The 57,671-nt window shown below is 61.1% G+C and carries 46 protein-coding genes and 1 riboswitch (2 of these 47 only partly in view); of the genes, 12 read left to right on the forward strand and 34 right to left on the reverse strand.

Going from position 1 to position 57,671, the window contains the following annotated elements; all coding sequences use genetic code 11:
- Nucleotides 1-758 carry the 3' portion of an archaetidylserine decarboxylase gene (gene asd, locus BK665_RS01020; protein ID WP_054053334.1) on the forward strand. The gene continues 103 nt to the left of window position 1, outside the view, so only the last 758 of its 861 coding nucleotides appear in the window; its start codon lies beyond the left edge, outside the window; the stop codon is at nucleotides 756-758.
- 207 nt (nucleotides 759-965) lie between these two features.
- Nucleotides 966-2,750 carry a cyclic-di-GMP receptor FimW-related protein gene (locus tag BK665_RS01025; protein ID WP_123402448.1) on the forward strand — a complete coding sequence of 595 codons (1,785 nt, stop codon included), beginning with the start codon at nucleotides 966-968 and terminating at the stop codon, nucleotides 2,748-2,750.
- A 123-nt stretch (nucleotides 2,751-2,873) separates the two neighbouring features.
- Here the strand turns inward: BK665_RS01025 and serB are convergent, their stop codons facing one another.
- Nucleotides 2,874-4,088, reverse strand: coding sequence for a phosphoserine phosphatase SerB (gene serB, locus BK665_RS01030; RefSeq protein WP_054053330.1), 1,215 nt, complete (start codon nucleotides 4,086-4,088; stop codon nucleotides 2,874-2,876).
- A 135-nt stretch (nucleotides 4,089-4,223) separates the two neighbouring features.
- On the opposite strand from serB, the gene BK665_RS01035 reads away from it, so the two are divergent.
- Nucleotides 4,224-5,750, forward strand: a complete 1,527-nt coding sequence (locus tag BK665_RS01035) for an AhpA/YtjB family protein (protein ID WP_123402449.1) — start codon at nucleotides 4,224-4,226, stop codon at nucleotides 5,748-5,750.
- Nucleotides 5,751-6,025: 275 nt separating this feature from the next.
- Here BK665_RS01035 and BK665_RS01045 read toward each other — a convergent pair whose 3' ends face one another.
- The 9 genes from BK665_RS01045 to BK665_RS01090 all read right to left on the reverse strand — a co-directional run bounded on the left by BK665_RS01045 (nucleotide 6,026) and on the right by BK665_RS01090 (nucleotide 16,115).
- Nucleotides 6,026-6,739 carry a PqiC family protein gene (locus tag BK665_RS01045; protein ID WP_123402450.1) on the reverse strand — a complete coding sequence of 238 codons (714 nt, stop codon included), beginning with the start codon at nucleotides 6,737-6,739 and terminating at the stop codon, nucleotides 6,026-6,028.
- A 176-nt stretch (nucleotides 6,740-6,915) separates the two neighbouring features.
- Nucleotides 6,916-9,183 carry a DNA topoisomerase IV subunit A gene (gene parC / locus BK665_RS01050; RefSeq protein WP_123402451.1) on the reverse strand — a complete coding sequence of 756 codons (2,268 nt, stop codon included), beginning with the start codon at nucleotides 9,181-9,183 and terminating at the stop codon, nucleotides 6,916-6,918.
- A 7-nt stretch (nucleotides 9,184-9,190) separates the two neighbouring features.
- Nucleotides 9,191-9,715, reverse strand: coding sequence for a retropepsin-like aspartic protease family protein (locus BK665_RS01055; protein WP_123402452.1), 525 nt, complete (start codon nucleotides 9,713-9,715; stop codon nucleotides 9,191-9,193).
- On the reverse strand, nucleotides 9,712-10,701 hold the full coding sequence (locus tag BK665_RS01060) for an esterase-like activity of phytase family protein (protein WP_123402453.1): 990 nt from the start codon (nucleotides 10,699-10,701) through the stop codon (nucleotides 9,712-9,714). Before BK665_RS01060 ends, BK665_RS01055 begins: the two co-directional genes overlap by 4 nt.
- Nucleotides 10,701-12,605 (reverse strand): DNA topoisomerase IV subunit B, encoded by a 1,905-nt coding sequence (gene parE, locus BK665_RS01065; protein WP_123402454.1) that lies wholly within the window; start codon nucleotides 12,603-12,605, stop codon nucleotides 10,701-10,703. Before parE ends, BK665_RS01060 begins: the two co-directional genes overlap by 1 nt.
- Before the next feature lie 42 nt (nucleotides 12,606-12,647).
- The gene (locus BK665_RS01070) at nucleotides 12,648-13,256 is read right to left on the reverse strand and encodes a YqiA/YcfP family alpha/beta fold hydrolase (RefSeq protein WP_123402455.1); all 609 of its coding nucleotides are present in this window, start codon (nucleotides 13,254-13,256) and stop codon (nucleotides 12,648-12,650) included.
- Nucleotides 13,257-14,139: 883 nt separating this feature from the next.
- Nucleotides 14,140-14,955 carry a 3',5'-cyclic-AMP phosphodiesterase gene (cpdA, locus tag BK665_RS01080; RefSeq protein WP_123402759.1) on the reverse strand — a complete coding sequence of 272 codons (816 nt, stop codon included), beginning with the start codon at nucleotides 14,953-14,955 and terminating at the stop codon, nucleotides 14,140-14,142.
- 99 nt (nucleotides 14,956-15,054) lie between these two features.
- Complete coding sequence (locus tag BK665_RS01085) at nucleotides 15,055-15,507, reverse strand: DUF1249 domain-containing protein (protein ID WP_054053309.1); 453 nt, start codon at nucleotides 15,505-15,507, stop codon at nucleotides 15,055-15,057.
- The gene (locus tag BK665_RS01090) at nucleotides 15,498-16,115 is read right to left on the reverse strand and encodes an NUDIX domain-containing protein (RefSeq protein WP_123402457.1); all 618 of its coding nucleotides are present in this window, start codon (nucleotides 16,113-16,115) and stop codon (nucleotides 15,498-15,500) included. The genes BK665_RS01085 and BK665_RS01090 overlap by 10 nt, the downstream gene beginning before the upstream one ends.
- A gap of 227 nt (nucleotides 16,116-16,342) precedes the next feature.
- Here BK665_RS01090 and BK665_RS01095 point away from each other — a divergent pair, with 227 nt between their 5' ends.
- Nucleotides 16,343-17,086, forward strand: a complete 744-nt coding sequence (locus BK665_RS01095; RefSeq protein WP_123402458.1) for an RsiV family protein — start codon at nucleotides 16,343-16,345, stop codon at nucleotides 17,084-17,086.
- Here BK665_RS01095 and cytX read toward each other — a convergent pair.
- Nucleotides 17,055-18,347 (reverse strand): putative hydroxymethylpyrimidine transporter CytX, encoded by a 1,293-nt coding sequence (cytX, locus tag BK665_RS01100; RefSeq protein WP_123402459.1) that lies wholly within the window; start codon nucleotides 18,345-18,347, stop codon nucleotides 17,055-17,057. The genes BK665_RS01095 and cytX overlap by 32 nt on opposite strands.
- Nucleotides 18,348-18,521: 174 nt before the next feature.
- Nucleotides 18,522-20,411, reverse strand: a complete 1,890-nt coding sequence (gene thiC, locus BK665_RS01105; RefSeq protein ID WP_123402460.1) for a phosphomethylpyrimidine synthase ThiC — start codon at nucleotides 20,409-20,411, stop codon at nucleotides 18,522-18,524.
- Between the two features lie 174 nt (nucleotides 20,412-20,585).
- Nucleotides 20,586-20,691, reverse strand: a riboswitch (TPP riboswitch).
- Nucleotides 20,692-20,883: 192 nt separating this feature from the next.
- On the opposite strand from thiC, the gene BK665_RS01110 reads away from it, so the two are divergent.
- On the forward strand, nucleotides 20,884-22,317 hold the full coding sequence (locus tag BK665_RS01110; RefSeq protein WP_123402461.1) for a TolC family outer membrane protein: 1,434 nt from the start codon (nucleotides 20,884-20,886) through the stop codon (nucleotides 22,315-22,317).
- A gap of 124 nt (nucleotides 22,318-22,441) precedes the next feature.
- Here the strand turns inward: BK665_RS01110 and waaA are convergent, their stop codons facing one another.
- Entirely contained in the window at nucleotides 22,442-23,719 is a 1,278-nt protein-coding gene (gene waaA / locus BK665_RS01115; RefSeq protein ID WP_123402462.1) for a lipid IV(A) 3-deoxy-D-manno-octulosonic acid transferase, read from the reverse strand.
- The gene (locus BK665_RS01120; protein ID WP_123402463.1) at nucleotides 23,712-24,632 is read right to left on the reverse strand and encodes a LysR family transcriptional regulator; all 921 of its coding nucleotides are present in this window, start codon (nucleotides 24,630-24,632) and stop codon (nucleotides 23,712-23,714) included. The genes waaA and BK665_RS01120 overlap by 8 nt, the downstream gene beginning before the upstream one ends.
- A gap of 103 nt (nucleotides 24,633-24,735) precedes the next feature.
- Between BK665_RS01120 and BK665_RS01125 the strand changes: the two genes are divergently transcribed.
- The 4 genes from BK665_RS01125 to BK665_RS01145 all read left to right on the forward strand — a co-directional run bounded on the left by BK665_RS01125 (nucleotide 24,736) and on the right by BK665_RS01145 (nucleotide 28,250).
- Entirely contained in the window at nucleotides 24,736-25,068 is a 333-nt protein-coding gene (locus BK665_RS01125) for a DMT family transporter (RefSeq protein WP_123402464.1), read from the forward strand.
- 196 nt (nucleotides 25,069-25,264) lie between these two features.
- The gene (locus BK665_RS01135; protein ID WP_123402465.1) at nucleotides 25,265-26,440 is read left to right on the forward strand and encodes an NAD(P)/FAD-dependent oxidoreductase; all 1,176 of its coding nucleotides are present in this window, start codon (nucleotides 25,265-25,267) and stop codon (nucleotides 26,438-26,440) included.
- Nucleotides 26,437-27,249: an aldo/keto reductase gene (locus BK665_RS01140; protein ID WP_123402466.1), complete on the forward strand. Its 813-nt coding sequence runs from the start codon at nucleotides 26,437-26,439 to the stop codon at nucleotides 27,247-27,249. Before BK665_RS01135 ends, BK665_RS01140 begins: the two co-directional genes overlap by 4 nt.
- 32 nt (nucleotides 27,250-27,281) lie before the next feature.
- Entirely contained in the window at nucleotides 27,282-28,250 is a 969-nt protein-coding gene (locus tag BK665_RS01145) for a metal ABC transporter ATPase (protein WP_123402467.1), read from the forward strand.
- 130 nt (nucleotides 28,251-28,380) lie between these two features.
- Here BK665_RS01145 and hldE read toward each other — a convergent pair whose 3' ends face one another.
- From hldE to msbA, 4 genes are all read right to left on the reverse strand, one after another.
- Nucleotides 28,381-29,802, reverse strand: coding sequence for a bifunctional D-glycero-beta-D-manno-heptose-7-phosphate kinase/D-glycero-beta-D-manno-heptose 1-phosphate adenylyltransferase HldE (gene hldE / locus BK665_RS01150; protein WP_123402468.1), 1,422 nt, complete (start codon nucleotides 29,800-29,802; stop codon nucleotides 28,381-28,383).
- A gap of 102 nt (nucleotides 29,803-29,904) precedes the next feature.
- Nucleotides 29,905-30,516 (reverse strand): adenylyl-sulfate kinase, encoded by a 612-nt coding sequence (gene cysC / locus BK665_RS01155; protein WP_123402469.1) that lies wholly within the window; start codon nucleotides 30,514-30,516, stop codon nucleotides 29,905-29,907.
- The gene (locus BK665_RS01160; protein ID WP_123402470.1) at nucleotides 30,509-31,213 is read right to left on the reverse strand and encodes a sulfotransferase family 2 domain-containing protein; all 705 of its coding nucleotides are present in this window, start codon (nucleotides 31,211-31,213) and stop codon (nucleotides 30,509-30,511) included. Before BK665_RS01160 ends, cysC begins: the two co-directional genes overlap by 8 nt.
- Nucleotides 31,214-31,402: 189 nt before the next feature.
- Complete coding sequence (msbA, locus tag BK665_RS01165) at nucleotides 31,403-33,205, reverse strand: lipid A export permease/ATP-binding protein MsbA (protein WP_123402471.1); 1,803 nt, start codon at nucleotides 33,203-33,205, stop codon at nucleotides 31,403-31,405.
- 156 nt (nucleotides 33,206-33,361) lie between these two features.
- On the opposite strand from msbA, the gene BK665_RS01170 reads away from it, so the two are divergent.
- Both BK665_RS01170 and BK665_RS01175 read left to right on the forward strand, forming a co-directional pair.
- Nucleotides 33,362-35,227 carry a bifunctional O-antigen ligase/aminoglycoside phosphotransferase family protein gene (locus tag BK665_RS01170; RefSeq protein ID WP_123402472.1) on the forward strand — a complete coding sequence of 622 codons (1,866 nt, stop codon included), beginning with the start codon at nucleotides 33,362-33,364 and terminating at the stop codon, nucleotides 35,225-35,227.
- Nucleotides 35,227-36,441 (forward strand): acyltransferase family protein, encoded by a 1,215-nt coding sequence (locus tag BK665_RS01175; protein WP_123402473.1) that lies wholly within the window; start codon nucleotides 35,227-35,229, stop codon nucleotides 36,439-36,441. The genes BK665_RS01170 and BK665_RS01175 overlap by 1 nt, the downstream gene beginning before the upstream one ends.
- A 25-nt stretch (nucleotides 36,442-36,466) precedes the next feature.
- On the opposite strand, the gene BK665_RS01180 is transcribed toward BK665_RS01175, so the two are convergent.
- The 16 genes from BK665_RS01180 to glnE form a co-directional block, all read right to left on the reverse strand.
- Nucleotides 36,467-37,351, reverse strand: a complete 885-nt coding sequence (locus BK665_RS01180) for a glycosyltransferase (RefSeq protein ID WP_123402474.1) — start codon at nucleotides 37,349-37,351, stop codon at nucleotides 36,467-36,469.
- Nucleotides 37,348-38,502, reverse strand: a complete 1,155-nt coding sequence (locus tag BK665_RS01185; RefSeq protein WP_123402475.1) for a glycosyltransferase family 4 protein — start codon at nucleotides 38,500-38,502, stop codon at nucleotides 37,348-37,350. Before BK665_RS01185 ends, BK665_RS01180 begins: the two co-directional genes overlap by 4 nt.
- On the reverse strand, nucleotides 38,465-39,382 hold the full coding sequence (locus BK665_RS01190; protein WP_123402476.1) for a DUF6625 family protein: 918 nt from the start codon (nucleotides 39,380-39,382) through the stop codon (nucleotides 38,465-38,467). Before BK665_RS01190 ends, BK665_RS01185 begins: the two co-directional genes overlap by 38 nt.
- A 59-nt stretch (nucleotides 39,383-39,441) precedes the next feature.
- The gene (locus tag BK665_RS01195) at nucleotides 39,442-40,866 is read right to left on the reverse strand and encodes a PIG-L deacetylase family protein (protein WP_123402477.1); all 1,425 of its coding nucleotides are present in this window, start codon (nucleotides 40,864-40,866) and stop codon (nucleotides 39,442-39,444) included.
- A gap of 8 nt (nucleotides 40,867-40,874) precedes the next feature.
- Complete coding sequence (locus BK665_RS01200; protein WP_123402478.1) at nucleotides 40,875-41,771, reverse strand: antimicrobial resistance protein Mig-14; 897 nt, start codon at nucleotides 41,769-41,771, stop codon at nucleotides 40,875-40,877.
- Nucleotides 41,771-42,901, reverse strand: a complete 1,131-nt coding sequence (locus BK665_RS01205; protein ID WP_123402479.1) for a glycosyltransferase — start codon at nucleotides 42,899-42,901, stop codon at nucleotides 41,771-41,773. Before BK665_RS01205 ends, BK665_RS01200 begins: the two co-directional genes overlap by 1 nt.
- On the reverse strand, nucleotides 42,885-44,642 hold the full coding sequence (locus BK665_RS01210) for a carbamoyltransferase family protein (protein WP_123402480.1): 1,758 nt from the start codon (nucleotides 44,640-44,642) through the stop codon (nucleotides 42,885-42,887). The genes BK665_RS01205 and BK665_RS01210 overlap by 17 nt, the downstream gene beginning before the upstream one ends.
- 289 nt (nucleotides 44,643-44,931) lie before the next feature.
- Entirely contained in the window at nucleotides 44,932-45,264 is a 333-nt protein-coding gene (locus BK665_RS01215) for a YceK/YidQ family lipoprotein (RefSeq protein ID WP_123402481.1), read from the reverse strand.
- Nucleotides 45,265-45,484: 220 nt separating this feature from the next.
- Entirely contained in the window at nucleotides 45,485-46,936 is a 1,452-nt protein-coding gene (locus tag BK665_RS01220; RefSeq protein ID WP_123402482.1) for a lipopolysaccharide kinase InaA family protein, read from the reverse strand.
- On the reverse strand, nucleotides 46,936-47,688 hold the full coding sequence (locus BK665_RS01225; protein WP_123402483.1) for a lipopolysaccharide kinase InaA family protein: 753 nt from the start codon (nucleotides 47,686-47,688) through the stop codon (nucleotides 46,936-46,938). Before BK665_RS01225 ends, BK665_RS01220 begins: the two co-directional genes overlap by 1 nt.
- Entirely contained in the window at nucleotides 47,685-48,419 is a 735-nt protein-coding gene (locus tag BK665_RS01230) for a lipopolysaccharide kinase InaA family protein (protein WP_123402484.1), read from the reverse strand. Before BK665_RS01230 ends, BK665_RS01225 begins: the two co-directional genes overlap by 4 nt.
- Nucleotides 48,419-49,225, reverse strand: a complete 807-nt coding sequence (rfaP, locus tag BK665_RS01235; protein WP_123402485.1) for a lipopolysaccharide core heptose(I) kinase RfaP — start codon at nucleotides 49,223-49,225, stop codon at nucleotides 48,419-48,421. Before rfaP ends, BK665_RS01230 begins: the two co-directional genes overlap by 1 nt.
- Nucleotides 49,225-50,346 carry a glycosyltransferase family 4 protein gene (locus BK665_RS01240; protein ID WP_123402486.1) on the reverse strand — a complete coding sequence of 374 codons (1,122 nt, stop codon included), beginning with the start codon at nucleotides 50,344-50,346 and terminating at the stop codon, nucleotides 49,225-49,227. The genes rfaP and BK665_RS01240 overlap by 1 nt, the downstream gene beginning before the upstream one ends.
- On the reverse strand, nucleotides 50,346-51,407 hold the full coding sequence (waaC, locus tag BK665_RS01245; protein ID WP_123402487.1) for a lipopolysaccharide heptosyltransferase I: 1,062 nt from the start codon (nucleotides 51,405-51,407) through the stop codon (nucleotides 50,346-50,348). Before waaC ends, BK665_RS01240 begins: the two co-directional genes overlap by 1 nt.
- Nucleotide 51,408: 1 nt before the next feature.
- The gene (gene waaF, locus BK665_RS01250; protein ID WP_123402488.1) at nucleotides 51,409-52,443 is read right to left on the reverse strand and encodes a lipopolysaccharide heptosyltransferase II; all 1,035 of its coding nucleotides are present in this window, start codon (nucleotides 52,441-52,443) and stop codon (nucleotides 51,409-51,411) included.
- A gap of 331 nt (nucleotides 52,444-52,774) precedes the next feature.
- The gene (glnE, locus tag BK665_RS01260) at nucleotides 52,775-55,714 is read right to left on the reverse strand and encodes a bifunctional [glutamate--ammonia ligase]-adenylyl-L-tyrosine phosphorylase/[glutamate--ammonia-ligase] adenylyltransferase (protein WP_123402489.1); all 2,940 of its coding nucleotides are present in this window, start codon (nucleotides 55,712-55,714) and stop codon (nucleotides 52,775-52,777) included.
- A 383-nt stretch (nucleotides 55,715-56,097) separates the two neighbouring features.
- Between glnE and aceE the strand changes: the two genes are divergently transcribed.
- On the forward strand, nucleotides 56,098-57,671 hold the 5' portion of the coding sequence (gene aceE / locus BK665_RS01265) for a pyruvate dehydrogenase (acetyl-transferring), homodimeric type (protein ID WP_123402490.1). Its footprint extends 1,072 nt past the window's final position; 1,574 of the gene's 2,646 nt are visible here — the first part of the coding sequence; its start codon is at nucleotides 56,098-56,100; its stop codon lies off the right edge, out of view.

Here is a 57,671-nt window from a genome sequence, read left to right on the forward strand (position 1 = left end):
ATGCGTTCACCGCGTGGTTCGCCAAGCGTTATCAGGTGGACATGTCCCAGGCGCTGGTCGAAGACCTGACCGCCTACGAGCACTTCAACGCGTTCTTCACCCGCGCCTTGAAAGACGGCGCGCGTCCGCTGGACGAAACCCCGGGCGCGATCCTCAGCCCGGCCGACGGTGCGGTCAGCCAACTCGGCCCGATCGAACACGGTCGAGTGTTCCAGGCCAAGGGCCACAGCTTCAGCGTGCTCGAACTGCTGGGTGGCGATGCCGCGAATGCCGCGCCGTTCATGGGCGGTGATTTCGCGACGATCTACCTGTCGCCGAAGGACTACCACCGCGTGCACATGCCGCTGGCCGGCACCCTGCGCGAAATGGTCTACATCCCGGGCCGGATTTTCTCGGTCAACCAGACTACCGCCGAAAACGTCCCGGAACTGTTCGCCCGCAATGAGCGCGTGGCGTGCATTTTCGACACCGAGCGCGGCCCGATGGCCGTGGTGCTGGTGGGCGCGATGATCGTGGCGTCGATTGAAACCGTGTGGGCCGGGCTGGTCACGCCGCCGAAACGCGAGCTGAAAACCTTCCGCTACGACGAAGCCGCCCGTGCGCCGATTCATCTGGAGAAAGGCGCGGAACTGGGTCGCTTCAAACTGGGTTCGACGGCTGTCGTGCTGTTTGGGCCGGACCAGGTGAAATGGGTTGAAGGGCTGGGCGCGACGTCGCCGGTGCAAATGGGTCAGGCGTTGGGTTTGCCGAACGCTTAATCCGTTGATTCAACCCCGCGAATGATTTTCGTGGGATTGACCCCGTCCCTGTAGGAGCGAGGCTTGCCCGCGAAGGCGTCCTTAAGATCGCCTTCGCGAGCAAGCTTCGCTCCTACAGGGGCGCGCATGCCGAAACACCGTTATCTGCCATAACTGCTACAGTCAGGTCATTCACTGCCCATTTCCCGGTTGGAGTTTTTCCACGGCATGAATGAAACCAATCCCCCCCTGTTGCTGCGCGCACCGACTCCGGCTGCCCTGCGCCTGTCCTTCTGCGAACCCACACCACGCGACCTCAAGCGCTGGATCGCCAACCTTCCCAAAGCCAATATCGGCGAAACCGCTCGCCAGTTGTATCAAGGCTTGAGCGAACTCAATCAGTTGCTGACCCCCAGCGACAATCGCCTGCAATTGCTCGAACTGCTGCGACCCGAGGTGTATTACGTCTGCAAGCACCTGGAGCGGCATTTCCTGCATCAGGCGATTGTCCTCGACGAGCGTTCGCGCAAGATCGCCAACCTGTGCCAGGCGCTGCAAAGCCATTTGGCGATCGGCTACAAACAGATCGTGCTGCGCATCTCGCCACGTTTCAGCAAGGATCGTGCGCCGCTGCTGACCCAGGCGTTGCAACGGGCGATCCATTGCCTGAACGGTCCGCTGATCCGCGCCACGCAGCTGTATTGCCCGGTGCCGGAAGGGGTGTGGCTGGAGCTGCATCAGCTGTATCGAATTGGCTGCGAGCATCGGCTGCAAAACATCAGCGTGCGCGATGAACTGGCCAGCGAGACGCCGGACCTGAGCATCGAGCAGACCTACGTGGCCGCCCTGCTGTTGGGCGCCTCGCGCTGCAATCAACTGCGTCAGAACCAGATTGCCCGGCTCGCCGAGGTGCTCGAACCCTGGAGCAAATGGATCAAGCTGCAACCCGGAAAACCCGGCAACGAGCTGTTTGCGGTGGCACCGGAGCTCGATACCGGGCCGCGCTATCGCGCCAAGTTCCGCGCCGAGCAGCAGGCGAGTCTGCTGGGGATTGATCCGCAGCCGCTGGTGGCCGCCATCGAGTCCCGGCTGCTGAATCCGACCGACACCACGTTACCCGTCCCGACCGGGCTGAACCTCGATACCTTGCAACACTTGCACGCCGCCTGGGGCCAGGCCGCCGAGCGCAGTTTTCAGCGCACCGTCGGCAATGGCACCTTGACCCTGTGCGTGGGCATGAGCGCACTGCATTTTTACCTGGGCGGGCAGCGTTCGTTCAGCGACATCCTGAAAAACCCCGCCGGGCGACTGGCGCAATTTGCCGTAACAACTCCGACCGCCGGAGGCAAGGACGGCTGGAGCCAAGCCTTCGACGCCGCCCCCAATGGCAGCGCCGACGCCCTGCTGCCCTACGAAGAAATCGAATACCCCACGCTGCAGAACGACGACAGCCACGAGGCCGCCGACCGCAATCAGCATTTCCCGACCTACGCCTTGCCGGTGATCAATCACAGCCCCGGCGGTTATTGCCTGGCATGGCCCGGCGCCGTGCCGCCCGAGCTACAGGCCGGGGAAATGGTCGGGGTCGAAGATTCTGCCGGCCAGGGCTGGAGCATCGCCGTGGTGCGCTGGATTCGTCAGGTGCGTGGCGGCGGGACGCAAATGGGCATCGAGCAGGTCGCGCCGTATGCCGAGCCTTGCGGCCTGCAACTGGTGCGCACCCGGGACGATCACAGTCAGTATCTGCGGGGCTTATTGCTGCCGGCCATCAGTGCGATTGACCTGCCGGCCACCCTGCTGGCCCCGCGTCTGCCGTTCCAGGAAGGCAACAAGGTGCTGATCAACACCAACGGCCAGGAACGCCGCGCCGGGCTGGATCGACGGGTGTCGAGCACCAACAGCTTCAACCAGTTTGCCTACCGTTCGCTTGAGGCCAGCAAAAGCGAAAACAACCCGGGGAGCGGCGTGGTCGGGGCGGAAGAGGATTTTGATTCGTTGTGGAAGTCGTTGTGAGTCAGTGAGACCGAGGCGCGGCCTTCGCGAGCAAGCCCGCTCCCACATTGATTTTGTGATCGACGCAGATCAAATGTGGGAGCGGGCTTGCTCGCGAAGAGGCCCGCTCAGGCAACCAAGAACTCAGAGCTGCCCATCACGATCCCTGAAGCCCAGCAAATACAGGACCCCATCCAGCCCAAGGGTGGAAATCGCCTGCTTCGCCGATTGCTTGACCAGCGGCTTGGCCCGAAACGCCACACCCAGCCCGGCAATCGCCAGCATCGGCAAATCATTCGCGCCGTCACCGACCGCAATGGTCTGCTCCAGACGCAACCCTTCCTTGTGCGCCAGTTCCTTCAGCAGATCCGCCTTGCGCTGGGCATCGACAATCGGCTCGACCGCCACGCCCGTGACCTTGCCGTCCACCACTTCCAGTTCGTTGGCGAACACGTAGTCGATGCCCAACTTGGCCTGCAATTGCTTGGCGAAGTAGGTGAAACCGCCGGACAGGATCGCGGTCTTGTAGCCCAGGCGCTTGAGTTCGGCGAACAGTGTTTCGGCGCCCTCGGTCAGGCGCAGGGAAGCACCGATGGAGTCCAGCACGCTGACGTCCAGGCCTTTGAGCAAGGCCAGGCGTTCCTTGAAGCTGGCGCGGAAGTCCAGTTCGCCGGCCATGGCGCGTTCGGTGATTTCGGAGACTTGATCGCCCACGCCGGCAGCCTTGGCCAGTTCGTCGATGACTTCGGCTTCGATCAGGGTCGAGTCCATGTCGAACACCGCCAGACGCCGGTTGCGGCGGAACAGCGAATCTTCCTGAAAGGCGATGTCGACGTTCAGTTCCTGGGCGACGCTCAGGAACTCAGCGCGCAGGGCCTGGGGATCAGCCGCTTCGCCACGCACGGAAAACTCGATGCAGCCCTTGCCCTTGTCGGCCGGAGTGTCGAGGGGCATGCGCCCGGACAAACGATCGATATGGTCGATGTTCAAGCCATATTTGGCGGTGATCGAGCTCACAGCCTGCAATTGCCCGGCGGTCACTTTGCGGGTCAACAGGGTCACGATGTGGCGTTTTTTGCCCTGGTTGCCGACCCACTGCTGGTAATCCTCTTCGGACACCGGCGTGAAACGCACCTGCTGGTCGAGCTCGTAGCCCTTGAACAGGATGTCCTTGAGCACTGACTTGCCCTGCTCGGTGTCAGGAATTTCAACCAGGATGCCGAACGACAGGGTGTCGTGGATCACCGCCTGACCAATGTCGAGAATGTTCACACCACCCTGGGCCAGAACGCCGGTAATGGCCGCAGTCAGACCCGGTCGGTCGACTCCCGTGATGTTTATCAGGACGATTTCGCGCAAGGCGCACCCCCGCAGGTGGAAAAAAACCGCATTCTACCCACTTTCAGTGACCATCGGGCACCGTCAGCGCTTTGCCGGTCTAGGGCCTGTCGCTATACTGCGCGTCAACTTCACGGACAAAAGAGCCGAGCTCAAGTGAACCGGCCCACGCCAGTAAAAACCGATAACTTCTTCCTGCTGATCTTCCGGGCACTGCGCCACCGCCGTGTACCGATTGCATTGCGCATTGCCAGCCATAACGTGATCCTGGTCGCTCTGGCCCTGGTGATTTATGCCTGTGTGATGGGATTGCAGTTCAAGCAGGCCATGCACGAGCAGGCCGATGCGCTGGGCGAAAGCCTGACCACGCAGACCGCCACCTCGGCCACCGAGCTGTTGGTGTCCAACGACATCCTCAGCCTCAACGTGCTGCTCAACAACCTGACCAAAAACAAGTTGGTGGCCCACGCCGCCATCTACAGCGTGGATAACCGCATCCTCGCCGAGTCCGGCCAGCGCCCCAAGCACAGCCTGTTGGGCGAAGCCGAAGGCATGTATGAGAGCAAAATCACCTTCCAGGACGTGACCGCCGGGCAACTGCGCATCAGCCTGGACATGGACCAGTTCCAGCAGCCGATGACCATCAGCCTGCAAAGCATGGGCATCTTGAGTGCGATTTTGCTGGCCCTGTCTTTGGCCTTGAGCCTGCGCCTGGGTCGGCACATCTCCACACCGCTCATGCAATTGCGGGTATGGCTGCGCAACATCGACGAATACACCCCGGCCACCGAGCGCCAGGATGAAATCGGCGACCTCGCCCGTCAGTTGCACGCCAATTTCGCCCCGGAACCGGCCGAGCCTGAGCCCGTCCCGGAACCTGAGTTCGACGACGCCGATTACGATGAAGAGGTTGATCCAGCCTTCGAAGTGCGCAATCTGCGGGATCCGAGTTTTGATGAAACCAAGCCTGTGGCCGGCCTGAAACCTGCGCCAAAGCGCAGTGTCAGCACCGTCGAAGACGATGACGACGATGACGCGTTCGCCGACCTGCGCGACGAGTCGGCCGACGCTGCGCCGAAACCGGTGGCCAAACCGGTGATCTCGAACGTGCCACAGCACAGCGCGGTGCTGGCGGTGCAACTGGGTGCCCAGGATCAACTGCGTCGCCTGCCCCGCACGCGCCTTGAGGAATTGCTCAAGCGCTACCGCGATTGCCTCGACCAGGCCGCTTCGCTGTATCAGAGCGAACTGCACACCCTGAACGATGGCAGCACGCTGATGCTGTTCCACACCGAAGACAGCGGCGACGACTACCTGACCAACGCCATCTGCTGCGGCGAGTTGCTGCGGGCCTTGGGCCACCAGTTGCAAATTGAAGTCGCCGACAGCGGCATCACCCTGCAATTGCAACTGGGCCTGACCTTGGGCGACGAGTTGTTCGGCCTGAGCCAGATTGACCTGTTGCTGACCGAGTCGGCCCAGGACGCCCTGGCCCTGTCGCAACACAGCCGCAACCTGCTGCTGGTGGAGCGCAAGATTGGCGACGACGCCCTGATCCGCCAGCGTGCGCGGATCCGGCCGATCGCCAGCCCTGAAGGGGCTTGCTGTGTCGAGCGGCTGATGGAGCCTTATCCGTCGATGCTGGAACGGCAACTGGCGCGGATGCACGAACGCCGGGCGTAAGCCTTAACAGCGTTACAACGAAGCCCGCAGATGATCACTCGTCTGCGGGTTTTTTGTTGCCTGTCTCGGCCTCTTCGCGAGCAAGCCCGCTCCCACAGGTGATCGAGTTGTCCAGACGGACGCGGTCCATTGTAGGAGCAAGGTTTATCCACCCAAAACCCAGTGTGGGAGCGGGCTTGCTCGCGAAGGGGCCGGCACAGGCAATAGAGACCTCCAACCCACAGAAACAACAAAGCCCACATCAATGTGGGCTTTGTGTCGGATCAATCCAGGCTTTAGAACCTGAACACTTCCATATCAGTACGAATCGGCGAAGCCATCGGGATCTTCGGCTGCTTGTCCTGCTCCGCTGCCGGCGCTACAGGCTTGGGCTCCTTTTTACGCGGCGCTTCGGCAATCGGCGGCTGGTTGGCCAGTGGCTTGAGCGCCACGGACAATTGCTCGGCCAGACGCTGCAACAACACACCCTGGGCCTGGACCTGTGCCGCCGTCCCGCCCGCATGTTGTTCTTGCAGGTGAATGATGCGGTTATCGCGAACCTGGCCACGACGGTCGATCAAACGCCATTGCGCATCCAGGATCGCCGGTTGCGACTCACCCGAGTCCAGGCGAGTAATCGTCAGCAGCACCTGCACATCCGGGGCGAACCCCAATGTCGCCGGCGCCAGCACTACGCGCTGGCTGTCCAGATGACCCGCGACCTGACGCAACAGCAATTGATCGATGTCCGAGGAAAGGCTACCCGCCCAGCGACCATCGGCCGACGCCTGGAGGCTGCCATCCGGCTGACGTTGTAGCAAAGTCTCACGTTGCAGATAGTCGGCAATCGTGACCGGGCCCAGCAATACAGCCATGCCCGCGCTTTGCGCAGGCTGAGCCGGACTTCCGCTGTCCAGCTGATACAGCGACACCGGTTGGTGAACGCTGCAACCCGCCAGGCCAAGAACCCCAGCGAGCATCAAAATTAACGGAAGGCGCAGAGCAGTCATCGTCCCATCCAGGTGGTTGCCACAAGGCTAACCACAGTGAAAATACTCAATAAATATGAAGAACGCTCGGCCACGCCGGCGCTTGAAAGGCCATATCATCCGTGAATATGCGTTCCGACTCCAGCGGCAAAGCGCCGATCTACGGGTTAAATCGTAGATCCGCGCCTCTAGCACGCCTAATTGAGGTTTTCGACGAGCAGCGCATCTACCCTCTGGAAGCCACGTGGCAATTTGTTACCACGACGTCCACGTTCACCTTTGTAGTGTTCGAGGTCGTCCGCCTTCAGTGACAAGGTACGTTTTCCGGCCTGCAGCACCAACGTGGCGCCATCCGGCAGTACGGCGATGTCCGTGACATATTCTTCGCGACTGGCAACCCGCTCACCGGAGATACCGATGATCTTATTGCCTTTACCTTTACCTAATTGTGGCAGGTCGCTGATTTTGAAGATCAGCAGGCGACCTTCGGTCGTGACCGAAGCCAGCCAGTTGTTCTCGCGATCGGCCACCGGGCGCGGCAGGATGACTTTCGAGTTGTTCGGCAAGCTCAGCAACGCTTTGCCTGCCTTGTTCTTTGCCTGGAAGTCTTCACCCTTGACCACGAAACCGTAACCGGCGTCGGAGGCGATCACGTACAGCGAATCGTCTTCCGGCATCAGCACGCATTCAAAGGTTGCCCCTGGCGGCGGCGTCAGACGGCCGGTCAACGGCTCGCCCTGGCCACGGGCCGATGGCAAGGTGTGCGACGGCACCGAATAGCTGCGGCCGGTGGAGTCGATAAACACCGCATACTGGTTGGAACGCCCCGGCGCCAGGGCCTTGAAGCCATCCCCGGCCTTGTACGACAGGCCGGTAGCGTCGATTTCATGCCCCTTGGCCGAGCGAACCCAGCCTTTTTCCGACAGCACGACGGTCACTTTCTCGTTTGGCAGCAGATCGTGTTCGGTCAGGGCCTTGGCTTCGGCGCGTTCGACGATAGGCGAACGACGGTCATCGCCATAGGTTTCGGCGTCCTTGAGCAGCTCGGTGCGCACCAGTTTCTTCAGTTTGGCTTCGCTGCCCAGCAGGGCTTGCAGCTTGGCTTGTTCCTTGAGCAGTTCATCCTGCTCGGCACGCAGTTTCATTTCTTCCAGTCGCGCCAACTGACGCAGACGGGTGTCGAGAATGTAGTCGGCCTGGATTTCGCTCAACGCAAAACGGGCGATCAGTGCGGCTTTCGGGTGTTCCTCGGTGCGGATGATGTGGATCACTTCATCCAGGTTGAGGTAGGCAATCAACAAACCGTCCAACAGGTGCAGGCGACGCTCGACCTTGTCCAGGCGGAATTGCAGGCGACGACGCACGGTCTGCACCCGGAATTCCAGCCACTCGACCAGCAACGCCCGCAGGTTTTTCAGCTGTGGCTTGCCGTCCAGGCCAATGATGTTGATGTTGACCCGATAGCTCGACTCCAGCTCGGTGCTGGCGAACAGGTGGGTCATCAACGCATCGTGATCAAAGTTTTTGCGTGCGCCCGGAATAATCACGATCCGGCACGGGTTTTCGTGGTCGGACTCGTCACGCAGGTCGGCGATTTGCGGGGCCTTGGATGGCTTGGCCTGCATCATTGCCGCGATCTGTTCCAACACCTTGGCACCGGACACCTGGTGCGGCAGCGCGGTAACGATGATGTCGCCGTCCTCGACGTGGTACACGGCGCGCATGCGCACCGAGCCCTTGCCGGTTTCGTACATTTTCAGCAGATCGGCGCGGGGCGTGATGATTTCCGCTTCGGTCGGGTAATCCGGACCCTGGATGTGTTCGCAGAGTTGTTCGACCGTGGCTTTGGGCTCATCGAGCAAACGCACGCACGCCGTCGCAACTTCGCGCAGGTTGTGCGGCGGCACGTCGGTGGCCATGCCCACGGCGATGCCGGTGGTGCCGTTGAGCAGGATGTTCGGCAAACGGGCCGGCAACACCAGGGGTTCTTCGAGGGTGCCGTCAAAGTTCGGGCCCCAGTCCGCAGTGCCCTGGCCCAGTTCGCTGAGCAGCACTTCGGAATAACGCGACAGCCGCGCTTCGGTGTAACGCATGGCGGCGAAGGACTTGGGATCATCCGGCGCACCCCAGTTACCCTGGCCGTCCACCAGCGTGTAGCGGTAGCTGAACGGCTGGGCCATCAGCACCATGGCTTCGTAGCACGCCGAATCGCCGTGGGGGTGGAATTTACCGAGCACGTCACCGACGGTACGCGCCGATTTCTTGTGCTTGGAATCGGCATCCAGCCCCAACTCGCTCATCGCATAGATGATGCGCCGCTGTACCGGTTTCAGGCCGTCGCCGATATGCGGCAAGGCACGGTCCATGATCACGTACATGGAATAGTTGAGGTAGGCATTTTCGGTGAAGTCAGCCAGTGACCGGCGCTCTACACCGTCCAGGCTGAGATCAAGGGAGTCGCTCATGCGGGCCTCATCGGTTCGTTGTCTGGCGCAGCAGCATGGTGCCACCGCGCTGGGTAAATTCAAGTTTGTTCAGTGCGCTCATACCGAGCAGCACCTGATTGCCATCCAGTCCTGGCGCGACCAGCGCGCGAACATCACGCAGCACGATATCGCCCAGTTGCAGCCGGTCGATGCGGGTTCGGTAACCCTGGCTCAAACCGTTGGCCGTGCTCAGGGTCACCCCAAAGCCCTCCTCCAGTTTCAGCCGTTCGGCCAGACTGGCCGGGATCGACACATCGGTCGCCCCGGTATCGAGCATGAAATCCACCGGCTGGCCGTTGATCTGGCCGCTGGCGACGAAATGCCCCTGACTGTTGCCCATCAGTTTCACTTCGACAAAACCTTCGCCCTGCTGCGAAGTGACCACCGCATTGGGGTTTTGCTGACGCTGTTCCCACTGCCCGAAAAACCGCGTTGCCAAAAACAATGCGGCGCACCAGGCCAGGATCATGAACACCCGACCGGCGCGTTTGCCCGGCGGTTGCTGGCTCATGGCTTGGCGCTCCAGCCACCTTCAGGCGCGGCGAAGCGCCAGACGATCGGGCGGACCTCGCCATCGGCGCGGGCACCGAAATTGTTGTCGATGCCGATCCAGGCACCGTCGGCGTCCACCACCAGCGCTTCCGCCAAGCCGTAAGCCTGTGGATATCGACGGTTGGGCTGCAAGGCTTCGTCAGCAAACGACCAGCAGCGCTCGACCTTGGCGGTCACCGCATCCCGGCGACAGATTTCGAAGGCGTTGCGTTCAAGGGTAAACAACTTGCCGTTGAACAAGGACAGGTCGGCGAAATCCCGGGACACAGCCTTGGCGTTGGGAAACTGTGCCGGCTGCATTTCCTTGCCGGCTTCGCTCAGCAGCACGCAGCGACCATCGCAATCCCACACTGTTTGCTTGCGCTTGATCAGCAGCAACCCACGGCTTTCGCGCTCGGCGGCCAACCACAAGGTGTCACCCGCCGGATTGATCGCCAGCCCTTCGAACAGCGCATTGAATTTCAGCAGCATGCCGCTGGCCCGGGCTTCGCGAACCAGCAACGGCGAGATCTTCAGCCACGATGCAGTGCCTTGCGGGGTCACTTGCAACACGGCGGCATGCGCTTCGCTGACGATGTAGCGATTGCCGGCGCTGTCGCAGGTGATGCCTTCGAAATCCAGGTCACCACCGCGCACCAGCGAAGCCGCCCAGGTCCGTGAGCTCAAGCCCCAGGGCAAGCCGCTGTCGGGCACCGGCGGCACGTCGATGCGCACGGTTTCGGCCTGCCAGATGTTGGCGGTCATGTCGAGGCGATAGATTTGATCATCTTCCCGATCAGACACCGTCCACAGCTCCATGCCGCACTCGGCAAGCCCCGACAGATTGCCGCCGCGCATGCCATCGACGGCATGTTCGGACAACAGGCGCAGCTCCGGCGCCGGCTCGGCAGACGCCGTGACCGAGACCAGCAGCAACGCACACGCCAGGGCGAAGCCAAACCGCATCAGCCCAGAACCTCGGCCAGGTTGCCCTTGGACTCCAGCCAGGACTTGCGATCACCGGCGCGTTTCTTCGCCAGTAGCATGTCCATCATTTCCGAGGTGGCGTCGAAATCTTCCAGCGTCAGTTGCACCAGGCGCCGGGTGTTCGGGTCCATGGTGGTTTCGCGCAACTGCGGCGGGTTCATTTCACCCAGGCCTTTGAATCGGGTGACCTGCGGCTTGCCGCGTTTCTTCTCGGCCACCAGACGATCAAGGATGCCGTCGCGCTCGGCTTCGTCCAGGGCGTAGTAAATCTCTTTGCCCAGGTCGATGCGGTACAGCGGCGGCATGGCGACGTAGACGTGACCGGCATCCACCAACGGGCGGAAATGCTGGACGAACAACGCGCACAGCAGCGTGGCGATGTGCAGACCGTCGGAGTCGGCGTCGGCGAGGATGCAGATCTTGCCGTAGCGCAACTGGGCGATGTCGGCCGAGCCCGGATCGACACCGATGGCCACGGCGATGTTGTGCACTTCCTGGCTGGCCAGCACTTCGCTGCCATCGACTTCCCAGGTGTTCAGAATCTTGCCGCGCAACGGCAGGATCGCTTGAAACTCTTTGTCCCGCGCCTGCTTGGCCGAACCGCCGGCGGAATCACCTTCGACCAGGAACAGCTCGGAACGCATCGGGTCCTGCCCGGCGCAATCGGCGAGTTTGCCCGGCAGCGCCGGCCCTGCGGTAATGCGCTTGCGCTCGACTTTTTTACTGGCCTTCAGGCGACGGCCGGCGTTGTTGATCGCCAGTTCCGCCAGCAGCATGCCGGTTTCCGGGTTGGCGTTGAGCCACAGGCTGAACGCGTCCTTGACCACACCGGAGACGAAGGCCGCCGCTTCACGGGACGACAGGCGTTCTTTGGTCTGACCGGAGAATTGCGGTTCCTGCATCTTCATCGACAGCACGAAGGCAATGCGTTCCCAGACGTCTTCCGGCGCCAGCTTCACGCCACGTGGCAACAGGCTGCGGAATTCGCAGAACTCGCGCATCGCATCGAGCAAGCCTTGGCGCAAACCGTTGACGTGAGTGCCGCCCTGGGCCGTCGGGATCAGGTTGACGTAGCTTTCCTGCACGCTGTCGCCACCTTCCGGCAGCCACAGCAGCGCCCAATCCACCGCTTCTTTATTACCGGCCAGGCTGCCGCAGAACGGTTCGTCCGGCAGGCGCTCGAAGCCGTTGACCGCATCCACCAGGTAGGAACGCAAACCGTCTTCGTAATGCCATTCGACTTTTTCGCCAGTGGCCTTGTCTTCAAAACTGACCAACAGCCCCGGGCACAGAACAGCCTTGGCCTTGAGCACGTGCTTGAGGCGGCTGATGGAGAATTTGGGTGAGTCGAAGTATTTCGGGTCCGGGGCGAAAAACACGCTGGTGCCGGTGTTGCGCTTGCCGACGGTGCCAATGACTTCCAGTTCGGTTTTCTTGTAACCGTCGGCGAAGGTCATCTGGTATTCGTTGCCGTCACGCTTTACGCGCACCCGGACTTCGTTCGACAAAGCGTTGACCACGGAAATACCCACCCCGTGCAAACCGCCGGAGAACTGGTAGTTCTTGTTGGAAAACTTGCCGCCCGCGTGGAGCTTGGTGAGGATCAGCTCGACCCCGGAAACACCCTCTTCCGGGTGAATATCCACCGGCATGCCCCGGCCGTCATCGCTGACTTCCAGGGAGTGATCGGCGTGCAGGATGACTTGCACAGAAGTCGCGTGCCCGGCCAAGGCTTCGTCGACACTGTTGTCGATGACTTCCTGGGCAAGGTGGTTCGGCCGACTGGTGTCGGTGTACATGCCGGGGCGTTTACGCACCGGGTCGAGGCCCGAGAGGACTTCGATGGCGTCTGCGTTATAAGAGCTAGCGCTGGGAGTGGCCATGGGGTCTCGTCGTCAGTGTTCGTTTAAATAAGGGGCGATGACTCACAGAGCGGTGAAATCGATCGCCTGATACAAATCTGCGCCAATGCCGGCAAAACTCAACATGGCCGGCAATTGCCCGGCAAAACCCTGGAAACTATGGTCGCCGCCGGCCTGGATGCGCAAGGCACAGGCTCGGTAATACTGCTGGGCGAGGCGGTAGTCCAGCGTTTCGTCGCCGGTCTGCAACCACACCTGATAACGCTGCGGGTCCCGGGGCGCCGGCACTTCCAGCTCGGCCAGGGCCGTCACATGGTCGTGGGTCAATTCCCAGGTTTCATCGGTATACAGGTTTTTCTGCGTCCCCAGATGCCCGTCGAACATCCGGTGCGGACTGACGGCAGGGTTGATCAACAGGGCCTTGAGGCCATGCTGCTCGGCCAAGTGAGTGGCATAGTAGCCGCCGAGTGAGCTGCCGACCAGCAGTGGCCGCCCCAGCTCCTCAATCGCCCGGTTCAACTGACCGATGGCCTCACGCGGGTGATGATGCAAGGCCGGAACCTGCAACCGGTCGCTCAAGCCCAGGCGCCCCATCACGCTAATCAACTGGCAAGCCTTTTTCGAGGCCGGAGCACTGTTGAAACCGTGGATATAAAGGATCGAACCGGACATTTGAACTCCCTGAGCGTCGGGTAAAGAGGCGCAGTTTACAGCGAGACGGAGGGATCGGGGATATCTCAGCGCTCAGGGTGCCAAGACTGACGCCTTCGCGAGCAGGATCGCTCCCACAATTTTGATTGAGTACATTCGGGAGAGGTGGGGCGGCTGTCAGGCCGCCTTCGCGAGCAAGCTCGCTCCCACAGTTTTGATTGAGTACATTTGGGAGAGGTTGGTTGGCTGTTAGGACGCCTTCGCGAGCAAGCTCGCTCCCACAGTTTTGATTGAGTGCATTCGGGAGAGGTTGGTTGGCTGTCAGTACGCCTTCGCGAGCAAGCCCGCTCCCACAATTTTTGATTGAGTACATTTGGGAGAGATGGGCGGCTGTCAGTACGTCTTCGCGAGCAAGCCCGCTCCCACAGTTTTGATTGGGTATGTTCGGGAGAGGTTGGTTGGCTGTCAGGCCGCCTTCGCGGGCAAGCCTCGCTCCTACGAAAAGCAGAAGCGGAGCGGCATACACCTACCGGCTCTTCACCACTCATTAGGCCGAGCGTTAGCTCGCCTGCTCTTGATCTTGATCTTGCTCTGCCCGCCCCTTCGGGAGGCTGAGTGGAGGTGTTCATCTGGGGGTGGGCGCGCAGCGCCGTGCGGCGAAGCCGCACACATCGAGAGGAGGTCGAAGCGAAGCCGACCGGAGGCGATGCCCCCAGATGGACACCGGAGCGAAGGAACGCCGAGCCTCAGCGAGGGGCCGGACGCCGGGGCGAGCCTTTTTGGGTACTTTTTTGGCGTTTGAAAAAAGTGCCTCGCCGTAAGGGCGAAACCGCCAGCCGCCGTTACCGCAGAAATGGATATGTACACCAACCAAGAGCATGGTCGGCCCAAAGGCCGCCAAGTCTCAGTAACCGTTGGAACCGTAATCAACCGTAAACTCGAAACCGGTGACCCGCTCAATCCCAGTTTCAATCAGCCCATCAGGCAAAAGCCGCAACCACCGATACCCCGGCGCCTGCTCCCCAACCCTGAAATCCTCACTCCCAGGCTCAAACTGAATGCACGTCGAAGGCGAAGCCATCAACCGCACACCGTTGCGATCCAAATCAATCTCCTGATGCACATGCCCCCACAACACCGCACGCACCTGGGGAAACCGATCCAGCACCGCAAACAACCCCTCAGGATTACGCAAACCAATCGGCTCCATCCACGCACAACCAATCGACACCGGATGATGATGGAAACACACCAGATGATGCCGCTCCGGCGCCTCACTCAACGAACGCGCCAGCAACTGCAACTGCTCATCCTGCAAATACCCCGGCACCGAGCCCGGCACGGCGGAATCGAGCAAGGTCACCCGCCAGTTGCCGATGTCCACCACCGGCTCCAGCAGCGCACTCTGCACAGCCGCCTCAGCCATGATCATCGGCTCATCGTGATTGCCAGGAATCCAGCGCGCCGGAGCGTCGAGTTGTCGGGTCAAGTCGCGAAACTGCTGGTAGGACTCCAGCGTCCCATCCTGGGAAATATCGCCACTCGCGACGATCAGATCGATCTGCGGCTGTTGCCGGCGCACCAACTCGATGACCTTTTGCAGGCTCTCGCGGGTATTCATGCCCAGCAACGTACCGTCCGCCTCAGCGAACAGGTGACTGTCGGAGATTTGCACCAGCAACGCCGGATCGGCGGTGGTCAATGTGGATACGCTCGGCAAGGCGTTCTCCCAGGGCTGCATCACGGAGTTGGATAGAGGCCGCAATTATGCTGGGGGAAGGTCAAAAGAGGAAACGTGTGAACCGGACGCAGTTCACATCTATCGCACAACCGCGTACTCGTGCCCGCACGCCAGACAATGACTCAGCCATTCCCCCAGGAACAGATTGAGCTGCGCCTTTTCATCCGGCTGATGCATGGCGGCGTTCGGGTAAGGATAGATGCCCCGGAAGCGTCTTGCATGTTCGGCACTGACAACCTCGGCCATGCACGCGTCGTGGTAGACCTGAACTTCCAGTTGCGGCACCGGCAGCCACGGCAAACTGTGTTCCTGACGCACTTGCAGGGTGGTGGTGTACGGGTTGACTTGCAGCACTTCCAGGGCCAGCACGCCGAGCATCTGGTCGCCCTGGGTCACGGCAATGCGCCGGGCCTCGGGTTCGCTGCGCATGTCCGGCAACAGTCGCATCAGGCGCGCGTAGTTGGCCTCGCAGGAGGCTTGCAGCCCCACGAGGTCCACCCGATACCGATCGCGCAGCTTGTTTACGACCATAACCCCCTCACTTCAGCGCGGTTCAAAGCAAGCCATTGCAAAGCAATGATGCTGGCCGCGTTGGCAATTCGTCCGTCGCGTACGGCTTGCAGCGCATCTTCGAACGCCCAGACCGTGACGCGGATATCTTCCGCTTCTTCTGCCAGTCCATGCAGGCCGCCTACTCCGTTGGTTTCGCAACGCCCCAGGTACAAATGCACGAATTCGTTGCTGCCGCCGGGCGATGGAAAATATTTGGTCATCGGCCACAGCGCCCCGAACACAAGCCCAGCTTCCTCCTGCGCTTCGCGGTGAGCAACTTCTTCCGGTTCTTCGTCTTTATCGATCAGACCGGCGACCAACTCGATCAACCACGGGTTGGTGGTCTTGCCCATGGCGCCGACCCGGAACTGCTCGATCAACACCACTTCATCGCGCTGCGGATCGTAAGGCAATACGCACACCGCATCGTGGCGCACGAACACTTCACGATTGATCTCGCGACTCATGCCGCCGGCGAATAATTCATGGCGCAAATGCAGGCGATCGAGCTTGTAGAAGCCCGCGTAGCACTGCTCGCGTCGAACAACTTCAACGGTGGTCGGAATGGCGTTGGCAAAATCAGTCATGACAATCCTCTTTACTGCGAATCCGTTACGAGGCTCCTTTTTGTTACTTGCGACCTCGACTTCGCGCCATCCTAACGCGCCGTTGCTGTTTGATGCAGCCCCTTTACCGTCATCGGGATAGACGGTGAGGGCGAAACCAACTCTAATTAGCTTAGTGGCGAACTGACTGCTTCGTTGACAGTCGAAGCGGTAACTTTTCGCCTTTCCCTGTTTTATGAAGGACGCCCATGTCGCTTTTTAAAATCGCCTCCGTGGCCGCTATCGCCCTGACGCTGGGCGCTTGCCAGAGCCTGTTCCAACCCAACTACCGTACGCCGCTGGAAACCACCCGCGATGCTTCGGAAACACTGAAACCGGGTTGCACCACGCCTGACTGCCCGCTGGTGAACATCGATACGCTGAAATTCCCGGCCGAGCCACAGCTGGACGGCATCGTCGAAAAAAACCTGCTGCAACTGACCCGCACCCCGGATGCCCCGGCAGCGCCGACCCTGGCCGCCTACCGCGATCAATTCCTGCGCAGCGCAGCGCCACGCTCCAGCAGCTACTTGCAGGCCAAGGTACGGGAGCAGCATGACGGCTTGGTGATCGTTGAGTTTTCCAGCTACCTAGACACCGGCGGCGCCCATGGCACCCCGGGCCGCAGCTTCATCAACTATTCGCGCCAGCAGCACAAAGTGCTGACCCTGTCGGATATGTTGCTGCCGGGCCAGGAAGAGGCGTTCTGGAAAGCCGCGCAAGTGGCGCACAACAGTTGGCTGATCAGCACCAAGCTCGATCAGGAGCCGGATTTCCTGAAGAACTGGCATTTCCAGAAAACCCAGAACGTGGCGCTGACCTACGGTGGGGTGATCCTCAAGTACGAAGTGAGCACCATCGCGCCTTACGCACTGGGCCACATCGAACTGAAGATCCCCTACCCGCGCCTCAACGGCATTCTCAGGCCCGAGCTGTTTCCCGGCCGTAACTGAAGGCTCGACCGAGCACAAGTTGCAGCAGCCCTGCCAGTACCAGTGACGGCAGGGTTGCGCCAACATCCGGATACAGATTAGCCAGCAAATGATAGGTGCTCACCCCGCCCAACCAGGCGAGCAACGCCGGCCAGCGCAACGCGGCTGACGCCACTTGAGCACTGCGTTTGCGCAAGATGAAGTGATCCACCAGCACCACGCCGAACAGCGGCGCAAACACCGAGCCGATCAATAGCAGGAAATTCTGGTACTGGGCCAAAGGCGCCAGACAGGCGATCAATGTGCAAATCACACCAATCGCCAACGCCAGATGCTCGACCTTCAAGCGCAACAGAATCCCGCTGGACACCGCCGCCGAGTGAATATCGGCAAAGGCGTTTTCCGATTCATCCAGCAGGATCAGCAACAGTGGAATCCCCAGGCCAGCACCGGCCAGCGCCAGCAGCAAGGCATTCACTTCACCGCTCGGCGCGAATGCCAGGGTGTAAGCCACGCCGAGGCTCATCAGCCAGAAGTTACCGATAAAGAAGCCCAACGCCGTACCGCCGAAGACGTTTTTCGCGCGTTTGCCGAAACGCGAGTAGTCGGCAATCAGCGGCAGCCAGGACAGCGGCATCGCAATCGCAATGTCGAAACCCACGGCGAACGGCATCGAACCGTCACCGGCCTGGGCCCACAATGCGGCCAGATCGGCTTTGGCGAACAGGTTCCAGGTCAGCCAGATGCATGCGGCCAGCAGCAGCCAGATGCCCCATTTACGCAGGATCTGCCGCACGAACGTCAGCGGACCGCTGACGGCGAGCAAGGTTGCGAGGGCGCCAAACACCAAAGTCCACAGCAGCGGGTTGGACAGCAAACTGCCTTCGCTGAAGGCCCGGGCGCCGAGCAGGCTGGCGGCGTCGCGCATGACGATGATTTCGAACGAACCCCAACCGATCAGTTGCAGCAGGTTCAGCACCGCCGGCAGGCTCGCGCCCCGTTTGCCGAGGCTGAGCTTGAGCGCGGCCATCGACGACAGACCGGTGTCGCTGCCGATCACGCCGACCGCCGCCAGCAGCAGAACGCCAACCAACGTGCCGAGGAAAATCGCCAGCAACGAGCCGGACAGGCCCAAGCCCGGCGCGAGCAGAGCGCCAGTCTGCAAGACCATCAGGCCGATGCCGAGGGAAAACCACAGGGAAAACAGATCGCGGCCGCCGAAGACACGTTTGTCAGTCGGCACCGCGATGTCAGGGGAATAAGTGCTGGGTTGAATGCTCAAGGGTGTTATCTCAGAGGGACATTTGTTGTTGTGTTGATCACCGCCATCTCTGTAGGAGCGAGGCTTGCCCGCGAAGGCGTCATCACATTCAACATCAATGCTGACTGACACGCCGCCTTCGCGGGCAAGCCTCGCTCCTACAAGAGCAGCGCCAGTGCGGCGCTGCAGGTCAGATCAAACCTTCTTGTACAGCTGACTGCCTTCCTGCTTGAACCGCTCCGCCTGGTCCGCCAATCCCTGGGCGACTTCGGCGTCGATGGTTTCGATCCGTTGGTTGGCCGCGTATTCGCGGACTTCCTGGGTGATTTTCATCGAGCAGAATTTCGGCCCGCACATCGAACAGAAATGCGCGACCTTGGCCGAATCCTTCGGCAGGGTTTCATCGTGATACGAGCGGGCGGTGTCCGGATCGAGGCCCAGGTTGAACTGGTCTTCCCAACGGAATTCGAACCGCGCCTTGCTCAAGGCATTGTCGCGAATCTGTGCCCCCGGATGCCCTTTCGCCAGATCGGCGGCATGGGCCGCGATCTTGTAGGTGATGATCCCGGTCTTCACGTCATCCTTGTTCGGCAGGCCCAAGTGTTCCTTCGGCGTGACGTAGCAAAGCATGGCGCAACCGAACCAGCCGATCATCGCCGCACCGATACCGGAGGTGATGTGGTCGTAACCCGGCGCGATGTCGGTGGTCAGCGGGCCGAGGGTGTAGAACGGCGCCTCGTCGCAGCACTCGAGCTGCTTGTCCATGTTTTCCTTGATCAACTGCATCGGCACGTGGCCAGGGCCTTCGATCATGGTTTGCACGTCGTGCTTCCAGGCAATCTTGGTCAGCTCGCCGAGGGTTTCCAGCTCACCGAATTGCGCGGCGTCGTTGGCGTCGGCAATCGAGCCCGGACGCAGGCCATCGCCCAGCGAAAAGCTGACGTCGTAGGCCTTCATGATTTCGCAGATGTCTTCGAAATGAGTGTAGAGGAAGCTCTCTTTGTGGTGCGCCAGGCACCACTTGGCCATGATCGAACCGCCACGGGAGACGATGCCGGTCACACGCTTGGCGGTCAGCGGCACATAGCGCAACAGCACGCCGGCGTGGATGGTGAAGTAGTCGACGCCCTGCTCGGCCTGCTCGATCAGCGTGTCGCGGAACAACTCCCAGGTCAGGTCTTCAGCGGCGCCGCCGACTTTTTCCAGGGCCTGGTAGATCGGCACGGTGCCGATCGGCACCGGCGAGTTGCGGATGATCCACTCGCGGGTTTCATGGATGTGCTTGCCGGTGGACAAGTCCATGATGTTGTCCGCGCCCCAGCGGATGCCCCAGGTCAGTTTCGCCACTTCTTCTTCGATGGACGAACCCAGGGCGCTGTTGCCGATGTTGCCGTTGATCTTCACCAGGAAGTTACGGCCGATGATCATCGGTTCCAGTTCGGTGTGGTTGATGTTGGCCGGAATGATCGCGCGACCCCGGGCAATTTCTTCACGGACAAATTCAGGGGTAATGATTTTCGGCACGCTGGCGCCGAAGCTGTGACCGGCGTGTTGCTGGTCCAGCAGCCCGGCGGCACGGGCCTCTTCGAGCTTCATGTTTTCGCGGATGGCGACGAATTCCATCTCGGGCGTGATGATGCCTTTGCGGGCGTAGTGCATCTGGGTGACGTTGCCACCGGCCTTGGCGCGGCGCGGGTTGTTGACGTGGGCGAAGCGCAGCTTGGTCAGCTCCGGATCGGCGAGGCGTTCCTTGCCGAAGTTCGAGCTCAGGCCGGGCAGGCGTTCGGTGTCGCCCCGGGCTTCGATCCACGGCGAACGAATGTCGGCCAGCCCTTTGCGCACGTCGATGATGACGTTGGGATCGGTGTACGGACCCGAGGTGTCGTAGACCACCACCGGCGCGTTGATCTCGCCACCGAACTCGGTCGGGGTCACGTCGAGGCTGACTTCGCGCATCGGCACGAGGATGTCCGGGCGAGAGCCCTGCACATAGATTTTTTGCGAGCGGGTAAACGGCTGAATCGACTGTTGATCGACTTGGGCCGAATCACTCAGGTTCGTAGTGTTTTTTAGTTTTATCGTCATCACGGGCTCTCCAGACAGCATCCAGGCAGTGGAATTTTGTCGGAGTGAACCTGTAACGAATGGACGCGACCAATCAGCCATGACATTGCTGTTGGTGCTGTGCTCTGTGCTCGAGGGCTGTCGACTGTCGATTGTCGAACAACATCCCGGACGAAGCACAAGAGGACTCGCCGGGTGACGAGAAATCTTGTTCCCTACGCAGGCGCTAACCTGATCAGGTTCAACGGGATCCGAAATTATTCGATCTCAGCCTCATAGCAAGGCACCCCGACAAGAACCCGGCCAGTCTAGACACAACGGGCGAAGAACGCCAACACCGGTGTAAACACCGTGATGAATGGCGCAATTAACGGATTGTTGCCGAACGTGCGCACAACTACACTCGCTACGCCCTGCCGCGCCTTGACGCTGTGCAGGCCGCGCCGTACCTTTGGCGCTCAAATTATCAGCGTAATTTTTTAGGGATGGCCTCATGCTGCGCAAACTCTCACTGGCCCTTGCCGTGTCTTGTGCGTCCAATGGAATGGCCTGGGCAGCAGAAGCGCCCTTATCCACCAAAACCGACCTGGTCAGCGTCTACCAGGAAGCGGTGGACAACAACGCCGATCTGGCCGCCGCACGCGCCCAATATGGCGCCCAGAAAGAAGTCGTGCCCCAGGCCCGCGCCGGCCTGCTGCCGAACCTGTCGGGCGGGGCCAACCTGAGCTCGGTGCGCACCCAGCTCGACCAGCCGTCGGGCACCGCCAACCGCGATGCTCATTCGTATCAGGCGACATTGGCCCAGCCACTGTTTCGCGCTGATCGCTGGTTCCAGTTCCAGGCTGCCAAGGACGTCAACGAGCAAGCCTCGCTGCAATTGTCGGCTACCGAACAGAATCTGATCCTGCAATCGGCGGAAAGCTATTTCAACGTGCTGCGCAGCCAGGACAACCTGGCCTCGACCAAGGCTGAAGAAGCAGCGTTCAAGCGTCAGCTCGACCAGTCCAACGAACGCTTCGATGTCGGCCTGTCGGACAAGACCGACGTGCTGCAATCCCAGGCCAGCTACGACACCGCCCGGGCCAACCGCATTCTTGCGCAGCGCCAGGTAGATGATGCATTCGAAGCTCTGATCACACTGACCAACCGTCAGTACAACTCGATCCAGGGCATCGTCCATACGCTGCCGATCCTGCCGCCAGCGCCGAACGACGCCAAGGCCTGGGTCGACACCGCCGCCAAACAGAACCTGAATCTGCTGGCCAGCAATTACGCGGTCAGCGCCGCCGAAGAAACCCTCAAGCAACGCAAGGCCGGCCACGCGCCGACCCTCGATGCGGTGGCCAAATACGAAAAGGGTGACAACGACGCCCTGGGTTTCAGCAACCCGAGCGCCTTCGGCCAGCCCTACGGCGGCAACGTCGAGCAGACTACCGTCGGCTTGCAAGTGAACATCCCGATCTACAGCGGCGGCCTGATCAACTCCCAGGTGCGCGAGTCCTATTCACGGCTTGACCAGACCGAGCAACAGCGCGAACAACTGCGTCGGCAAGTGGTGGAAAACACCCGCAACCTGCATCGCGCGGTGAACACCGACGTCGAACAGGTCCAAGCGCGCAAGCAGTCGATCATCTCCAACCAGAGCGCGGTGGAAGCCACCGAAATCGGTTATCAGGTGGGGACGCGCAACATCGTCGACGTGCTCGATGCCCAGCGTCAGCTGTACACCTCGGTGCGCAACTACAACAACACCCGCTACGACTACATCCTCGACAACCTGCGCTTGAAGCAAGCGGCGGGCACGTTGAACCCGGGGGACTTGCAGGATTTGTCGCGTTACCTCAAGGCTGACTACAACCCGGACAAGGACTTCTTGCCACCGGACTTGGCCAAAGCAGCGGCGGAACAACTTAAAGCAAGACCCTGACAGCAAAAGCAAACGGCATTCGCGAGCAAGCCCGCTCCCACATTGGATCTGCGTCGTACAAAATTTGTGTTCACTGCAGACCCAATGTGGGAGCGGGCTTGCTCGCGAATGAAGACGACTCGGTCTAACGGTCGATCAATCGTCCGAGTCCATCCAACAACCGCTGCAACGCGCCCTGATTGGTGCGCATCACCTTCAACCCCGCCTCTGCCATCCGCTGCGCATCTCGCGGCAGTTCAAATAACCGCTGCACGGCCACCGCCAAGCCTTCGGCATCATCGACCTCGGCCAACGCCCCGGCGCTGCGCAACTGCGCGGCGATTTCGAGGAAATTGAACAGGTGCGGCCCGCTTAAAACAGGCTTGGCCAGTGCCGCCGGCTCCAGCAGGTTATGCCCGCCATTGGGCACCAGGCTGCCGCCGACAAACGCGCTATCGGCCAAGGCGTAGAGAAACAACAATTCGCCCATGGTGTCGCCCAGCAGCACCGAGGTATCGGCGGTGACCGGCTCGCCGGTGGAACGCCGAACCGTGGCAAAACCTTGCTGCTTGCACAGTTCGAACACCGAGTTAAAGCGCTCCGGATGACGCGGCACCAGGATCAGCAACGCATCGGGATGGTTGGCCAGCAATCGGCGATGGGCCGCCAGCACCACTTCGTCTTCACCTTCGTGGGTACTCGCGGCGATCCACACCGGACGCTCCAACGCCTGCCATTGCCCGCGCAGTTCGGCGGCGCGCAGGAGCAGTTGCGGGTCGATGGTCAGGTCGAACTTGATCGAGCCGGTCACTTCGACGGTTTCCGGACGCGCACCCAACTTGCGGAAACGCTCGGCCTCGGTCTCGGTCTGCACCGCGAACAGGCTCATTTCGGCGAGCATTGGTCCGGTCAGTTTATGAAAGCGGCCATAGCCCTTGGCCGAACGCTCGGACAGTCGCGCATTGGCCAGCGCCACGGGGATCCCGCGCTTGGCGCACTGGTGAATGTGGTTGGGCCACAGCTCGGTTTCCATGATCACGGCCAGTTTCGGCTGGACCCGATCAAGAAACCTCGCTGCTGCACACGGCAGGTCGTAGGGCAAATAGCAGTGCTGGATGCGCGGCTCGTTGGCGAACAGGGCGTGGATGCGCTCCGAGCCGGTCGGGGTCATGCAGGTCACGGTAATCGGCAGCATCGGATAACGCTGCAGCAAGGCGCGGATCATCGGCGCGGCGGCGATGCTCTCGCCGACGGACACGGCGTGCACCCAGATGCCGCCCGGCTGCATCGTCGGCAAGCCGTAGGAAAAGCGCTCGCCAATGCGCTGGGCATACGCCGGCGCCTTGCGCGAACGCAGCCATAGCCGAATCGCTACCAACGGCAGCCCCAGGTAAAACAGCGCGGTGTAGAGAGTTCTATTCATGGCGGCGGAGTTTATCGGTTTTTAAGCCGATCGCCTGCAAGTGCACGGCAAAACGTTCGGCCAACCAACGCGCGGCCGGACCCAGCGGTTCGTCGCGCCGCCACACCAGCTCCACCACCAAGGCCGGCGGGGTCCATTCGCTGACCAATTCGACCATCTGATTCTGATACCCGGCGTACTGCACCACATTGCGCGGCAGCCAGGCCCAGCCGAGGCCGCGCATCAGCAATTCAGCGATAACGTAGAAGCTGTCGGCGCGCCACACCTGGGGGCTGGCCGGTTCGCTGCCGGGATAAACGCTGGATTGAGCCGCCATCAGCAATTGCCGATGTTGGGCCAGTTGTTGGCAATCAACGTCCTTCAACTTCGCCATTGGATGACCAATACCGCAGACCGTCACCATTTCGATGCTGCCCAGCACCCGCCGCTCCAGCGCCTCGGGAATCTGATCGTGGTAGAACAGCAGCCCGAGATCGGCGCGGCGCTCCAACAGCTTGCGCGCCACGTCGCCCTGAGTGCCGTTGGACAATTGCACCTCCAGGCTGGGGAATTGATCAGCCAGGGCATCGAGGCTGTCGATCACCGGCTGGAACGGCATGGCTTCATCCTGGGCCAGGCGAATGCGCGCCTCCTGCCCACGCATCATCGCCAACGCCCGACCGTTCAGGCGCTCGCACTGACGCAGCACCTCCCGCGCCTCCTCCAGCAGGGCAGCGCCGGCTTCGGTCAGCTTCGGCTGGCGGCCGCTGCTGCGGTCGAACAGGCTCACGCCCAGGTCTTCCTCCAGCAACGCAATCGAACTGCTGACCGCCGACTGCGCCTTGCGCTGATCCCGCGCCACCGCCGAAAACGAGCGCTGCTCCGCTACGCTGACAAACAAACGCAGCTGTTCCAGATTCCATTGCATGTTCATGGCGCAACCCATCTCTTAAGCAGATAGGTAATGACTTTACCGCATCTGGAGAATCTCTAGAATGCCGACCTCAGAGAGCAACACTTCATTCGAGGATTACCCCATGACCGCCTACTACTACCTGGCCATCGCCATCTGCGCCGAAGTGATCGCCACTGTTTCGATGAAAGCGGTCAAAGGCTTCAGCACGCCCCTGCCGCTGATCCTGGTGATCGTCGGCTACGGCATCGCCTTCTGGATGCTGACGCTTGTCGTGCGCAGCGTGCCGGTGGGCGTGGCGTACGCGGTGTGGGCCGGGATGGGGATTGTGATGGTCAGCGTGGCGGCGCTGTTTATCTACGGGCAGAAGCTGGACGTGCCGGCGATGTTAGGGATGGGGCTCATCGTCCTGGGCGTCGTAGTGATTCAACTCTTCTCCAAAACCGCCGGGCACTAAAGCCAAGCACAATCCCTTGTGGGAGCGGGCTTGCTCGCGAATGCGGTGGATCATTCAACGATGATGTTGGCTGGTCCACCGCATTCGCGAGCAAGCCCGCTCCCACAGTTTTGTGTACACCCGATTAGTCGCCGACAAATCCCCTCCGCAACGAGTCTGTATACTGCGCCCTCGTCTTGATCACTGAGGTCGCTGCATGCCATCCGTTATTTCCACCGACGTTCTGATTGTCGGCGCTGGTGTCGCCGGCCTCTGGCTGAATGCGCGTCTGCGCCGCCAGGGTTTTTCGACCGTGCTGGTGGAAAGCGCCAGCCTCGGTGGCGGGCAGAGCGTGAAGTCCCAGGGCATCATCCACGGCGGCGCCAAGTACGCGCTGCATGGCGCTCTGACCGGTGCCTCGGAAGCCATTGCCGACATGCCGCGCCGCTGGCGTGAAGCTCTGGCCGGTGACGGCGAACTGGACTTGAGCGGCGTGCGCCTGTTGTCCGAAGCTCACTACCTCTGGTCCCCCGGCACGATCGCCGGCAACCTCACCAGTTTCTTCGCCAGCAAAGCCGTGCGCGGTCGGGTCGATCAGGTCAAGGGCGATCAACTGCCGCCGGCGCTGCAAGACAAGCGCTTCAAGGGCAAGGTTTACCGATTGGCCGAACTGGTGGTCGACGTGCCGAGCCTGATCCAGCGCCTGGCGGATCTGGCGGGTGACGGCTTGCTCGCCGGGCAGACTATCGAACCGTTGCTGGATGGCGGAATTCTGGTTGGCCTGAAAGTCGATGGCCGCGAGATCCGCGCCCAACGCATCGTCCTCAGCGCCGGCGGCGGCACGGCCGCGTTGCTTGAAGCGCTGGGCCTGACTCAGCCCGCCATGCAGCGCCGACCATTGCACATGATCATCGCCAAAGGCCCGAGCCTCAAACCGCTGTACGCCCATTGCCTGGGCGGCGGCACCAAACCGCGCATCACCGTGACCACTCACCCGGCCGCCGATGGCCAATGGGTCTGGTACATGGGTGGCGACATCGCCGAAGCCGAAGGCGTGGCCCGCGAGCCCGCCGAGCAAATCGCCACCGCGCAAAAAGAACTCGGGCAGTTGCTGCCGTGGATCGACCTCAGCACCGTGCAATGGGCGACCTTGCGCGTGGACCGTGCCGAACCGCTGCAATCAGGCCTGACTCGTCCGGACAACGCATTCCTCGCCGAACAGGGGCGGCTGTTGGTGGGTTGGCCAACCAAACTGGCACTGGCGCCGGACTTCGCCGACCGCGTGATCGCCAGTCTCGCCCGGGACGGCATTCAGCCCGGCCCTGCCGCGCCGCTGCCCGAACTGCCAAAACCACCGATGGGCGTCCCTGCCTGGGAGCAACTGCTGCCATGAGCGTACAAACCCTGCACGACCTGCATCGCCCACTGGGCAGCACCGGCCTGCTGGTTTCGCCCCTGGGCCTGGGCACCGTAAAACTGGGCCGCGACCAGGGCGTGAAATACCCCAACGGCTTCCAGATCCCCGGCGATGACGAAGCGCGGATGCTGCTTAAACTCGCCCGGGACATGGGCATCAACCTGATCGACACCGCCCCGGCCTATGGCCGCAGCGAAGAACGTCTCGGCCCGTTGCTGCGCGGCCAGCGTCAGGAGTGGGTGATCGTGAGCAAGGTCGGTGAAGAATTCGTCAATGGCCAGTCGAGCCACGACTTCAGCGCCGCCCATACCCGATTGTCGGTAGAGCGCAGCCTGCAGCGTCTGGAAACGGATTTTATCGACCTGGTGCTGGTGCACTCCGACGGCAACGACCTTACGATCCTCACCGACTGCGAAGTCTACTCGACCCTTGCCGAGTTGAAGCGCGAAGGCAAGATTCGCGGTTTCGGTTTTTCCGGCAAAACCGTCGAGGGCGGTTTGAAGGCTCTGGAACAGGGTGATTGCGCCATGGTCACCTACAATCTGAACGAACTGAGCGAGAAAGCCGTGATTGACTATGCTGCTGTCCACGGCAAAGCGATCCTGGTGAAAAAGGCCCTTGCCAGCGGTCATGTGTGCCTGAGCCCCGGCGTCGACCCGGTGCGCGCCAGCTTCGAGTTGTTGTTCCAACATCCGGGTGTTGCCAGTGCTATTGTCGGGACCATCAATCCGCTGCACCTCGCCCACAACGTCGCGACCGTTGCCCAGGTCCTTCGTAGTAACTGACGCCGCCCACGCGGCCTTAAGCAGGAGCCGACATGCCGCGTACGCTCATTAGAAAGAACCCGAGCAACTTCAAGACCCTGCCGTTGTACGTCGAAGCGACTCCCGAAGGCTTGAGTTACCAGAGCGTCGGGATGCCGCTGAATTTCTCCCAGACCCTGCAACGACGCCGCCCGGTGGCGGTGCCCGACACCGAGCGCTTTGCCCTGGAACTGGCCAACCTCGGGGTTTCGGTGCGCCTGACCCTGCATTGGCAGAATCGTGATTATTGGGTGCTGGTGCGCCAGCGCCGACAGGACCGTGGCGATGTGGTGCTCAAGCTGATTTCCGGTTACGTCCCGGCCCACGAACTGAACCTGCCGCTGCACACGGCGATCCAGGAGATTGCCGAAGAGTGTCTGCTGGAAACCCCGGAAGGCTGGCTCAGCGGGCGTTTCAACGATACCTGGCTGCCGGCGCCCTACTCCTCCGCCCTGCATTATCGCGAAGCCCTGCCGTTTCGCCTGACGCCACTGTCCGGCTCGGCGCGGCCGGTGCGTTGCGCCGCCATGCAGTTGATCGAACGGCCCAGGGCCTACGTGCACTTGCCGACCGCTTCGTTGCAGTTGATCTACGACCTGCGCCTGGACGTGCCCAAAGAAGCCAAGTCCTTGAGCCTGTTCCATGTAGATGAGCGCCTGGAAGGTGATCAACTGGTGGCGCGACTGGATCGCAAGCGTCCCGATCTGTATTTGATGCCGTTGCAGGATGGCCAGCCGATGGCTGAGCTTTATACGCTGAAGAAGGATCAACTGTACCCGGCGAGCACCCGCGGGTTGTACCTGGCCGAGAGCTTTGCCAAGCAGGAAGGCTGGCTGGTACGCGATGAGCGGATTCGCTGGAAGGATTGGGTGCGGCAGCAAGGGCTGGCACCACCAGGGAAAGATTCTGGGTTGGCGCGGTTGCGGGGGAAGGCCAAGCAATTGCTGAAGAAAATCGTGCCGCGCAAGAAAGTCGGCTCTTAAAATCAAAAGCAAAAGATCGCAGCCTTCGGCAGCTCCTACACGGGAATGTGTACACCCGTAGGAGCTGCCGAAGGCTGCGATCTTTTGATGTTTGATCGTTCCCACGCTCCGCGTGGGAATGCAGCCAGGGTCAGTTATTGCGGATCTTCTCGACAATCGCGGTGGTCGAGCTGTTTTCCACCAGCCCCAGCACTTTCACCGTGCCGCCGTAAGCGGTGACGATGTCCGCGCCGACCACTTGGTCGATCCCGTAATCCCCGCCCTTGACCAACACGTCCGGCTTGACCTCGCGCAGCAGGTTTTCCGGGGTGCCTTCAGCAAAGCTGATGACCCAATCCACCGCGCCCAGACCGGCCAGTACGGCCATGCGCCGGTCAACGCTGTTGATCGGACGACCTGGCCCTTTCAGGCGGCTCACCGAAGCGTCGTCGTTGACCGCAACGATCAGACGATCGCCCTGGGCCCGGGCCTGTTCCAGATAGGTCACGTGGCCTGCATGCAGAATGTCGAAGCAGCCGTTGGTGAAGACGATCCGCTCGTTGTGCGCACGGGCGTCATCGACTGCCAGCAACAACTGTTCGAGACCGAGCACACCGCGCTCGGAACCTTCTTCACGCTGGATGGCGCGACGCAGTTCCGGTGCGCTGATGCACGCCGTCCCCAACTTACCAACCACAATGCCCGCCGCCAGATTGGCCAGGGCCACGGCGTGGGGCAGTTCTTCGCCAGCGGCAATCGCGGCCGCCAGGGTCGAAATCACCGTGTCACCGGCACCGGTCACGTCGAACACTTCACGGGCACGGGCCGGCAGGTGCAGCGCCGGATGATCCGGGCGCAACAAGGTCATGCCGTGCTCGCCACGGGTCACCAGCAAGGCGCCGAGGTCGAGGTCGTGCATCAGAGTTGCGCCCTTGCTCACCAGTTCGTGCTCATCGGCGCAGCCGCCGACGATGGCTTCGAACTCGCTGAGGTTCGGGGTGATCAGGCTCGCACCGCGATAGATCGAGAAATCCTTGCCCTTTGGATCGGCCAGCACCGGAATGCCACGGGCACGGGCGGCCTGGATCAGCACCTGATGGTTTTTCAGCGCGCCTTTGCCGTAATCGGACAGCACCAGCACCTTGATGCCTTCGAGCAATTCGTCGACCTGCTTGCCCAACGCCAGGGCGTCGGTGGCGAACGGTTCTTCGAAGTCGATACGCAGCAATTGCTGGTGGCGGCTCATGACCCGCAGTTTGACGATGGTCGGCTGGTGCGCGATGCGCTGGAACAACGCTCGCACTCCAGCACCCTTGAGGCTGTTGGCCAGGCTGTCGGCGGCTTCGTCGTCGCCGGTCACGCCGACCAGCGAGGCCGGGGCCCCGAGGGCGGCGATGTTGAGGGCAACGTTGGCGGCACCGCCCGGGCGGTCCTCGATTTGCTCGACCTTGACCACCGGCACCGGCGCCTCAGGGGAAATCCGTGAGGTCCCACCATGCCAGTAACGGTCGAGCATGACATCGCCGACCACCAAGACAGGGGCTTGATCGAATCGCGGCATGGACAACTTCATGGAGCAACCCACATACAAAATGAACAGGGCCGCGATATTAACACAGGGTTGGCGCAGGCTTGCGCGACGGCTGCAACAGGATGAATTGACAGGGTTTTTTGCTCATTTTTTGAACAGAAACGCCGACAACCGGGCGCAGGCGTCTTCCAGCGCCAGATCCTGGGTGTCGATCTCACACTCCGCCGTCAGCGGCGCCTCATACGGGCTGTCGATGCCGGTAAAGTCCTTGATCCGCCCTTGCAGGGCCGCCTGATACAAACCTTTGGGGTCCCGTTGCGCGCAAACCGCGAACGATGTGCTCACATACACTTCGACAAAATCGCCCTCGGCAAACAGCCGTCGTGCCGCCTCGCGTTCGGCGCGGAATGGCGAAATCGCCGCCACAATCACAATCAGACCGGCATCGACCATCAACCGCGCCACCTCGGCCATACGCCGAATATTTTCCCGGCGACAATCAGCCCCCATCCCCAGGTCGCTACACAGGCCGCCGCGCAGGTTGTCGCCATCGAGGATGAAGGTGTGAAAACCGCTTTGATTGAGCTGCAGCTCCAAAACATTGGCCAGCGTCGACTTTCCCGCCCCGGACAACCCCGTCAACCATATACAGCGCGGGCGCTGCGCTTTGAGCGCGGCCCGGGCTTCCCTCGACAGGGACAAGCCGTAAGGGCGGATCGCCGGGGTCGGCGTGGACATCGATCGGGCATTATTCATAGCCGAGCATCTCGTAATCGCGCTGATAAGCCCGACGCACCAGGCGACGGGTGCGAACCGAACAGAAATCACGGGCCAGCCTTGGCTGACGCTGCTGCGAACTGTTGACATGGGGCAGTAGCACCGGGTGCTTCAACTGCTCGCACACCAGCTCGAAATCCCGTGCCAGGTGTTCTTGATAACCGATGAAGTCCAGGGCCAGATGCCCAAGGGAGTCCCTGAGAAAATCCGTTTGCGCGGCAAAATGCAGTTGCCGGCTGATGGTCTCCGGATGCAGCCAGCGCGCCACAAAGTCGTCGAAATCGCGAAATTGGCGGACCAACTTCTGCGCGGCGTGGTCGCGTTTCCCCAACTCGTTGCCCCGTAGAAAAGCGTAGGCCGAGTAGGCTCGCTCCAAGGGGTCGCGGACGAAGGCGAACTTGAAACTGGCGGCAAACTGCTCGGGAAACTGCTGCTCGTACCAGTACAACGGCAGATGCCCGGGGCTCCAGTCGTCGAACAGCGCCGCACATACGCTGCTGCCGGCACACTTGGGCACGTGAATGAACAGGCAGGCTCGCTGCGCAAAGGACGAGGGAAACTGCAGATTGGCCGACATCGACTTGTTCACCACCTGGCGGTCCACGACCGACAGGCGCCCTAGCAGAAAGGCCCGCTGCTGCTTGGGCAACAGTTTCCAGAGATAGCGTTGCAACATGGCAGTACCCGCGCGACGGGGATGGCCCCTTCGATGGAAGTCAAAAGTTCGTTCAGGAACCTTAACAAGCGCGGTACGGAGTTTTATTCAGGTTTGGTCAAGAAGGGTAAGGAAGCGGATACAAATCAGCGGACGCATTGCACGTCCACCGAATGAACGAGGGTGGAACAGGTCCACCCTCGTTACCCATCAGGCGATGTCTTCTGCCGGGGCATCGAGGCCCATGGCATTCAGGCGCGCGTAGTAGCCATTCTGCGCCAACAGCTGGTCATGGGTGCCGCGCTCGACGATCCGGCCCTGGTCCATGACCAGGATCAGGTCAGCCTTCTCGATGGTCGACAGACGGTGGGCGATCACCAGGGTGGTCCGACCTTTCATGACCTGATCCAGTGCCGCCTGAATGTGCCGTTCCGATTCGGTATCGAGGGCCGAGGTGGCCTCGTCGAGGATCAACAGCGGTGCGTTCTTCAGCAGTGCCCGGGCAATCGCCAGGCGCTGGCGCTGGCCGCCGGACAGCAACACGCCGTTCTCGCCGACCTGAGTGTCCAGGCCTTCGGGCAACTGTGCGATGAAGTCCATGGCATAGGCGTCTTTCGCCGCTTTTTCGATGTCTTCACGGGGTGCGCCGGCCAGATCGCCATAGGCGATGTTGTTGGCCACGGTGTCGCTGAACAGCGTCACGTGCTGGGTCACCTGGGCGATGTGCTTGCGCAGGTTCAGCAGTTTGTACTGTTCCACTTCGACGCCATCGATCAGGATTTCGCCCTTGTCGTGGTGATAGAAGCGTGGGATCAGGTTGGCCAGCGTCGACTTGCCACTGCCCGAGCGCCCCACCAGCGCCACCATTTGTCCCGGTTCAACCGAGAAACTGATGTCGTTGAGAACCTGACGATCGGTGTCCGGGTAGGTGAAGCTCAAGTTGCGCACTTCCAGGCGACCGCTGACCGCATCGCGCTCGATTGTGCCGGTATCGACTTCCGGCTCGACGTCCAACTGCTCGAAAATGCTCTCGGCACCGGCCACGCCTTTCTGGATGGTCGAGCTGACTTCGGACAACTGGCGGATTGGCTTGGGCAGGAGGCCGGCCAGGGTGATGTAGGCAATCATGTCACCGGCGGACGCATCGCCGCGCAGGTACAGCACCAGGAACATCAGCACCGCCATGGCGCTGTAGATCACCAGTTGCAGCAGCGGCGTGTAGATCGCGCCGGTGCGGGTCATGCGCAGTTGCTTGTCGGTGTTGCCCTGGCTGGCGGCCAGGAAGCGCTTCTGTTCGTAGACTTCGCCGCCGAAGCTGCGGACCACGCGATAGCCCTGGATCGTTTCCGAAGACACGTGGGTCACGTCGCCCATGGCCGACTGGATTTTCTTGCTTTGCTTGCGGAATTTCTTGCTGGCAGTGCGCACCATGACCGCGATCAGCGGCAGGATGGCGACCATGACCAGGGTCAGGCGCCAGTTCATGAGCAGCAACGAGGCAAACAGGAAGATCACCGTCATGCCTTCACGGATTACGACCTTGATCGCATCTGTGGCCGCCCCGGTCACCATGGTCACGTTAAAGGTGATACGCGAAATCAGATGACCCGAGTTATGCTTGTCGAAGTACCGGTTCGGCAAGACCAGCAAGTTATTGAACAACTGCACCCGCAGGTCATGGACCAGCCCGAGGGAAACCTTGGCCAGGAAGTAGTTGCCCAGGTAAGAGCCGAAACCCTGCCACGCCGCGATCAGGATGATCAGCAGCGGCACCGCCTGCAGCAGTTGCAGGTCGCGCAGGTAAGGCACCGTCGGAAACAGCACGGCTTCAGGATTGGACAAGCCATCGACGAAGTACTTGAGAATGTAGCCAAGCATTGGCTGCGTCGAAGCGAAAATCAGAAAGCCGACAATGCTGATCAGGAACAGACTGATGTACGGCCGGACATAGCCGAGCAGACGGAAGTAGATTTTCAAGCTCGATGGGCTTGCGGAGAGACTGGAGTCGGTCATATCACGCGATTGTCGATAAAAAGGACGCTGACTTTAGCACAGCTTCTTCAGGGTTCTGGCAAACGCATAAAGGCTGTTATTGTTAGGCGCTGCATTCAGCATCAAATAGCCATCACCCCGAAATGGCCGATCAACTTCAGGATTGAATCTCTCAGCATGCAACTCAGCGGTTTCAACAGCACGTCCAATCGAATCTTCGATTTCATTTGCCTGTGGATTCTTCCACTGGGTTATCTCTTACTCCTGTGCGCGCTGTTCTTTTTGCCGGGACGCAGCCTTCATCACAAGCTGTTTTATGGGTTGTTCAGCATTCCAGCGTTGATCGCCCTTTGCCTGCGTCCGCGGGAACTCAAAGAGTTGCTGCGCGAACCGGTGTTCATCGCGCTGCTGCTGTTTGCCGTCTGGGCCTTGTTGAGCCTGAGCTGGGGACCACCGAATGACGAAAGCATCCCCGGTCAGTTCAAGCCAGCGCTGCATACGCTGCTGTTGTTCGCGGGATCGTACCTGCTGGTGCGCCACCGCAGCGAAATCATCCAGCCGCTGCTGTTCAGTGCCGCGATCGTCGGGCTGATTGCTACGCTCTATAACCTGTACATGTTTGCGCATATCTATCAGCCGGGCCTGCGATTGATCGGCGGCGGCGCGTTCGACAACCCCTTGCTCAGCTCGCATATCTTCGGCTTTTTCTGTGCCTACTGGTTGAGCCTGAGCATGACCTGCAAGCGTCGCCAGATGCTCTGGCTCAGCCTTCCGGCGATGGTCATCATGTTCGCGGCGGTAATCGCCACCGGTTCCAGAACCCCACTGGTGGCTCTGACACTGGCTGCACTATGGCTGAGTTTCATTTGCTGGAATCGTCGCTCAATCGTCTTGCTCGCAGCGTTGGCTGTCTGTGGCTTAGGGGTCAGCGTGCTGTTTTCGCGGATGATCGTTGAGCGAGGCGATTCCTTTCGCCTCGAAATCTGGCAGATGGTCCTGCAGCGAATTTCCGAACACCCGTGGATCGGCCATGGCTACAACGCTAGCCTGGCACTCGACCCCGGCGTCGGCTACACCCTGCAAGAGCCCCATAACTTTGCGCTTGGCGTGCTCTATTACGTCGGCATTTTCGGCTTGTTGCCCTGGTTGTTCTTTCAGGCCTGGGGACTGCTGAGCAGTTGGCGCTATCGCGTCCAACCGCTGTTTATCGTCGCCTCGACCTGGCTGATATTCGGCATCGGTGCAGGCCTGACCGAGGGCGGCGGGATCATCTCCCGGCCCAAGGAGCACTGGTTCCTGCTGTGGATTCCCCTGGCGCTGATCGCTGCGCTGAGCATCAACCAACGGGCCAGGCGCTTGCTGGCCATGCCGGTTGAAACGCTGGCGCCGGCAGCGTTCGAGCAGATGACGGTCGACGCCCTGGTGATCGAGGAAGATGGCCTGGGTCCGAAAGTGCTGTGCCTGGCCGATGGCAGTTTTCTCAAACTGTTCCGCCGCCGTCGCTGGTACACCTCGGGGAGTTTCAATCCCTATTCCGAACGATTCGCCATCAACAGCGAGCAACTGCGCAATCTGGGCATCCCAACCCCCCGGACCCTGGGTCTGTACCGTCTCGACGACGGCAGCACCGCGGTGCATTACGCGCCACTGCCGGGCAACACTCTGCGCCAGGTCCTGCAAGGGATTACCGCGCCAGCGGTGCGCCAGGCCCTGGTGGAGCGTTTCGGCAAGTTCATGGCCCAGTTGCATGAGCAAGGCGTTTACTTCCGCTCCCTGCACCTGGGCAACGTACTGGTGCTGGGGGATGGCGAGTTCGGCCTGATCGATCTGGCCGACATGCGCATCTACCCGTCATCATTGAGTCTGTCCCTGCGCCAGCGCAACTTGCGTCACATGCAACGCTACACCGAGGATCGGCGCTGGTTGTTCGAGGACCATTTCGAGGCACTGCTCCAGGGATACGCCATGACGGCGTCAAAATCCGCCGTAAATAACCTGCACAGGCAAGTGCTGGCCGCCAGCAATCCGGCCCGGGCTCACTGATGACTGAAATCAACCCACTCATTGCGCTGGCCGCCTACCTGCTGGCCATCGTGACCGCCGCACTGCTGTTGCGCGCCGTTCCGAAAATCGCTCGGCACTTGCAGCATTCCGGTGAAAGTCGCTACGCCAGCATCGATGGCCTGCGCGGTTATCTGGCCTTTGGTGTGTTCGTGCACCACTCGATCATTACCTGGATCTTTTTGCGTACCGGTGTGATTGATTTTCCGCCGAGCAACTTTTACTCGCAGCTTGGGCAGGGCAGCGTAGCGCTGTTTTTCATGATCACCGGTTTTCTATTCTGGAGCCGCTTGCTCGCGCAGGGGCGTAACCACGACTGGCTGGCCTTTGCGGTATCCCGGCTGTTTCGCTTGTACCCGTTGTACCTGCCGCTGATGCTGCTGGTATTTGTCTCAGTCTTCCATTTGCAAAACTGGGAGTTGAAGGAGTCCGGCTTCCAGCTCGCCGGGCAGATTCTGGCGTGGCTGACCTTTGATCGGCCAGACATCAACCAATACCACCAGACCGGCATGCTGATTTCCAACGTCACCTGGACCCTGGGCTACGAGGTGTTTTTCTACCTGGCCCTGCCCTTGGCCGCCTTGGTGTTCATCTATCGCGGCACATGGCTGCAAGTGGTGCTGTGCCTGATCGGCATCTACGCGTTGTACCAGGTCGTCGGCTGGGAACACTCACTGAAGAAACACTTTCTGGCCAGTTTCCTCGGTGGCATCGGTGCCGCGTACTGGGTCCGTCGGCCGCAACTGGTCGCCTGGAGTCAAACGCGACTGGCGGGCATCATCGCGCTGTTGGCGCTGACGATTGCCTTTACTGCCTTCAGCCGCGCGTTCAGCCTGATGCCGTTGCTGTTGATGTCGGTTTTCTTCGTGATCGTGGCATCGGGGCACACACTTTTCGGCGCCTTGCAGCCACGCAGCATCCGCTGGCTGGGAGAGATCAGCTACAGCACTTACCTGCTGCACGGTTTCCTGCTTTGGGTCATGGTGCAGCGTCTGCCCCACATGCTAGCCATCGACGCGCGTGAAACCTGGGTCTTCCTGCCGTTGATGGCGTTGTGCGCTTGCCTGCTGATCATCATCAGCAGCCTGACCTTCCTGTACATCGAGAAGCCCGGCATCAACGCCGGCAAACACTTCTTGCTATGGCTGCGTCAGGGCCGGATGACGAAGAACCTGAGGGAAAGGACCGCTCGATAACATCGAGCGATCCTCCTGAACGGACTCAGTCCTTTTCCAGCGGCGAAAAGTACAGCCGCCCCAGACCCCGCCAGGTCTTCTTGTTCCAGGCCTTGAACGGAATCTGCGCCAGCAGCTCCCGCGCCAGTTTGCGATCGCGGTTGGCGGTTTTCAGGAACATCGAGCTCAAGAACTTGTAACGCACCTCGTCGTACAGCGGATGGTCGCTGAACAGCGCGTAGGAACGCAGGATGTTGTCGATCATGAAGCGGTGGTTCTTGTAGGAGTTGGTGGCGTGCTTGCGATAGCGCGCCATCAGCACGTTCAGGCCATCGATGAAGTAACCGGCACGGGTCACCTTCAACTCGATCAGCAAGTCCTCCAGACGGATGTTCGGATCGAACCCGCCCACCTTGTCCAGCGCTTCACGTCGGATCATCAGCGTCGGCGCCGGCGGATAGGGCTTGCGCTCCAGGAACATGTCATCGAAGTCCAGACGACGGAACGGCACATCCCGACGCTGGCGTTTCTCTGGGTACAGGTTGCCGTCGGCGTCGATCAGTTCGATGTTGCCGGCGCAGATGCCCACCTCGGGCTTGCCATCCATGTACGCCACCTGGGTGGCGATGCGCTCCGGCAACATGATGTCATCGGAACCAAATGGCACGATCAGGCTGCCCTTGGAACGGGCGATCGCGCCATTGAGCGTGTTGGTCAGGCCCTGGTTTTCCTGGACCCGGAAGTCGAAGCCATGCAGCGCCTGCAAGGCCTTGATACGCTCGACACTGTCGTCCTTGGAGCCGTCATCGACCACCAGCAATTCGATGTTCGGATAAGTCTGGTTGATGACGCTGAGGATGCTTTCTTCGATATAGGGCGCGTGGTTGTACGACGCAATGATGACGGTGACGATGGGTTGCGCGTCGTTCATTTGTGTTCCTTGCGGGCCTGTTCCAGGCCGGAGTCGATCAGGTTCAGGTATTCCTGGCGGAACACCTCGATGTCATGTTCTTTTTGCAGGTAACGGAACGCCTGCTCGCCCTTGGCCTTGAGTTCGTCATCCGACAGCGCGAGGTAGTTATCCAGCGCCGCGACCAGGCTCGGCACATCCTTGGGCGTGATCGCCAGGCCACCGGCGCCTTCGATCAGTGGCAACATGGCCGGCACGTTCGAGGCGATTACCGGCAAATGCCCGCTCATGCCTTCGAGCAGCGCCAGACCCAGGCCTTCGGCCAGGGACGGCATGGTCCAGACGTCAAAGGCGCGAATGTACTGCAGGGCGATTTCCTTGAACCCCAACAGGTGCGCACGACCCGTCAGGCCCAGGCGTTCGATCTCGGCGGCCAGTTTCGCTTCTTCGCGGCCGGCACCGATGATCGCCAGTTGGGTATTCGGGTATTTGTCCTTGAGCGCAGCAAAGGCCTGCAACAGGTAGGTGTGACCCTTGACCGGCACCAAACGGCCCAGCGCGCCGATCAGTCGAACCGAGGGATCAATGCCCAGCAATTCACGGGCGCGCTCGCGGCTGTGCTGCAAACCTTCGGCCTGTTCGATGTCGATGGCGTTGGTGATGGCGTAGGTGTTCTGGTCGGTAAATCCACACCCGCAGTCCAGCAGGTATTGCTTGACCGCCGGCGAGACGCCGACGAAGCGCCAATGGCGATCGATCAGGCGCTGGGTCTGGCGGCGCCGGTAAAAGCGGTCGTACTCGCCAAAACCATGGGAGATGCCGATGCACAGCGGCACCTTCAACCAGCGGTTGAGGGTCAGCATCATGTTCACGGGTTTGAAACGGTTGCAGATCACCACGTCGAACTTTTCGGCACGGCAGAACTTGTAAAGCTCCCACATGGCGCGCAGACGCATACCTTTGAGGGACTTGTCGGAAAATTCGAAATACACCGAACGGTCGGCACGGCTCACCGCCTCGCCTGGCCCTGGCTTGCCGCGCAGGAACGCGGCAGTCACCTCATAGCGATCATTCGGCAGTGCCTTGACGATCTGCTCTGCCAGGTCGGCAAAATCATGGGCTTTGACGTTGTAGTCAGGCTGCAGTTGCAGAACCTTTGACCGTTGACTCATAACTCTCCCCGTGGAAACCAGTCGCATCGATGACCCAGACCGGTTCGGCGGCGATGCGCCTGACCTCGGCCGGATCGGGTTGGGGTAACCGTGACCACTCGTTGCGCTTCCAGCAAACGAAATGGAAATACGGAAACCGTCGATCGCCATCGCGATCATTGCTTAAACAGCCATCGCGCCAATACCAGCGGCGCGGGAAATTTTCCGTGCCGTCATGCCACTTGATGCAACCACCCGGCGTACTGAATGCCTCGGTGAATTCGCTGCGGCGACGCCACGGATTGAGCTTGCCCACCAGAGTGAACAAAGGCTCGGGAAAATTCTTGCGCCAGTGGAAGATACGGCTGAAAGCCCCCTCGTCCAGCGCATGATGCTCTTGATCGGTAAAACGCTTTTGCCAGCCCTTGATCTGCATGAACAGCTCACGCTTGCGCGCAGTGTTGCGCATCAGGCACAAATGCCCTGCAACCCGCCGCTCATGGGTCGAGAACAGGTCATAACCGGCCAGTCGCTGCGGCGTGAAATAACGTCGCAGGTCACCATACACCAGATCAATATCGCCAAACGCCCAGAAATCATAGCCTTGCAAGCGGTCGGCATGAATGTGTCCCAACGCTGGCTTGATATCGCACAGCTTGTAAGCGGCCGTGGGCGCAAAGTCGATACTCAAGCGCCGCGACACCAGCGCGCAATAATCACTGAAGGCCATGGCTTCAACGGTGACATTGGGCGGCAGGTTGTCGGGCGTGCCACAGTCACTGAACAGCAACCAGTCGATATCGGCGTTACGCCTGCAACTCTCCAGAAAGAACGGCATCCAGAACGGCCATTGGCCGAAATAAGGAATCAGAAAAAGAATACGCGGGCTTGGGTTCATCACACAAAAGTCACTGCGGCTGTTTAATTTGCCGCCATGCTAAACCGAGCCATGCTTCATTTTTACTGTGCAGATGTATCCGTTTGCTTCAAAACCCACAACAATTCATGGCGCCTGACGGCTTTGCGAAAGAACTCGTTTTCGCCATAAATGGGCGGCCTGCGCCCGGCCAGCAGTCGTTGTATGCAGCGGCGCAAACGCCGCTTGAACGGCAGGGGCGGTTGCAGGTCATGCATCATGCCCAACGCCATCGCCTTGTCGCGCTGTTGCTCAATCGACATCGGCAGGCAGCACGGTTGCATCGCCAGGGTCGAATCGAACGCCGGCGGCAACGCGATGCCATGGCCGGCATCACCCATTGGCCAACGATCGTTGTCGTGCAGGTGGTTGGCGTAACCGAGCAGGGTCGGCTGCCAGTCCAGGCCCTTGAGCGCTTCGAGGACGGCTTCCTGGGCGCAGATATGATCGGGGTGTGGATCGAGGGTCGGGTGCGGCAGCACGATCACCTCCGGGCGGGCGCGCAGCAGCACTTCACGCAGGTCGGCCAGCAGGTTGTTCCAGGTCGGCGCACCGTCGGCGTCGCCGGGCAAGGTGAACGGGTTCAACTGGCGAAACAGGCGGGTGTCGCCCAACTCGGCTTCCCGCGATCCCATCGGTTGCGATGGCGCCGCTTGCATGGCCGCCAGTTGCAGGCAGAAATAACCCAACTGCACGCAATGCGCTTCTGGCACGCCAGCCCAACGCGGCACCGCGATGCTGTCCCAGGCGCGCAAACGGCCCTTGAGCCGCGCCGCTTCAACCTTGTTCAGGCCCATCTGCTGATAGTGTTCGGCTTCGATCTCGCCGGCGGTAAGCGTGACGATCCAGGCTTCATTGGCCTGGCTGTACAAACCGTAGGCCGCCAGTTCAGCGTCGTCGGCGTGGGGCGCTATCACCATGACCCGCTGACGGTGGTAATCCGGTTGTTCAAAGGCCCAGAGCACCGGTTCGCCGAGCAACCGACAGAAGCGCCCACGCAAACGCAACTGTCCTTGGGACAGCACGTGCGACTGCCCCGTAAGGTTCAAGTAGCGCAGGCCGTCAACGCCGCGTTCGAAGGTTTGTCGGTCCGGGTGGTTACCGCCCGCCAACTCGATCACCGGGTCGATAAAACGTCCCAGCCAGGTGCTTTTGACCCGCAGCGCCAGGACCAATGTCGCGTCATCGACCAGCATCACGCCTTCATCCAGCCGCAGATGCTCGCCCACCAGATGCACCTTCGGCCGCTGGGTGTAGGGCGGGAAGCTGTATTGGTAATCGTCTTTGGGCGAATAAAACAAATGGTCGGCGAACCACGCCTCATGGGCGATCCAGCCCAGGACCGCCAGCACCGGCGGCAACCACCAGGCCACCAGCACACCCATGACGATCAACAGCGCCAGCGTGATCAGCAGGCCGATGCGTTTGTTGCGGCGATGACGCTTGAGCAGTTGCTGTTTGCGACTCATAGGCTGGCTCATACGGTGAAGACCGGCACAGGATTGCACCAGCGGTCCTTGTATTCACGGTCGGCCCGACCGAAGGAAAACCGCAGCGGTTTATCCAGTGTTCGAGCGTGTTCCCAGGCGCTTTGGGTGTTGAGGAAACTCAGCACGCTGCCAGGGCTGAACTCGCGGGTTTCAGGGTCGACGCCGCCATTGATGTACTCGACGCTGATCCACTGCGGTGCTTCGACGCGGTACACCAGTTGAATCGCTATCGGCGCATCGTTGAGGAAAATCACCGAGCCGATCAGCAACTCGCGCAGCAACTCGATCACCTCGCCCATGCGCGCCGCGCCGGTGGCCGGGAAGCCCCAGCGGCGCTGGAACAGGTCGCAGTAGATCGCCGCCAGCTCGCCGCTGGAAAACTCGCTGACCGGCCTTACCACCCCGCCCGCCTCTTCCAGCAGGCGCAATTCGCGGCGCTGGTTGTAGCGAAATTTCTTCGACAGTTCTTCGGGGGTGCGGGCCATGGCCAGCTGTTCGGTTTGCAACTTGATGCCGGTGAAGCGGCCTTCGTTCAGCGCCGACAGATAACGCCCGCGATGACGCAAAGGGGCCTGGGCATCGGCGGCGGCGGGCAAGATCAACTCGGCATTGCCGAGGTCGAACAGGCCTTTTTTACCGCTGCGTTTGAGCACGTCCTTGGACAGCGCGAGGTCGCGGCCCCAGGTCGGGATCGCGGCTTTTACTTCGCCGTTTTGCTCCCAGGCCAGGTAGCGCACCGGAATCTGCGCCAGTGCCGCCAGGCGCTCGACGACCATTGGGTGAGTCGCGACGCTGCCGCCAAAACGCTGCCAGGCATCGGCATAAGTCGAGGCGTCAACCGACGCCCAGCCTCGTTCGCGCCAGCCTTGAAATCGGTTGAGCATCAGCCCCTCTGTGCCAGTTCGGTAACGTGTGGCAAATGCCAGAAAGCGTCGCGCACCGCGCGGTCGCTGAAGCGCTCGCGCAAGCGGTCGAGCATCAGCTCGGCGCATTGGCGACGCTGCTGTTCGTCCATCGCGGCCAAATGCTGCAGCCCTTGCGCCAAGTGTTCGGCATCGCCCAGCGGAAACAGAATGCCCACCCCTTCGACCACTTCCTTCGCCCCACCGCACGCGGTCGCCAGCAACGGCACGCCAGCGGCCATGGCTTCGAGCAGCACCATGCCGAACGGTTCGTGATCGGAACTCAAGGCAAATACATCGAAAGCACGGAAGTAGCGCCGGGCCTCGGGCACTTGGCCGAGGAACAGCACGCGATCGCCGATCCCGAGTTCACGGGCCAGGTCCTTGAGGCTCTGCTCGAGGCGACCGGAACCGAGAATCACCAGTTGGCTATTGCCCGGCAACCCCGGCAACGCCGCGGCAAAACCGTGCAGCAGCGTGGTTTGATCCTTGTCCGGGTGCAGCCGCCCGACGTTGCCGACCACCCAGGCATCCGCCGACAGACCCAGGGTTTCCCGGGCTTCGCGAGTCGACACCTGCGTGACTTGCAAGCCTTGCACATCGATGCGGTTGTAGAGCGTCTGGATCCGCGCCGCCGGCCATTTCGGCAGGCACTGGCGCATGTCGTCGCGCACCGCATCGGATACCCCGAGCAGGCTCAGACGCTTGCGGAAAATATGCGCGAACAGTTTGCGCGTGCCGCGTTTGTAGTCGTCAAACGCGTGGTGCACGCCAATCACCGGCAACGAGGTGCCGAGCAAGGCGATGTAGATCGGTTTGAAGCGATGGGCGATGCAAAAACTGAAATTGCGCGAAGCGGCGATCTTGCGCAGATCGCCGATGGCGCCCAGCTTCAAGCCACGAATGGCCTTGGAGCTGTATTCCATGAACAGCACTTCATCAGAAGCGCAGCCCGCGGCGACTTCGCTGTCGGCGGCCCCGGTCAGAAAGACCGTGGTCACTCGATAGCCGGTCCCCGCGAACAGGCTGGCGTATTGCCGGGCGCAGTCCAGGAACGGCCCATCATAGCCGTGGCAGAACTGCAGCACATGGCGCTCAGCCGAGCGTGTCATAAGCGTCCGCACCTTCTTTGACCACCAGAATGTCTTCCATGATCAGGTATTGCAGGTCGGAGCCGAAGAACATGTTCAGGGCGTCGGTCGGCGAGCAGATCATCGGCTCGCCACGGCGGTTGAGCGAGGTGTTCAGCGACACACCGTTGCCGGTCAGCACTTCCAGCGCTTTCATCATGTCGTAATAGCGCGGGTTGTATTCACGCTTGAGCACCTGGGCCCGGGACGTGCCGTCTTCGTGGACGACTTCCGGCACGCGGGTCTTCCACTCTTCCGCCACTTCAAAGGTGAAGGTCATGAATGGTGCCGGGTGATCGATCTTGATCATCTGCGGCGCCACGGTGTCGAGCATCGACGGGCAGAAAGGCCTCCAGCGTTCGCGGAACTTGATCTGATGGTTGATGCGGTCAGCCACGCCGGTCGCACTCGGGCAACCAATGATCGAACGGCCGCCCAAGGCTCGCGGACCGAACTCCATGCGGCCCTGGAACCAGGCCACCGGGTTGCCGTCGACCATGATCTTGGCAATGTTTTCCGGCATGTTCTCGAGCTTGCGCCAGGTCGGCTTGCTCGGGTGACGGGCGCACGCGGCGATCACGTCTTCGTTGCTGTAGGACGGGCCGAGGTAGACGTGTTCCATCTTCTCGACCGGTACGCCACGGGCGTGGGATACGTAGGCAGCAGCCCCCACCGCCGTGCCGGCATCGCCGGACGCCGGTTGCACGAACAGCTCGGTGACGTCGTCGCGGGCGATGATTTTCTGGTTCAGCTTGACGTTCAACGCACAGCCACCGGCGAAGGCCAGCTTGCCGGTTTCCTTGAGCACGTCGCCCAGGTAGTGGTCGATCATCTGCAGCGAGATCTTTTCGAACAATGCTTGCATGCTGGCGGCGTAGTGGATGTACGGCTCGTCGGCGATGTCGCCTTCGCGCTTGGGACCCAGCCACTCGATCAGTTTCGGCGAGAAGTAGAAACCCTTGCCCTTCTCTTTATAGCGACGCAGGCCGATGACGTTGGCGTAGTCGGTATTGATCACCAGCTCGCCGTTTTCAAACGAAGCCAGGCGCGAGAAATCGTATTTGCTCGGGTCGCCATATGGCGCCATGCCCATGACCTTGAACTCGCCGTCGAGCATCTCGAAACCGAGGAACTCGGTGATCGCGCCGTACAGGCCGCCGAGGGAGTCCGGGTCGAAGAATTCCTTGATCTTGTGGATCTTGCCGTTTTCGCCATAACCGAAGAAGGTCGTGGCGTACTCACCCTTGCCGTCGATCCCCAGGATCGCGGTTTTCTCTTTGAAACCGGAGCAGTGGTAAGCGCTGGAGGCGTGGGCCAAGTGGTGCTCGACCGGTTCGATCTTGATTTTCTTCGGGTCGAAACCCAGTTGCTCAAGGCAGAACACGATCTTGTTGCGATAGCGCTTGTAGCGACGGTTGCCCATCAGGATCGCGTCGAGCGCACGGTCCGGGGCGTACCAGTAACGCTTGGCGTAGTGCCAGCGCGCCTTGCCGAACAGGCTGATCGGCGCGAACGGAATCGCCACCACATCAACGTCGGAGGGCTTGATGCCTGCCTGTTCGAGGCAGAACTTCGCCGATTCGTAGGGCATGCGGTTCTTTGCATGTTTATCGCGTACGAAGCGCTCTTCCTCTGCCGCCGCGACCAACTTGCCGTCGATGTACAAGGCTGCGGAAGGATCATGGCTAAGGGCGCCGGACAGGCCAAGAATCGTCAATGCCACAGGGGTCTAGCCTCTTTAGTCTGCATTCAGGCGACAAGCGCCTCAAAAATTAATGTGCCCTCGCAAGGGGCGAGAGACAGCTAAAGGGCGGGATTATAGCGTAAAAGCGCTGGCAAACCTCTAGCGGGAAGCGGCGGGGTCGCGCGTTGACAGACAAAGGGCCTCGACATAGGCTTAGGCCCAAGTGGATTGGGAGATCCTGGTCGGCGTCATAGCCTCGGTGAGTTTCATCGGGGCTTTTCGCTTTCTGAGCATGGGAAATTCTGCCCCATCCTCACTTCCCGACTCCTTACCCACGCCCCACGCGCCAATAAATCGCGATATTGCCGTCAACGCCCTGCCGATAGATCGTGTACGGCAAGACCACCGTGTCCAGCACGCCCGACAGGCTCAAATCCAGTAACACCAGCGGCACCAGAAACCCGGTGGGGTCGGGTGGTGCGTTCAATACGCAAAAGTCATAGGCCAGGCCGCTGTAGACCCGGGGGATGGACTGGCAGTAGGTCTTTTGTTTGCGCAGGCCGCGGGCGGCATCGGCATCGTCTTGCAGCACCGTTACGGCGGTGCCGCAGCCGGATAAGGCCAGGGAACATGCGCCCAGTACAACCGCCATTTTCTTCATCTGAATCTGCCTTTGGGGAACGTCAGGCAAACTAGCATTGGGGGTGTAGAGGGCACAGTTCATGGGGTCTGTAGATCATGTAGGACTGTTCGTAAGAACTTGTCCTCCGATGACCGACCGGGGATTTTGGGTTGAATGTGCCGGCCTCTTCGCGAGCAAGCCCGCTCCCACAGGAGGAATGCATTCCCAATGTGGGAGCGGGCTTGCTCGCGAAGGCGATTCAGGCAGCGCTGGAGATGTCTTTGGGCAAACGCTGATCGATCACCTGATACAGCGCACTGCTCTCAGGCCAATTGCGCATAAACCGCGCCCGATCTCGCGCATAGGCCGGGGCAAAGCTGCTTGCCGAGGCGTGCTGACACATGGAATCCAGATCAATCAGCGCCCAGCGATCCTGCTGCCAGAACAGATTGTGGCCTTTGAAATCACCATGGCTGATCCGCTCGCGAATCAGTTCGGCGAACAGGTGATCCAGCGCCAGCAATTCATTTTCCGGCGCGGCACCACTCTCAACATACGGCGCAAACCGCTCGATGATGTCCGGCCCCGGCAAGTACTCGGTCACCAGATAAGCCCGGCTGCGCAACCAGAGGAAGCGCTTTTCCAGCACGGCCAGTGGCTTCGGCGTCGCGATCCCCAGGAACACCAGGCGATTGCCCTCGCGCCAGGAATGCCAGGCGCGGCTCGGGCGCCAGAAGCGCTTGAGCCAATGGGCAAAACCCTTGATGTTGTAGCGCTTGATCACCAGGGTGCGCCCGCCCGCCTCTACCTTGCCGACACTCGCCGCGCCGCCGGTTTTGTACAAGTGGCCCTGATCGAGCAAGGCATCGGCCTGCTCCAGCACCGGCACCATCGCCGCTTCTTCCTCGCGACGAATCGCCCGCAAGCCGAACGCTCCGCGCTGGACGCTGAACAGCGTGCATTCGCGGCCGCACTTGATCAGGAAGTCTTTCAAACGCCAGCGACGAACCTTGTCGATCTGCTTCTGCAACGCTTCCATCGGCAACGCATGCTCGCCGTTGCTCAACAGGTAATAGACCAGCAATTCTTCGGTAAACGGTTCCAGCGACTTGGGCAACTGGGCAAAAAACACCCCGAGGTTTTCCAGGACTTTCTGACGCGACAGCGGCTGGCCAGGGGTTTCGGCGCAGACGCCGCCGCCATCGATCAGGTACAGCCGACCGCGCTGACGCAAGAGGTTGTCCAGGTGCAGGTCTTCCTGCCACAGGCCCCTGCGATGCATTTGGCCGATCGCGCCCAACGCCTCGGCCAACACCGCGCCTTGCATGTCCGCCAGTACCGGCAAGTGCTCGACCTGTTTCCAGGTTTCGCCAAGACTTTCGGCGCCTTCGATGAAATCGAACAGCAACCAACCGCCCTCGCCGTCCTTCAAGCCATCCGCCAACAATTGCGGCGTGGTCAGACCTTGATCGGCCAGCAAGTGCACGCCATCGCGCTCACGCTGAAAGTGCCGCGCCGCTTTGCTGCCCACCAGTAATTTGGCCAGCACCGGGCGGCCGCGCCAGACACCGGCACCGACATAACGCTGCCCCGGCAACACCCGCAGCAGGCTCAACAGTTGCAGCTCGGCAGGTCCGGCGGCATCCGCCAGTGGGATGTTCAATGGCAGGCTCGGGCTGCGACCGGCGTTTTTCAGTTCGGACAAACGCATCAACGCGTCTCCTTGTGACTGCGTCGTGCGGTGAGTCGCGAGACCCACGTGTCCACCAACGAGCTGTCGCCGGACTGATCCACATAGCTCGCCAGTAATTCGCGCAACTGGCTTTCAGTCCACTCCGGCGCTCGACGCAGCAACGGTTCCAGATCCTTGATTCGGTCACGCCGGCCGAACAGTAACGGCCGGGTTTTTTCCAGGTCGATCAACTGCGCCTGGTAACCGTCGCCGGTGGCCCGCAGGAAAATATGCTTGGGATAGAAACAGCCGTGAACCTGACGCACGCCGTGCAGGCGCCGGGCCAGTTGCCCACAGGCCTGCAGGATCGCCGAGTGCTGCGCCGCGCTCAGGTCCGACCAGCGCTGCAACAGCGAATCCAGGTCATCCCAGCCATCCAGGGCGCGGGTCAGCAGAATCGCCCGAACCTCGCCATCGACTTTGCGCTCACCGAAGAACGCCGCTTGCAGTGCCGGGATGCCCATCTTCTGATAGCGGGTGATGTTACGAAACTCGCGAGCAAAACTCGGCTCGCCGAACGGCGCATGCAAGGTCCGCGTCAGGTAGTTGCTCTGGCGCTTGAGGTAAAAGCCCTGACCTTCCAGGTCCAGCCGAAACACACTGCTCCAGCCGCCGCCAGCGGTGTTGGGCTCGTCCACCGCGTCGAGCTGCTTGGCCCAGAGGGCGTCGAAGGTGCCGAGGCCGTGGCGCTCAAGCAGCGCACGGTCTTCAGCGGCCAGAAAATCAGTCATTCGCGTCCCTCGAAGAATCTCACCACGTGCCGGATGCGTTTTTTGTCGGCCGCGTTGAGCCGGGTCCGTCCGCGATATTGCAGGTAGAAGCGCAGGCGCTGGGTGGCCGACAGGTGATATTTGGCCACCTTGTCGAGACAGGCCAGGTCCTTGGTGATGCGGTACTTGAGCCAGAAGCCGCGCCAGAAATCACCGTTGGGGCAATCGATCAGGAACAGCTTCGCTTCGTCATCGATCAGCAGGTTGCGCCACTTCAAATCGTTATGGGTGAAACGGTTGTCGTGCATGGTCCGGGTGTAACCCGCCAACTGGCGACTGACACCGTCGACCCAGGCGCGATCCGCCAGTTTCGGGTCATGCCGGTCAGCCAGGGCCGACAGGTCTTCGGTGTGTGGCAGCTCGCGGGTGATCATCGCCCCACGGTCGTATGCCGCACCGCGACGTTCCAGGCCCCAGGCCACCACTTCGGCGGTCGGGATGCCCCACTTGGCGAAGCGCTTGAGATTCTGCCATTCAGCCTTGACCCGAGGCTTGCCCAGGTAGCGACGCAGGCCTTTGCCGGCACCGACGTAACGCTTGACGTAATAGTTGACGCCATTGCGTTCGACACGGATGACCTCGGACAACGGGTCGCGTGTCAGGCGCTCGCCCTTGAGCGCGAACACCGCTTCAAGGCTGCCAAAATCTTCCGCCAAATCGCTATAAGCAGGTTCCAGTTTCCAACCCGGCATCAGAGCGCATCCCCGTATCGCTGTTTACGGTCATAGAGCTTATTGGCCTTGCCTTCGAGCCAACTGAGCAATGCCGCTTCCTCGGCCAGAATCTGGCGCAACGGCTGTTGGAAGTAACCCTTGAGGAAACGCATTTTGTCGCGCTGGGTCAGGCCGATGTCCAGGGCCGAAAAGTACAGCGCCGCCAGATCCTTGTTGCGCCAGCGCTGGGTAATCGCCGGGCGGGTCTGGGCGCGGTGCAGGTCGATCACCGAGAGTTTGAAGTCGTCCGCCGTCACCGGTTTATCGGTGTGCAGCAAGAAGTGGCAGATGTAACAGTCGCGATGGTTGACCCCGGCGCGGTGCATCATGCCGGTCATGCGTGCGACTTCGGCGATCAGTGCACGCTTGAGCTTCGGCTGCGGCGGATTCTTCACCCAATCGATGCTGAAATCTTCGAGGCTGACGGTCGGCGCCAGTTCTTCGGTGACGATGAACGAATGCTGATCCGCCGGGTTGCTGCCCTTTTCGCCATAAGCTACGGCGGTCATGGTCGGCACGCCGACGTCTTGCAGGCGCTGGATGGCTTTCCATTCCTGGCCCGCACCGAGCACCGGCAGTTTGGCGGTGAGCAGGTTCTTGAAGATCTCGCCCCAGCCGATGCCACGGTGGATCTTCACGAAAAACCCGTTGCCGTCCACTTCGGTGCGCAGGGTCCGGCGCGCTTCGAGCTCGCGGTACACCTCGCCCTGCAAGCCTTCGACTTCAGCGAACGGGTCGCGTCCGGCCCACAGGCTTTTGAACGGTTCAGCCAGCATCAACTTCATTAAGCGTGCTCCGCCAGAATCACATCGGCCGCGTGTTGCGGCATGCTGTAGAGGTCGGCCGTCTCGGCGAAGGCCAGACCATTGCGGCTCCAGGCCGCCCGTGCTTGCGCGTCATTCAACATGCCGGTCAGGTACTGCGTGAGCTGCGCCTGATCGAAGGGTTCGTCCAGCACCAGGCCGGCATCGGCCTCGGCGATGTAATGGGCGTAACCACACACCGCGCTCACCAGCACCGGCAGCCCGGCCACCAGCGCTTCAAGCAGCACCGTGCCGGTGTTTTCGTTGTACGCCGGGTGGATCAACAGGTCGGCGCCCAACAGGAAGCGCGGAATATCGCTGCGGCCCTTGAGGAACGTCACGTTGTCGCCGAGCCCCAGTGTGGCGCTCTGCATCTGGAACAATTTGGGGTCATCCTGGCCAATTACAAACAGCCGGGTGCGTTTCTTCAGATCAGCGGGCAATGCTGCCAGTGCCTTGAGGCTGCGATCCACACCCTTGGTCTTGAACCCGGAGCCGATTTGCACCATCAACAAATCGTCATCCTTAAGCTTGAACTCACGACGGAACTCGGCGCGAATCTCGGCCGCATTCGCTGGCGCGCGACGGTCCTGGGAAATGCCCGGCGGCAACAAATGGAAGCGTTCCAGCGGCGTGTCGTAATGCTTGATGAACAACGGCTGCTGGACTTCGGAAATCATCAGCACTTCAGTTTTGGCGTCCTTGGCGAACACCGCGCGCTCGTACTCGGCGAAGTGCCGGTAGCGGCCCCAGCGCCGGTACAGCGAGTTGCGCAGGTTCTGCGCCTTGTCTTCGAAGCAGCCATCGGCGGCGTAGTAGACGTCCAGGCCCGGCATCTTGTTGAAGCCGATCAGGCGATCCACCGGACGCTTGGCCAGATCGGCCTCCATCCATTCGCTGAGCTTTTCGTTGCGCCGATGGTTGAAGAACGCCTTGACCGGCGCCACCAGCACTTCGAAGCCCGGCGGCACGTCGCCTTCCCAGATCAGCGTGTAGACGCGAATCTGATGCCCGCGCTGCTGGCACTCCAGGGCGATGCGCATGAAATCGCGCTGCAAACCGCCAAACGGGAAATATTTATAAAGGACAAAAGCCAATTGCATCAGCGCAGCTCCTCAGCCAGTAACAACGTGCTCAGTCGGCTGGCGACACGCTGGGGATTCAGACGCGTGAAGCACAGGGGCCACTCGCGTTTAAGGTCAAACTGACGGGCGTCTTCGGCCGTCGGTTGATACGTACATTTCTTTTGCAGGCACGGCGCGCACGGGAAGTCGCTGGCGATGTGAATCTGCGCCTTGCCATAGGCACCCGTCAGGCCCGGGTTGGTCGGGCCGAACAGCGACAGGGTCGGCACGTCCAGCGCGGCGGCCAGGTGACCGAGGCCAGTGTCCACGGCCACGCAGGCCTGGGCGCCGGCCAGTACTTTGCCGACCCCGGCCAGATTCAATTTGGGCAGCACTTCGACATGCCGGAAACCGGCGGCGATGCGCTCAGCCCGGGCCTTCTCGATCGGGTTGCCCCAGGGCAGTTTCACCGCCACGCCGAGGTGGCCGACACGCTCGGCCAGTTCACGCCAGTAGGCTTCGGGCCAGTGCTTGGTGTCCCACGTGGTGCCGTGCAGGAACAACACGTAGGGATTCTTGCGCGGCAGCTCTACCAGACGCTCGACGTTCAGGCCGTAATCGCCCAGGCCCTTGGGCAAGTCGTAGCCCAAGGCCAGCGCGAACAACTGACGGACTCGCTCGACCGCATGCTGGCCACGGCCCACGGCCAAACGCCGGGAGTAGAAACGTGCGGCCATCGGTTCGCGTGCCGAATCCTTGTCCAGCCCGGCCACCGGGGCCTTGATGTAGCGGGTCAGCCAGGCGCTTTTCAGCAGGCCCTGGGCGTCGATCACCAAATCGTATTTAGTGGCGCGAACGCTTTGTTTGAAGCGTTTCCACTCGCCGCTCTTGATGGTCTGCCAGATGTTTTTGCGCCAGCGCCGGATCGCCACCGGGATCACCTTGCCCACAGCCGGGTGCCAGGTCGGAATCTCGGCGAAGCCTTCTTCCACCACCCAGTCGAACGTGATGCCGGGGATCGCCCGCGCCGCGTCAGTCAACGCTGGCAACGCGTGAATCACGTCGCCCAGCGATGAAGTCTTGATCAACAGTACCCGCAAACTAATTGACCTCGACCACAGTGCCCTGCAACCGCTGCAAGGCTTCGTTGACCGGTTGCGGCTCCAACTGACGCAGGCAGTTGTAATGGCCGAAGCGGCAGGTGCGATCAAAGCACGGGCTGCATTCGAGGCCCAGGCGCACGATCTCGACGTGCTCGGCCAGCGGCGGGGTGAAGCCCGGCGAGGTCGAGCCGTAGACCGCGACCAACGGACGGTTAAGCGCGGCGGCGACGTGCATCAAGCCGGAGTCGTTGGAGACCACGGCGTCGGCGCAGGACATCAGGTCGATGGCCTCGGCCAGGGACGTGCCGCCGCTGAGGTTCACCGACTCTTCACGCAAACCGGGAATCAGCCGCGCGCGGATGTCTTCGCCCACCGCGTGATCGTTTTTCGAACCGAACAGCCAGACCTGCCAGCCTTCACGGATCTTCGCTTCGGCGACTTTCGCGTAATGCTCGGACGGCCAGCGCTTGGACTCGCCGAACTCGGCGCCGGGGCACAGGGCCAACACCGGACGGTCCAGAGCGAGGCCGAATTTGGCCAGCGCGGCCTCGCGGGTGACCGGGTCGATTTGCAGGCTTGGGCGTGGATAAGGTTTTGGCAGCTCGGCGCCCGACTCATAGGCCAGGGCCATGAACCGCTCAATCATCAACGGGTAGCGTTCTTTATCCAGGGTGCGCACGTCATTGAGCAGGCCATAGCGGAACTCGCCACGCCAGCCGGTGCGTTTCGGGATGCCTGCAAAGAACGGCACCAGCGCCGACTTCAGGGAATTGGGCAGCAGGATCGCCTGGTCATACTGGCCGGCCAGGGATTTGCCGATGCGCCGACGGGTCGCCAACTCAAGGGCACCGTGGCCGAGCGGGAAGCTCAAGGCCTGACGCACTTCGGGCATGCGCTCCAGGATCGGCCGGCTCCACTCCGGGGCCAGCACGTCGATTTCGCATTGCGGGTGGCGTTGCTTGAGACACTGAAACAGTGTCTGCGCCATCACCATGTCACCGACCCAACTGGGCCCAACGATCAGAATTTTCATGTGGTTTCCAAAAACGAACCGGGGAGGCATACGCCTCCCCGCCTCGAGAATCACTGTGGCAGCAAGGCTGCTTGCGATGGGTCATCACCTTCAACATGACTGTCGACTGTCACTCCGCTATCGCGAGCACGCCCGCTCCCACATTGGGTATTGGTGCACATCCAGTGCGGTGTAGCTTAGCTGCCATCTATCTCTAAGACAGCGCAGTTCTACTGTGGGAGCGAGCTTGCTCGCGATGAGGGCATCACATCCAACATCGATGGTGACTGTCAGGCCGCTATCGCGAGCAAGCTCGCTCCCACAGGGGTATTTGGTGCTGCAACTATCTGTTTCAGCTTAACCCCATCTCTTTCCAGATTCGCAACACCTGGCGCCGTTCGTCTGCGAACTGATCGCCCGGGATCACCCCCGGGTCCTTCTGCAAGGCCTGTCGGTGGGCGGCGGAGCGGTAGGCTTTATAGGCCTCGCGCAACAGGCTCGCGTCTTCGACGGGCATCAGCCCTGCCTTTTCCAACTCTTCCAGAATGCGGATGTTGTCGGTCCAGCGCAGCAATGACGGGTGCTGTTCGGACCACGCCAGGGCCGCGTATTGCACCATAAATTCAATATCGACGATACCACCGGCGTCCTGCTTGAGATCGAACGGCGCCGTGGCCTCGAAGGCGTTTGCCCCGGTGCCGGCGGCGGTGCTCTTGCTGCCGAGGTTATCGCGCATCTTGGCGCGCATCTCGCTGACCTCCTGACGCAAGGTCGGCAGATCCCGGGCCTTGCCCAGAATCGCCGCCCGAACCTTCTCGAACGCCTGGCCGACTTCCTGACTGCCCACCAGCACCCGCGCCCGCACCAGCGCCTGATGCTCCCAGGTCCAGGCTTCGTTTTCCTGATAGCGGGCAAACGCCCCCAGGGAACTCACCAGCAGCCCGGACGCACCGGACGGCCGCAAACGCATGTCCACTTCGTACAACTGACCGGAGTTGGTCTGGGCCGTGAGCAAGTGAATGATCCGCTGCCCCAACCGGGTGAAGAACTGCGCCCCGTCGATAGGCTTCGGCCCATCGGTTTCCGCCTGGGGGTCACCGTCGTGGATAAACACCAGGTCCAGGTCCGAACCATGCCCCAATTCCAGGCCGCCGACCTTCCCATAACCGACAATCACGAAGCCGGGATCGCACAAAGTGCCATCGGTGCGCAGGGGCGTGCCGTATTTGGCCACGGTTTGGCGCCAGGCCAGGGCCAGCACTTGTTCGAGGATCGCCTCTGCGAGCCAGGTCAGGTAATCGCTGACCTTCATCAATGGCAGGCTGCCGGCGATTTCCGAGGCGGCGACGCGCAAACGGTGGGCCAGTTTGAAATGGCGCAGGGCTTCCATTTGCTGTTCGAGGTCATCCTCGGGGATTCGCGTCAGGCGCTCGCGCAATTCGGCGGCCAGTTCCGGCGCCAACGGTGGCTTGAACAGGCGGCCTTCGTTGAGCAACTCATCGAGCAACAGCGGGAAGCGGGTGATTTGCTCGGCAATCCACGGGCTCGCGGCGCACAAGGTCAGCAAACGGCGCAAGGCGCCGGGGTTTTCCGTGAGCAACACTAAATAAGCCGAACGTCGAGCCACGGCTTCCACCAGTGGCAGCACCCGCTCAAGCACCAAGTCCGGATTGGCGTGTTCCACCGCTTGGGCCAACAGTCGCGGAATAAAGGCATCGAGGCGCTCGCGCCCCAGACGCTGCATCGCTCGCAGTTGCGGACTGCCGCGCAGACTGGCCAAGGTTTTCAGGGCTTTGGAAGCATCGGCAAAGCCGCCCTGCTCCAACTGCCGGCACGCGGCCTCTTCGTCCTGGGATTCTTCCCACAACGGCAGCCATTCACCGCCGACCACCACTTCTGCCTCAGCGCCTTCTTCTTCATCGGGATCGGCAATCACCTGAGCGAAGTGCCAGGCCACCCGGCCACGCCAATACATCAGCCGCTCGTGGAACGCGTCCCAATCGGCAAAGCCGAGCATGAAAGCAATCCGCGCCTGATCCTGTGCGCCGTCCGGCAGCATCTGGGTCTGGCGGTCGGCGATCGCCTGGATCGCATGTTCGGTGTAACGCAGGAATTCGTAGCCGTTGCGCAACTCGGCGATTACCGGTGCCGGCAGGTAACCCTGGCCTTCCAGTGTGCTCAGCACTTTTAATAGCGGACGTTGTTGCAGGCTCAGGTCGCGGCCACCGTGGATCAACTGGAACGCCTGGGCGATGAACTCGACTTCACGAATGCCGCCAGAGCCGAGTTTGATGTTGTCGGCCATGCCTTTGCGCCGCACTTCCTGCTGGATCAACTGCTTCATGGTGCGCAGCGCTTCGATGGCCGAGAAGTCCAGATAGCGGCGGTAAACGAACGGACGCAGCATTTCCTGCAATTGCGCGCCGGCCACTTGATCGCCGGCCACCACCCGCGACTTGATCATCGCGTAGCGTTCCCAGTCGCGGCCCTGGTCCTGGTAATACTGTTCGAGTGCGTTGAAGCTCAGCACCAGCGCACCGGCCGAACCGTAAGGGCGCAGGCGCATATCAACGCGGAACACGAAACCGTCGACGGTCATCGGGTCCAGGGCCTTGATCAGACGCTGGCCGAGGCGAATGAAAAATTCCTGGTTATCCAGCGAGCGCTTCACGCCCACGGTTTCCCCGCCCTCGGGGTAGGCGAAGATCAGGTCGATGTCCGACGACAGGTTCAGCTCCACCGCGCCGAGTTTGCCCATGCCGAGGATGACCATTTGCTGCGGCTCGCCGCTGCGTCGGCCGGTGGGCACGCCGAACTGCTGGCAATGCCGCGAATACAACCACTGATAGGCCTGATCGATGCTGGCATCGGCCATGTCCGAGAGGTCGCGGCAGGTCTGGACCAGATCGGCCTGGCGGGTCAGGTCGCGCCAGATGATCCGCACTTGCTGGCGGGTGCGCTGGCGGCGCAGGACGCGGCCGAGGTCGTCTTCGCTTTCAGCGGCGTTCACGGCCGCCGCAATCTGCGCGCAAAGTTCGCCGGGGGCGAAGGCGCGATCCAGTTCGCCGGACTGCACCAGCGCCAGCAACATCAAAGGGTCACGCACGCTCTGTTCAATCACGAAGTCGCTGGCGGCGGCGACCCGGGCGAATTGCGCCCAGCGTTCAGGCGTCCAGGCCGACAGGCCATGGTCGTCATCCAATAAGGCGACGGCCCCACGGAACGACTGCTCGGCACGGTTGACCAACGGCTCAAGAATGGCGGGCAGTTCGGCAAGCGAAGGCAGGGTCATGGTCTATCCTTGATCGGCGTGTGAGGGGCTGCATGTAGTGATTCTTGAAAACACGCTACGTGACCGACTGTCGAACAAAGGTTAGAAATAGCTGAAATTTCTTTTATTTTGGCAGCCAACATCAAGCTTTCACCTTTTCTGGTTGGCAAAAGACCAACCTTAACGATTATTCTCACAACGCAGCCGGAGGCCACAAGCCATTCATCTGTAGTTTTACTACTCGTCTATACATTCGAAAGGCTGAAATGCCCGTTGATTTGTAGTAAAACTACACGCCGCCGGAACAACCTCTCGGCAATCCAAGAATTTATATCGTCTGCCCACAAGGCCAGTCGCAAACTCAGGCAACCGATTCTGGAAGCCTTTCCGCCCTGGAGCAAGCCATGCAAGACCTCGATCCCGTCGAAACCCAGGAATGGCTGGACGCCCTGGAATCGGTTCTCGACAAAGAAGGCGAAGACCGCGCTCACTATCTGATGACCCGTATGGGCGAATTGGCGACCCGCAGCGGTTCGCAACTGCCTTACGCCATCACCACGCCATACCGCAACACCATTCCTGTGACCCACGAAGCACGCATGCCTGGCGACCTGTTCATGGAACGCCGCATTCGCTCGTTGGTACGCTGGAACGCGATGGCCATGGTGATGCGTACGAACCTGAAAGATTCGGACCTGGGCGGTCACATCTCCAGCTTCGCCTCCAGCGCCACCCTGTATGACATCGGCTTCAACTACTTCTTCCAGGCCCCGACCGACGAACACGGCGGCGACCTGATCTACTTCCAGGGCCACACCTCGCCAGGCGTTTACGCCCGTGCGTTCATGGAAGGTCGCATCACCGAAGACCAGATGAACAACTTCCGTCAGGAAGTCGACGGTCACGGCTTGTCGTCCTACCCGCACCCATGGCTGATGCCTGACTTCTGGCAGTTCCCGACCGTATCCATGGGTCTGGGCCCGATCCAGGCGATCTACCAGGCGCGCTTCATGAAGTACCTGGAAGCCCGCGGCTTCATCCCTGAAGGCAAGCAGAAAGTCTGGTGCTTCCTGGGCGACGGCGAGTGTGACGAGCCGGAATCCCTGGGCGCCATCTCCCTGGCTGGCCGCGAGAAGCTCGACAACCTGATCTTCGTCATCAACTGCAACCTGCAGCGCCTCGACGGCCCGGTTCGCGGCAACGGCAAGATCATTCAGGAACTCGAAGGCGTGTTCCGCGGTGCTCAGTGGAACGTGACCAAAGTCATCTGGGGCCGTTTCTGGGATCCACTGCTGGCCAAAGACGTCGACGGCATCCTGCAACGTCGCATGGACGAAGTCATCGACGGCGAGTACCAGAACTACAAAGCCAAAGACGGCGCGTTCGTGCGTGAACACTTCTTCAACTCGCCAGAACTCAAGGCTATGGTTGCTGATCTGTCCGACGACGAGATCTGGAAACTCAACCGTGGCGGCCACGACCCGTACAAGGTCTACGCGGCGTACCACGAAGCGGTCAACCACAAAGAACAACCCACCGTCATCCTGGCCAAGACCATCAAGGGTTATGGCACCGGTGCCGGCGAAGCGAAGAACACCGCGCACAACACCAAGAAGGTTGATGTTGAAAGCCTGAAGCTGTTCCGCGATCGTTTCGACATTCCAGTACGCGACGAAGAGCTGGAAAACCTGCCGTTCTTCAAGCCAGAGCCAAACAGCGCCGAAGCCCGCTACCTCAGCGAGCGCCGCACGGCCCTCGGCGGTTTCGTGCCACAGCGCCGCGCCAAGAGCATCAGCGTGCCGACGCCGCCACTCGACACCCTCAAGGCGATCCTTGACGGCTCGGGCGACCGTGAAATTTCCACCACCATGGCCTTCGTGCGCATCCTCGCGCAATTGGTCAAGGACAAGGAAATCGGCTCGCGCATCGTTCCGATCATCCCGGACGAAGCCCGTACCTTCGGTATGGAAGGCATGTT

This window comes from Pseudomonas frederiksbergensis (assembly GCF_003732665.1).
In the GTDB taxonomy this organism is placed as follows: domain Bacteria; phylum Pseudomonadota; class Gammaproteobacteria; order Pseudomonadales; family Pseudomonadaceae; genus Aquipseudomonas; species Aquipseudomonas frederiksbergensis_G.

Coding starts and splice junctions, on each gene's coding strand:
- BK665_RS01025 (WP_123402448.1), top strand. CDS start 966: ATGAATGAAACCAATCCCCCCCTGTTGCTGCGCGCACCGACTCCGGCT.
- BK665_RS01045 (WP_123402450.1), bottom strand. CDS start 6,739: ATGACTGCTCTGCGCCTTCCGTTAATTTTGATGCTCGCTGGGGTTCTT.
- parC (WP_123402451.1), bottom strand. CDS start 9,183: ATGAGCGACTCCCTTGATCTCAGCCTGGACGGTGTAGAGCGCCGGTCA.
- BK665_RS01055 (WP_123402452.1), bottom strand. CDS start 9,715: ATGAGCCAGCAACCGCCGGGCAAACGCGCCGGTCGGGTGTTCATGATC.
- BK665_RS01060 (WP_123402453.1), bottom strand. CDS start 10,701: ATGCGGTTTGGCTTCGCCCTGGCGTGTGCGTTGCTGCTGGTCTCGGTC.
- parE (WP_123402454.1), bottom strand. CDS start 12,605: ATGGCCACTCCCAGCGCTAGCTCTTATAACGCAGACGCCATCGAAGTC.
- BK665_RS01070 (WP_123402455.1), bottom strand. CDS start 13,256: ATGTCCGGTTCGATCCTTTATATCCACGGTTTCAACAGTGCTCCGGCC.
- BK665_RS01085 (WP_054053309.1), bottom strand. CDS start 15,507: ATGGTCGTAAACAAGCTGCGCGATCGGTATCGGGTGGACCTCGTGGGG.
- BK665_RS01090 (WP_123402457.1), bottom strand. CDS start 16,115: ATGACTGATTTTGCCAACGCCATTCCGACCACCGTTGAAGTTGTTCGA.
- BK665_RS01095 (WP_123402458.1), top strand. CDS start 16,343: ATGTCGCTTTTTAAAATCGCCTCCGTGGCCGCTATCGCCCTGACGCTG.
- thiC (WP_123402460.1), bottom strand. CDS start 20,411: ATGACGATAAAACTAAAAAACACTACGAACCTGAGTGATTCGGCCCAA.
- BK665_RS01110 (WP_123402461.1), top strand. CDS start 20,884: ATGCTGCGCAAACTCTCACTGGCCCTTGCCGTGTCTTGTGCGTCCAAT.
- waaA (WP_123402462.1), bottom strand. CDS start 23,719: ATGAATAGAACTCTCTACACCGCGCTGTTTTACCTGGGGCTGCCGTTG.
- BK665_RS01120 (WP_123402463.1), bottom strand. CDS start 24,632: ATGAACATGCAATGGAATCTGGAACAGCTGCGTTTGTTTGTCAGCGTA.
- BK665_RS01125 (WP_123402464.1), top strand. CDS start 24,736: ATGACCGCCTACTACTACCTGGCCATCGCCATCTGCGCCGAAGTGATC.
- BK665_RS01135 (WP_123402465.1), top strand. CDS start 25,265: ATGCCATCCGTTATTTCCACCGACGTTCTGATTGTCGGCGCTGGTGTC.
- BK665_RS01140 (WP_123402466.1), top strand. CDS start 26,437: ATGAGCGTACAAACCCTGCACGACCTGCATCGCCCACTGGGCAGCACC.
- BK665_RS01145 (WP_123402467.1), top strand. CDS start 27,282: ATGCCGCGTACGCTCATTAGAAAGAACCCGAGCAACTTCAAGACCCTG.
- hldE (WP_123402468.1), bottom strand. CDS start 29,802: ATGAAGTTGTCCATGCCGCGATTCGATCAAGCCCCTGTCTTGGTGGTC.
- cysC (WP_123402469.1), bottom strand. CDS start 30,516: ATGAATAATGCCCGATCGATGTCCACGCCGACCCCGGCGATCCGCCCT.
- BK665_RS01160 (WP_123402470.1), bottom strand. CDS start 31,213: ATGTTGCAACGCTATCTCTGGAAACTGTTGCCCAAGCAGCAGCGGGCC.
- msbA (WP_123402471.1), bottom strand. CDS start 33,205: ATGACCGACTCCAGTCTCTCCGCAAGCCCATCGAGCTTGAAAATCTAC.
- BK665_RS01170 (WP_123402472.1), top strand. CDS start 33,362: ATGCAACTCAGCGGTTTCAACAGCACGTCCAATCGAATCTTCGATTTC.
- BK665_RS01175 (WP_123402473.1), top strand. CDS start 35,227: ATGACTGAAATCAACCCACTCATTGCGCTGGCCGCCTACCTGCTGGCC.
- BK665_RS01180 (WP_123402474.1), bottom strand. CDS start 37,351: ATGAACGACGCGCAACCCATCGTCACCGTCATCATTGCGTCGTACAAC.
- BK665_RS01185 (WP_123402475.1), bottom strand. CDS start 38,502: ATGAGTCAACGGTCAAAGGTTCTGCAACTGCAGCCTGACTACAACGTC.
- BK665_RS01195 (WP_123402477.1), bottom strand. CDS start 40,866: ATGAGTCGCAAACAGCAACTGCTCAAGCGTCATCGCCGCAACAAACGC.
- BK665_RS01200 (WP_123402478.1), bottom strand. CDS start 41,771: ATGCTCAACCGATTTCAAGGCTGGCGCGAACGAGGCTGGGCGTCGGTT.
- BK665_RS01205 (WP_123402479.1), bottom strand. CDS start 42,901: ATGACACGCTCGGCTGAGCGCCATGTGCTGCAGTTCTGCCACGGCTAT.
- BK665_RS01215 (WP_123402481.1), bottom strand. CDS start 45,264: ATGAAGAAAATGGCGGTTGTACTGGGCGCATGTTCCCTGGCCTTATCC.
- BK665_RS01220 (WP_123402482.1), bottom strand. CDS start 46,936: ATGCGTTTGTCCGAACTGAAAAACGCCGGTCGCAGCCCGAGCCTGCCA.
- BK665_RS01225 (WP_123402483.1), bottom strand. CDS start 47,688: ATGACTGATTTTCTGGCCGCTGAAGACCGTGCGCTGCTTGAGCGCCAC.
- BK665_RS01230 (WP_123402484.1), bottom strand. CDS start 48,419: ATGCCGGGTTGGAAACTGGAACCTGCTTATAGCGATTTGGCGGAAGAT.
- rfaP (WP_123402485.1), bottom strand. CDS start 49,225: ATGAAGTTGATGCTGGCTGAACCGTTCAAAAGCCTGTGGGCCGGACGC.
- BK665_RS01240 (WP_123402486.1), bottom strand. CDS start 50,346: ATGCAATTGGCTTTTGTCCTTTATAAATATTTCCCGTTTGGCGGTTTG.
- waaF (WP_123402488.1), bottom strand. CDS start 52,443: ATGAAAATTCTGATCGTTGGGCCCAGTTGGGTCGGTGACATGGTGATG.
- glnE (WP_123402489.1), bottom strand. CDS start 55,714: ATGACCCTGCCTTCGCTTGCCGAACTGCCCGCCATTCTTGAGCCGTTG.